This is a genomic window from Paenibacillus sp. Cedars (genome assembly GCF_003184205.1).
Taxonomy (GTDB): Bacteria; Bacillota; Bacilli; order Paenibacillales; family Paenibacillaceae; genus Paenibacillus_AQ; species Paenibacillus_AQ glucanolyticus.
Map to the genome: position 1 here is coordinate 5,770,001 of NZ_CP020866.1, position 57,500 is coordinate 5,827,500.

Below are 57,500 nucleotides of genomic sequence, written 5' to 3' on the forward strand. Positions count from 1 at the left end.
TAGGAGTCTGGGCCGTGTCTCAGTCCCAGTGTGGCCGTTCACCCTCTCAGGTCGGCTACGCATCGTCGCCTTGGTGGGCCGTTACCCCACCAACTAGCTAATGCGCCGCAGGCCCATCCCCAAGTGACAGATTGCTCCGTCTTTCATTATCACATAATGCTATGTAATAAATTATCCGGTATTAGCTACCGTTTCCGGTAGTTATCCCAGTCTTGAGGGCAGGTTGCCTACGTGTTACTCACCCGTCCGCCGCTAACTCTCAGGAGTGCAAGCACTCCTTCAAGTCCGCTCGACTTGCATGTATTAGGCACGCCGCCAGCGTTCGTCCTGAGCCAGGATCAAACTCTCCAAAAAGGTTTGACTTGCTCATTTAGAAACTGACGAGAATTTGTTCAATTCTCTATTATGCTCCATCACCCAACAAACCAAAGGCTTGTACATGATGATTTCGCAATGGATTTTACAAGTAAAATCCTTACTCACTCGTTGTTCAGTTTTCAAAGATCAATCGTTTTTTGTTTGTCATCCGCATCTCAGCGGCGACTTTTATAATATATCATACTAGCTTGCTGTTGGTCAAGAAGTTTTTTTGATTTTTTTCAATCAATCTTCTGCCTAACCGGTCAATCTTTTACACCCCAAATCAAACGGGCGAACATTAATGTATCATAGATTATAAGCATGCGTCAACTACCCTAATAAAGTTATTTTTAAACCGACCAAGAGAGCTACGCCAGGCAGACCCAATACCATTACAGTTCCAATGGTCATTGGATTCAGGGGAATGTAAGTCTCCGCCGCTAAACCAGTGAAATTCACAATATAAATCGCCACCGCAGAGAGAGCAAGATGAGCGCCAAATACAGTTAACCAACCCAGCCCGAGTTTCTTTCTGAAGATGATATAGATGAGCAATAATAGCGATATGCTTAGAACCCCTAGAACAACCAGTTTCATAGATACTCCTCCTTCATATGGTATAAGAACCGCAACAGCGGCCTCTTTTAGCCATTCTCTCTCTTCTGCTCGATATACTGCATCTGCGCCCCATCCAGGTTGAGCTGCTTGGCCTGTTTGAGATTCATCTGGTATTTACGTTCCGCTGCCTCCAGCATGTAGATGGCATAATCAATCTGATCCTGACCCGTAGCCTCTTGAAATAGCAGATGAGCACGTTCCCACTCCATCTGGGATCTCCGAACATCCATGAATACATGCCACATCCGCTCTTGATCCTCAATCGTGATGTAGGTTTCTTCCTCTCGCTTCTTCGACTGCTTCCACCATATCTTCATTCTGCTCACTCTCCTATGAATATGAATGTTTGGCACTGCCATTATGACCGTCTGTAACATTCATATCGAGAGGAGGACAAACTTAGAACCAAAACAAATCTTCCCTACTCTACTTTCTGCACAGCAAAAAGACAAAGAAAAAACGAGCCATCAGAATACCTTCTAATGCTCGTTCGTGTTCAGGGATTTAAGACCACCTATCCCTATACCATTATTCTTTTGAAAAAAACACTGCTGCAGCAACGCCTAATGTCCCTCCCTAATGTAAGCAAGGATTCATTTAAATTAAGCTGCGCAGGGATGGTGAGAACATATTAGTTCAATTCACGCCGTCCTTCGAGCGCCTTGGACAAGGTTACTTCATCCGCATACTCCAAGTCGCCGCCCACAGGAAGTCCATGAGCAATTCGGGTCACTTTAATATCAAATGGACGGACAAGCCGCGATATGTACATCGCCGTCGCCTCACCTTCAATATTCGCATTCGTGGCCAAAATCAATTCTTTCACTCTCTCGTCGCTAAGGCGCGTAAGCAGCTCCTTGAGACGAATTTCGTCCGGTCCAATACCCTCCATGGGAGATATCGCTCCATGAAGAACGTGATAGTAGCCGTCAAATTCCTTCGTACGCTCCATCGCCACGAGATCTTTTGCATCCTGTACTACGCAGATGGTGGAGGGATCCCGGGTCTTGTCCTGACATACCCGGCACGGATCCGTATCGGTGATATTGCAGCAGACAGAGCAGTAATGCAGATTCCTTTTGACGCTGACTAACGCTTTGGCAAAATCAATAACATCATCTTCCTTCATGTTCAGAACATGAAAAGCCAGGCGGGCGGCCGTTTTCGGCCCCACACCCGGCAGTCGCGTAAAGGCGTCAATGAGCTTCGCGATCGGTTCAGGATAGTACAAATGTAACTACTCCTTCTAGGTTAGATTAGAACAAGCCCGGGATTTTCATGCCGCCTGTAAATTTGCCCATATCGGCATTTGCGATTTCTTCTGCCTTGGCAAGTGCGTCATTAACCGCTGTGAGCACCAAGTCCTGCAGCATTTCCACGTCATCCGGATCAACTGCCTCCGGCTTGATGTTGATGGACAGAATTTGCTTGTGCCCACTCACTTCTACGGTAACCACGCCTCCGCCGGAAGTGCCTTCAACGGTTTTGGTAGCCAGCTCTTCCTGAGCTTTCAGCATTTGCTCCTGCATCTTTTTCACTTGCTTCATCATTTGGTTCATATTATTCATGGTTCATCTCTCCTTATAATAGGGTGCACGCAGTCACGTGCTAGTCTTTTATGACAACGAGGTCTTCCCCAAATAACTGGATCGCCTCATCAATCCATGGTTTTTCTCCACCGGCTTCAGCATCAGCCACCTCGTGCTCCAGCTTAAGCTCTTCTGCCTGAGGCTTGCCTGCTCCTTCAACCGCGTCGCTCCAGTCACGAAGCATCATCGTCACCAGATGATACGGCTTGCCGAGCGTAGAATCAAGCACCCCTTCAATCACCTGCTTATTCGCAGGTTTCTCGGTCGTTTCGCGGTGGATGTTGTTTTTGAAAGCGACAAGCACCTTGTCCTCCCATACGGACACCGGCTCTCCATCCATCAGCCACGCGTGGACCGTAACCTTCTCCTCTTTTACATTCTGGAGTATTTGGGCCCACTGCCGCTGAACTGCGGTGTACTCTTCCCCGGTTCGGGAAGCTACATACTGATCCATATGCTGCGGAATCTTGGCTGATGATGCTGCTTTCGGCGCTGGTGTACGGGTAGACTTGGCAGCTTCCCGTTGGTTCGACGTTGGAACACCGTTCTGCATCAGGCGTTCCAGCTTCTTCTCGAGCGCGGCTACATGCTGCTTCAACTGAGCCAGCTCCCCGGCGTCGGCTGTACCATGGGCACTTGTTGCCCCACCCGCGGATTGAGGAATACCGGAAAGCTTAAGCAGGGCTACCTCAAACAAGGTTTGCGGCTGCGAGGCGTACTTCATCTCACTCTGATAGCGGCTCAGCGTATCAATCATCTGAAATAATTCATCGCGGCTGAAGGCATTGGCCATTTCCTGAAATTCTGCCGGATTCAGAACCCGGTCGGTCAGTTTGTCGGCATCGGGCACCATCTTGATCATAAGCAAATCACGGAAATAATACAGGAGATTCTCCATGCACTTGTCGGCACTTTTTCCCTCCTGCATAAACTGCTCCACGATTTGCAGCACGAGCCCGGCATCCCCCTGTTTCACGGCGCTGGCAAGACGCCCAAACTGCTCCGAGGCAATACCACCCGTCATGTCCATGACCTGTTGATAAGACACCGTGCCACCGGTAAACGAAGCGATCTGATCCAGAATACTCAGTGCATCACGCATACCGCCATCCGATAGACGGGCAATATACTGCAGCGCTTCATGATCTGCCGTAATTCCCTCTTCCCCGCAAATCTGCTGCAATCGACCGGTTTGCTCATCAAGGGAGACCCTCCGAAAATCAAACCGCTGACAGCGTGAAATAATCGTTGCAGGAAGTCTATGGGGCTCTGTTGTCGCTAGTATAAACATCACGTGTGCCGGCGGCTCCTCCAGCGTTTTCAATAAGGCATTGAATGCTTCCGTCGTCAACATGTGCACTTCATCGATAATATAAACTTTGCGCCGGACCTCGGTCGGTGCGTATTTGACCTTCTCCCGCAAATCACGGATCTCCTCGACACCGCGGTTGGATGCAGCGTCGATCTCCTGAACATCCATAACGGCTCCGGACGTTATCCGCCGGCAGGCTTCGCATTCGTTGCAGGGTTCCTCAGCCGGACCATGCTCGCAGTTCACGGCTTTGGCCAAAATTTTAGCGGCACTGGTCTTGCCCGTACCCCGTGGACCGCTGAACAGGTAGGCATGGGAAACCCGCTGCTCGCGAATGGCATTCTGCAGGGTCTGGATAATATGCTGCTGGCCCACCATGTCACCGAATGACTGCGGTCGCCAAGCACGATATAACGCGATATGTTCCACTGTGCTTTACCCTCTTTCAACTTCCACTTCACGAAGATTAATAACTAATCGGTATAGACTGCAGCCCCATCTCCGTGTGCGTTGCTCTTACTTTCATCGTCAATCTCAACCTGAAAAAGCGTGAGTTAACGGTTATATTATACTACATTCTATACTACTTTCCCCTGCCTTAGCAAAACGTTTACTTGGAAATCTTTATCCAAGTTAGCGTGAAGGATTTCCCTCGATATCAGGCAGCCTCGACAAAAAACACCCTTGCCAATGGCAAAGGTGTTATGTGCAGTTATGTATACCGTGCACCTGTTATTGATAATTGCGATCCGAGCGGCAATCCTGAACAACAACTCGGGCTAGGCACCCCTCCGGCACAAAAGCGATCTTGCTTATGGCTGCTTCCTTCCGGACCTGACCAGGTTCACAAGTGCTCATTGCGGAGGACCCAACCGTCAACATTGAGTGCAGGGACCAGCCTCACATCGACAATACCTCTAACAGGAATTCAACCTCGCTACAGCGGATTGCGAGTTACAGGGCACCGCTACCTCCCCGTCTAGCACGGCGAACTTTAGTATATCGCATGGCTATCAAAAAAGCAACCGACGGAAGAAGTTACAAGGCATATCACGCCTATAGACAGACAAAAACCCTTCGGCCATAGGGGCGAAGGGTTTGTTTATTAGATACCGTATTTCTTTTTGAATCTATCAACACGACCGCCAGCATCCAGGAATTTCTGTTTACCTGTGAAGAACGGATGACAGTTCGAGCAAATCTCTACACGAAGATCTGGTTTTACAGAACCTGTTTCAAACGTATTACCGCAAGCACAAGTAACTGTAGTAACGTGATATTTCGGTTGAATATCTTGTTTCATTGTAGCTTTCACCTCTTTCCGCCCTGAGCCTCATGCGGACCCAGAGTTATATGGACACATAAACCGAGTATATCACGAGCATATTGATTGCGCAATAGCCCATACACAAAACATCAGACAAGTTCACAAATGGAATTTCACCCTGTTTTTAGCAGATAAACAACGGGCCATGTACCGGTTAAATCAGAGACGTTCTCTTCTTCGGTCTTGCCTGTCCGGCAGGAGGTACATGAGTGTAGGATCCAATGACCACATCAGGTAATTCCTCTTGCATAATCTCAATGGCCTGCTTCATCCCGAGAATCTCGCCTTGTGCAGGCGGAATGAGCTGGAGATAGCTTTCAGGGTCGATATTAAGATTACGAAGCTGGATTAATTTAAGCCCAGTACGCCGGGCAAACTCAATCATGGCTTCCAGCTCTTCCTCGCGATCGGTTACGCCGGGGAAGATCAGATAGTTGATGGAAGTATACACGCCTTGGTCGGTTGCATAGCGAAGGGACTTCTCCACATTAGCGAGCGTATATCCTCTTGGTTTGTAGTATGCGTTATAATGGCCATCCAATGCACTGATGGTACTCACTCGCATCAAGTCAAGGCCCGCATCCACGATGCCGCGGATAAAATCGGTCAAACCCGCATTGGTATTAATATTGATATATCCCATATCCGTCTGTGACCGAACTTCTCTCATCGCTTCGATAATGATCTTCGCTTGTGTGGAAGGCTCACCCTCACAACCTTGGCCAAAGCTGATGATGGACTCCGGTGTTTTCAGATGTTCCAGCATCACCTGCACCAGCTCATCTACCCTCGGGCGGAAATTCATCCGGGTCTGAGGGGCGACAAAGCCGCTGTCATCCGGCTGTTCCGAGATACACCCGAAACAGCCTGCATTACAGGAATAGGATACGGGAACCGCACCCTCCCAGCGATTCAGGAACGTGTTCGATGCCGTGAGGCATTCGTATCCCAATGCACAGTTGGACAGATGCTCATAGAGCCGGTTCTCCGGATATTTCTCCTTCAGAGTCTTAACCCCAAGCTCAAGATCATTCAAATCGCAATTCATTGGATTCCACTTCTCAGGGTCATCGGACAAGCGCGCAGTTGTGTAGAATGCGCCATCCTTCCACACGACAGCCGAATAACCGAAGAGCGGCAGCTTGTATTCCTTGTCTGACTTCACATAGCCTGGCAAGCACAATCGGGTATAGCCTTGCGGCAAAAGCGCTCCGACAGCTGTATACCCGTCTTCAAGCGGCATCATTTCACCGGTCTCAGGATCCATCCCGATGGCTCGGGTACTCGGAAGGCCGACCAGCGTAGCCCCATCTGGCAGAGGTATCAATTCATCATCCAATATTTCAACGATCATATCCCCACTGCGGGCAAGCCCGTACAGCTCAGAATGGTCGTATACGTTCCCTTGTTCATCTGCATAAACCAAATACATGTTGATCTCCTATTCTCCGGTTGTTCAGGGCTTTACGTCTGAGGTGCCGTCGCTGCAGATGCACGCGATGGACGTCTGGCCGACTGGCCCTGAGTCCCGGTTCCGCTGCTGCTGTTGGCGTTAACATCAAATGAAGCCAAGAATTCCGCATTGTTCTTGCTGTCGCGCATTTTTTTGAGGAACCCTTCCACAAAGTCAGCGGAATCGTTCATATTTTTACGGATTGCCCAAATGGTGTCCAGTTCATCCTTGTTCAGCAGCACCTCTTCACGCCGTGTACCCGAGCGACGAATGTCGATTGCCGGGAAAATACGCCGTTCCGCGAAACGGCGGTCCAAATGCAGCTCCATATTGCCTGTTCCTTTAAATTCCTCATAAATGATATCATCCATCCGGGACCCGGTTTCAACCAAGGCAGTAGCGAGTATGGTCAGACTTCCGCCTTCTTCCACGTTACGCGCAGACCCGAAGAAACGCTTCGGACGATGGAATGCCGCAGGATCAATACCGCCGCTTAGCGTTCTGCCGGAAGGAGGAATGACCAGGTTGTATGCACGGGCAAGACGGGTAATGCTGTCCAGCAAAATAACAACGTCCTTCTTATGCTCCACCAGCCGCAATGCACGCGACAATACCAGTTCCGCAACCTTGATATGGTTCTCCGGAAGCTCGTCGAACGTTGAAGCAACCACCTCGCCCTTTACGGAACGCTGCATATCCGTTACTTCTTCTGGCCGTTCATCGATGAGTAAAACAAACAGTTCAATCTCTGGATTGTTGGTTGAGATGCTGTTGGCGATTTCTTTCAAGAGGAGCGTTTTCCCTGCTTTTGGCGGCGCCACGATCAAACCGCGTTGTCCTAAACCTACAGGTGCAAGCAAATCCATAATTCGGGTTGACAACTGATTAGGGGATGTTTCAAGAACAAGCTTTTCTTGCGGATAAAGAGGAGTCAAGGCTGGGAAGTGCAAGCGTTCCGCTGCAACGGCTGGATTCTCTCCATTTACGGCGTTAACCTGCAGCAGTCCGAAGTAACGTTCGTTCTCTTTAGGTGTTCGACATTTGCCTGAGACCAAATCTCCGGTCCGTAGATCAAATTTGCGAATTTGGGATGCCGAGATGTATATGTCCTCCGTGCTTGGCAAATAGTTAATCGGTCTAAGGAAGCCGTATCCTTCCGGCAAAATCTCAAGTACGCCCTCCATAAACATCAAGCCGCTCTGTTCCGCCTGGGCTCGGAGAATCGCAAATATCAGTTCTTTTTTCTTCAACTGGCCATAATAAGGAATCTGATATTTCTTGGCCAGCTTATACAGATCCGTCAGCTTCATGCCTTCCAAATCGGATATTTGTAAATCCATTCAATAACCACCTATTCAATTATTTGTTTCTGTCGCAGCAGAACCTGCTGTCATGTAGTCTATTATTCTATGAGAGCTTTACTAGGAGCATTACCCAAATCAGAGGGAGATATGCAGTTCGGTCCACACAATTCCCTCATTTTGGAAAAATTTCACTCTTCTTCGGTCTCACGCCATACGTCAGCACCCAGCATTCGCAGATTGGATACCAGATGATCATAACCGCGATCAATGAATTCCACGCCACTGACTTCGGTTACCCCTTCGGGTACGGTTAGACCCGCAATGACTAATGCGGCACCTGCGCGAAGGTCCGTCGCCTTGACTTTGGCTGCGTTCAGCGGCCCGCCTTCAATAATGGCTGAGCGTCCCTCCACACGGATTCTGGCCCCCATGCGAACTAACTCTGGTACATGTTTAAACCGGTTGCTATATACAAAATCACTGAGGACACTGACGCCTTCTGCTTGGGTGAGCAGGCTGGTCATCGGTGATTGCAAATCCGTTGCAAATCCAGGATATATAAGAGCCTTCACGTCGGCATGCTGATACCGGTCCTTACCGGTAACGCGAATGCTTTCGTCCAGTTCTTCGATGCCAACGCCCATCTCGATCAGCTTGGCCGTAAGGGCTTCAAGATGCTTCGGAATGACGTTGTCGATCAGAACATCACCGCGTGTAGCGGCAGCAGCAATCATATATGTACCGGCCTGAATCCGGTCTGGAATAATGGAATGACGGCAGCCATGCATCTCGGTTACGCCTTCAATCCGGATGGTCTCCGTCCCGGCGCCCTTGATGACAGCTCCCATGGAATTTAAAAGTGTAGCAACATCTATAATTTCAGGCTCTTTCGCCGCATTTTCGATAATTGTGGAGCCTTTGGCCTTGGCAGCCGCCAGCATAATGTTAATGGTTGCACCAACACTGCTTACATCCAGATATATCTTAGCGCCCCGCAGCTCTTTGGCGTGCAGATGAATCGAACCGTGTTCATTGGTCACGGTCGCACCCAGGGCTTCAAAGCCCTTAATGTGCTGGTCAATGGGACGAGGTTCAAAATTACAGCCGCCCGGCAGTCCGATCACGGCTTCTTTAAATCTTCCAAGCATGGCGCCCATCATATAGTAGGACGCGCGCAGTTTCTTCACGGGTCCGTTAGGCATCGGAATAGATTTGATATCAGAAGGGTCAATTCTCATCTGATTGCCTTCCCATGAAACTTGACCGCCTAACTCTTCCAGTATCTCAGCATAAACAGCTACATCGCTGAGAAGCGGCAAATTATCAAGTACGACTTCCGATTCCGCCAGGATTGCGGCGGGAATTAACGCAATTGCACTGTTCTTGGCACCACTGATTGTTACAGTACCTCGCAGTGGGCGTCCACCGCTGATCATCAATTTTTCCATAAGCTTTCGGGTCCCCCTACATCACTTCGCAGCCGGAAATGGTTCTGATAGCCGTCATTATAGTAAATGAAATGGAAAAACACCGGCTATGCGGTGTGCTTTCCATTTCATTGTATGCAGCATAAGACAGCCTAAAATATCTTAGGTGATTCCAATCGTCCTGTTATGGCCCCTGGGGCTACAAGCGACTCGAATAACTATGAATTAAGCTTGATTGTTGGAACCAAACTCACGCATTTTGCCAACAACGGTTTCTTTGATCGCTTCACGGCCTGGTTTCAGGAATGTACGAGGATCGTAAGCTTCTGGTTTAGCAGCAAGCACTTCACGAACAACTTTGGAGAACGAGATTTGATTCTCGGTGTTCACGTTAATTTTGGAAGTACCCAGAGAGATGGCTTTCTTGATATCATGAGTCGGAATCCCCGTACCACCATGAAGCACCAATGGAAGCTTCACTGCATTGCGGATTTCTTCCATCTCTTTGAAACCAAGGTTTGGCTCGCCTTTGTAAGGACCGTGAACAGAACCAAGCGCAGGTGCCAGAGTATCGATGCCTGTCTCATTCACGATGCGTACACAGTCGTCCAGCTTCGCGTACATTACGTCACCGATTACGTCATCTTCTTGTCCGCCGACCATGCCTACTTCAGCCTCAACGGAAACACCTTTGGAATGAGCGTATTCAACCACTTGCTTCGTTGTTTCGATATTCGTGTCAATCGGGCTGTGGGAATCATCGATCATAACCGAAGTGAATCCTGCGTCGATTGCTTCTTTACACTTCTCAACACTTGAACCGTGGTCAAGGTGAATGGCAACAGGAACTGTTACTTTCAGATCCTCCATCAGACCTTTTACCATGTGTACAACGGTGCTGAATCCACCCATATAACGAGCTGCGCCTTCAGAAACACCCAGAATAACTGGAGATTTCTCTTGCTCAGCTGCTTCAAGAATTGCATATGTCCACTCCAGGTTATTGATGTTGTATTGACCAACAGCATATTTACCTTCAAGTGCTTTGTTCAGCATGTCTGTCATTGATACTAATGGCATGGTTTCATCCTCCTAAAGATGCTTAGTTTGTCTATGGTTTTTAGCCGATATAACATACGGCCTTATTATACCACATCGCGTCATAAATACTAAACAAGCATTTCCTAAAATGCTGCGACGGACCTCACATTCTGGCAAAAAAAAGAATTCCGCCCCTTGAGCAGAATTCATAGTTCAACCGATATTGTTGGCGGTCCCTTTTAACTGCATATTGACGGCTTGCCGCATCTCATCAATATCAAAAGGTTTGGTGAAATGCATCAGTGCGCCAAGATCAGTTGCTTCCTTGATCATGTCGAGTTCTCCGTAAGCTGTCATCATGATCACCTTGATGTCCGGATTCATCTGTTTAATATGCTTCAAAATCTCAAGCCCGTCCATTCCAGGAATTTTCATATCCAGCAGCACCAGATCCGGCGTGTGCAGCTTTACAATTTCAAGCGCTGCCTTGCCGTTCGCCGCTTGAAACGTCTCGTATCCTTCACTGCTGAACACTTCCACAAGCAGGATGCGGATACCGTTCTGGTCATCCACAATCAACACTTTGTGTTTGCTTTGTTTGCTCATCCTTCCAACCTCCCGATACTTAAATCGTGCAATGAGTATATGCAAACTCGAAAGTTCCTAACTTTCCCATAAACCGACCATTATTTGTATTCGCCTGTAGATGTCGAATTCCTTCCTATCTCGAAAAAAGTACGAAAAAAAGATAAATGGATAGCTGTAAACAAAGTCGACAGCAAGGATGTTTACTTCGAACCCTGTCCAAAAACTTTACAAACGCGCCGAAAACATAAAATAAAGTCAAAAAAGAGCCTCTTCAAAAGAGGCTCTTCCCATATTATGCTTTGTGCTGAATCGAAGCTTTTACAAATTCACGGAACAGCGGCTGCGGACGGTTTGGACGGGAAGTGAACTCCGGATGGAATTGCACAGCAAGGAACCATGGATGTCCTGGCAGTTCCACAATTTCAACCAAGCGTCCATCCGGAGATGTACCGGAAATACGCAAGCCTGCTTTCTCGATATCTTCACGGTATTGGTTGTTGAATTCATACCGGTGGCGATGTCTTTCATAAACCAGCTCATCCTGATAGCAGGACTCCGCAAGTGATCCCGGAACCAGCTTGCATGGATACAATCCAAGACGCATCGTACCGCCGAGATCCTCAATGTCTTTCTGCTCCGGCAGAAGATCGATGACCGGATATTCAGTAGCCGGATCGATCTCAGAGCTGTTCGCACCACTCAGTCCCAGAATGGAGCGGGCATATTCGATAACCGACACCTGCATGCCAAGGCAGATACCGAAGAATGGAATATTGCGCTCGCGAGCATAACGAATTGCACTGATCTTACCCTCGATACCCCGGTCACCAAATCCGCCCGGTACGAGGATGCCGCCTATGCCATTCAGCATATCTTCGACGTTGTCTGCCGTAATTTCTTCGGCATTTACCCAGCGGACCTTCACTTCGGCATTCGCATCAAATCCGGCGTGGGATAATGATTCAACCACACTAAGGTACGCATCATGGAGCGCGACATATTTACCAACAATTGCGATCTCAACGGTCTTCTCCAGCTTGGATACGCGTTCTACGAGATCTTCCCACTCGCTCATATCCGGTGCCGGTGTCGTTAATTTCAAATGATTGACTACAATTTCATCAAGACCTTCATCACGCAAATTCAGCGGTACCTCATACAGTGAGGACGCATCGCGGCATTCAACGACCGCGTTAGGATCGATGTCGCAGAAGAGCGCGATTTTCGCTTTCATCTCGGTTGAAAGCTCATGTTCTGTACGGCAGACAATGACATTTGGCTGAATGCCGATACTGCGAAGTTCTTTTACACTGTGCTGGGTCGGCTTCGTTTTCACTTCACCAGCTGCCTTAATATATGGAATGAGGGTTACATGAATATACATGACGTTCTCACGGCCAACGTCGCTCTTGATTTGACGGATGGCCTCAAGGAAAGGAAGGCTTTCGATATCACCAACCGTGCCGCCGATTTCGGTAATGACTACATCCGAACCCGCTTCACGGCCTGCACGGAATACGCGCTCTTTAATTTCATTCGTAATATGAGGGATAACCTGCACGGTGCCGCCCAAATATTCTCCCCGACGCTCCTTGCTGATGACAGATGAGTATACTTTACCTGTTGTCACATTGCTGTTCTTCGATAGGTTAATATCGATGAAGCGCTCATAGTGTCCCAGGTCCAGGTCGGTTTCCGCACCATCGTCAGTAACGAACACTTCGCCATGCTGGTATGGACTCATGGTGCCCGGATCTATATTAATGTACGGATCGAATTTCTGAATCGTTACCTTGAGCCCTCTGTTCTTAAGCAATCTACCGAGCGAAGCGGCGGTAATTCCCTTACCAAGAGATGACACGACTCCGCCTGTTACAAAAATATACTTTGTCACTGTTAAAAACCCTCCTATATAATCTCCATAACTTCAGGCGACATATGATGTTTATCCTAACCCGTTTTCCCCTGATTCATCAGAGGGACCAACAAAAAGCATGGCTCGCTTCCAAAAATGGTGAGCGAGCTGACCTCCGACCTATTACAAACCGCATATACTTGACGCTTCAATGATCCTCGTATAGAGCTGCCTGCACGGCATCATACCGGCGCCGAGCGATTCCGAAATCTCATCACATCTCACCCAAGCACCTAAATCTTAATCGGCACGAAGCTTGGCAAGAGACATCCGCCAAGGCGGATTATTCACTGCAGAGATCAGTACTTCCCTACAAGCAGGATACTTTCTAGCCCACAAGAAAAACGCCTATCGACATACTCCATAGAAGACAGACCCAATTTTTTATGGTAAGTTTTCTTGCGATTTCAGGTCCAGAAGCTAGCGTCGTCTGCACTTTCTAATACCTTAAAAACAAAAAAAGTGACCCCGAATAAATAACGGGGCACTTTTATATTAAACATATTTAATCCACAATCATAAGCCCAAGCAATAGTTTACTCTGTGCCTTATCTGCTTGTCAAGAGAAGAACAAAGCTCAAAATTCCCCAATCACCTGACACCGTAAAACAAAGTCATAAACAAAGCAGACGGGCCCATAAGCCGCTGCTGTGAGACGGATTAATCCTTATCCTTTTCCTCAAATTCTTCCTCTTCCAGATCCTCTTCTTCCTCGGATTCTGAATCTTCATCATCCAATTCGTCATCATCCAGAACAACGTCTTCATCTACTTCATCTTCGGCATCGTCATCATCCGAGAAGAGATCATCGTGATCATCATCGTCATCGTCGATGCTGTCAAAATCATCCTCGGTTTCGTCGGCACTGTAAGTTTCCTCTTCATCCGTGAAGTCGTCATCATCGTCGTCTTCATCATTAATGATCCGCGGACGCTTCGCGTTCGCAATCGGATCTTCGGACTTCTCAAGCGGGTACCAACGCTTCAGTCCCCACAGATTCGTTCCTACACATGCGAAACGTCCGTCTATATTGATCTCGGTATATAACTGGGCAATCGTTTCGTTAATTTCCTTTTCCGTAAAGCCGCGAAGCTTGGCCACCTCATTCATAAGGTCACGGTAATAATACGGCGTGTTCGCCGCCTTCAGAACCATAAAAGCCAGGTCAACCATTGGGATTTCCTGAATCTTCTCCGGATCGATCTTTAAATTGAGCGGATTACTCACTAACGCACACTTCCTCTCACACAAATCTTCACGTTATACCCTCAACATATCCATTATCAAAACTAAGTAAAACCTATTTGGAAATAAAAATCAAGTTTTTATGCGCCACGGCCCGTCCGATACCAAAAAGGAAAAAGACGGAGACTCTTCCTCTCCGTCTTCTGACTGTACCCGCCCCAAGGATCGACTCCTTACGGGATAGATAAGAGAACCTTGATATTCTCTCCATGTATCTTATGTTCGCCCTTCTGCTTTGACACGCGAATCAGGGCCTATTTCCCGGAAAAAGGGCAACATCCCATTCGGGCTCTCACCCCGACTCATACAATACTGAAGCAACGGTTCATCGAGAAGGGAGATTGCCACACATGGATTACACCCGGATCATGCAATCACTACTGACAGAGACGAACCCTATGCGGAACGTCCGGGACAAGAACCGGCGGCTCCTCACGTTTCATGACCCTCAGCTGTACCAGGAATGCATCAGCGAATGGAATCGGCTCGCGGGGAAAGCGCGTTTCCCGGAATCGATCAGCTACTCGCCGCTTACCCACACCATCATCGCTCCGGCTCCCCAGACAGCGAAGTTTGAAGCGGAGTTTCGACATGAGCTGATGGTCGAGGAGGATGAACAGGTTCATATCCAGGCCATACAGGGAACAATTGGAACGTTAACCGGGATCCCATGGGGTATCAAGCAAATCAAAGCCCCTCATGCCTGGTCTATCTCGACAGGACACCGCATGAAGATTGCCGTTATTGACACAGGTGTGGATTTTTCTCATCCGGATCTGAAATACTCGCTGACCAGGGGGATCAATCTGGTTCATCGAAACATGCCGCCGTACGATGACAATGGGCACGGAACGCATATTTCGGGCACGATCGCTGCCGCGAACAGCACGCAAGGCATGATCGGCGTTGCCCCCCGATCTGTGGTATATCCTGTTAAGGCCTTTGATCATAACGGGTCCGCCTTCGTATCGGATATTATTCTGGCAATCGATTGGTGCGTACGCGCCGAGATCGATATCATCAATATGAGTTTCGGTATGCAGACCCGAAGCCGCGCACTGCTGGATATCGTAGGCAAGGCCAACCAAGCAGGCGTCATTATTGTTGCATCCTCCGGCAATGACGGCAAACGCCGTACAGCTGACTATCCCGCCCGCTATCCCCAAACCATATCTGTCGGAGCTACCGATCGCCACCGAAAAATTCCAGCCTTCAGCAATCGCGGGCAATTTGTAGATATTTATGCACCTGGAGACAAAATCGTGTCGGCCTGGCTGCAGGGAAAATACCACGAGATGAGCGGTACCTCCATGGCCACTTCTCATGTCAGCGGAACCATCGCCCTGCTGCTTGCGCAAAAGCCTGATCTGAAAACGGCAACCATCAAAGCCCTGCTGCGGCGTACCTCCTCTCCACTCAAGCTCAAAAAAGGATACAGCGTCTCCGACGGAGAGGTTAATGCTTTCAAATTTTTGCGCGAGGGCATGAAATTATAATCTTGCACTTAAGAATGGACCACAAAAATGAAATTCGCTTACAAAAAAACAGCCGCCTTCCCCCACGGAAAGACGGCTGTTGTCACCTATATCAAGGAAAGTTGAACCAAAACTCCATTACATACGTTCTGGCGCCGATACGCCCATCAGGCGAAGCACGTTAGCGATTACGGTACGAACAGCTCCAAGGAGAGCAAGACGTGCCTGTGTCTGATCCGCATCCTCTGTAATAACACGCTCGGCTCTATAGTAGCTGTGGAACGAAGAAGCCAGCTCATATACATAACGGATGAGTCTGTGCGGAGCATAGTTATCCGCAGCAAGCGACACTTCCTGCGGGAGTTCCCCGATTTTGCGCAAAATGTCGTATTCATGCTCGGCGGTGAGCACGCTCAGGTTCACTTCAGCTAGCGGCAGCAGGTTGATCCCTTGCTCCTCGGCTTGGCGGAATACGCTGCAAATACGTGCGTGTGCGTATTGTACATAGAACACCGGGTTTTCGTTGGACGTAGAAACTGCCAAATCCATATCGAAATCCAGATGGGAATCCATGCTGCGCATCGTGAAGAAGTAACGAATCGCGTCCACACCTACTTCATCCATCAGGTCTTCCATCGTTACCGCTTTGCCGGTACGCTTGGACATTTTCACTTTCTCGCCATCCTGGAACAAGCTGACCATCTGGGCGATCAATACAATCAGTTTGTCCGGATCATTGCCAAGCGCCTCCATGGCAGCCTTCATACGCGGGACATAACCGTGGTGGTCCGCTCCCCAAATATTGAGGATCTTGTCGTATCCGCGCTCGTATTTGTTGCGGTGGTACGCAATATCCGGTGTCAGGTAAGTATAGGTTCCGTCATTCTTAACGAGGACGCGGTCCTTATCATCCCCATAGTCGGTTGTACGAAGCCAGGTTGCTCCATCCTTCTCGTAGGCCTCGCCTTTTGATCTCAGCTCTTCCAGAGACTTCTCGACAAGACCGTCCTCGTAAAGGGACGTTTCGCTAAACCATTCGTCAAAATGAACGCGGAATCGATTCAAATCGCGTTTGATTTTGCCCAGTTCCTTCTCGAGCCCGAACTCACGGAAAAAGGCTGTTCTCTCTCCAGGGCTCATGGACAACAAGGAATCGCCTTTCTCAGCCACAAGCTCTTTGGCAAAACCTTTGATATCTTCGCCATGGTAGCCGTCTTCCGGCATTTCGGCATCTTGACCCAGCTCTTGCAAATACCGAGCTTCCAGGGATTTAATCAGGTTCACGACCTGATTGCCTGCATCATTAATATAATACTCGCGCGTTACTTCGTATCCTGCATAGTCGAGCACATTGCAGAGCGCATCGCCTACGGCTGCGCCGCGGGCATGGCCCAGGTGCAGGCTTCCTGTCGGATTGGCACTGACAAACTCCATCTGAACCTTCTGTCCCTCGCCGATGGTAATCCGTCCGTAGTTGTCGCCCTGCTCTTGTACCAAAGCTACGATGGGATAGAGGTAACCCTTGTCCAGGGTAAAATTAATAAAACCCGGTCCGGCAATCTCCGCTTTCTCAATGGAAGCTTTTGCCGTGTCCAAATGCTCCAGAATAGCCTCGGCAATTTGCCGGGGATTCTTCTTGGCGATACGCGTCAGCTGCATCGCAGCATTCGTCGCCAAATCACCGTGCGATTTATCCTTCGGCACTTCCAGCGTAATGGCCGGCAGCTCCTCACGGGAAACCAGCCCTGCAGCCACGGCAGCGTCCGCTACCGCTTCGGCAACCAGCCCGTTAATGTGATCTAATGGATTCATAGTCATGATTCTTGTGCCTCCTGAATAGTCAAACTAATAGAAAAGTGTCCCGAAAACTCGCCCGACACATATAAATCATACGCCCAAGCCGCGCGTCCGGACATGCCCTCAAGCGCCAGCTCCAGACGCTGGGTATGCGTAGACAGATTAAATGAAGTGAACGGAGAGCGGTAGTAACCCGGTAACCGCTGACCCAGCTGAAACGACTGCTCGGATTCCACCTCGCCGTGCCGAATCAGCTTAAGCCCGTCCTTCGTCAGCTTGAGCATCGCCCGGGTTTCCCCTTGATGCGGCCCGAGTGCGGGTTCTGTATAACGAACATACAGAGCACTCCCTTTGATAAAAGCCTCTGCGGGCAGCTCCTGTACCGTATTCTCCCCTTCGTGAAGGCTGTGAAGACGGATGCTCACTTGTTTTCGGTCGTTCATGTACGTTCCTCTTTTCCTTACCTATTGTATTACTATATCCAGTATGGCCTTGCAATTCAAATGAGGATTTTAGCAAAAGTCAAATATATGAGCCTCTATCTCCAATTTCCCTGCCCATCACTCGGGCCATTCACTGGAATTCAACACGTCAATTCCACTAGTGCTTCGATAACAGAATAGGCCTGATTCATGAAGAATCAGGCACTCCCTATCGACTTGGTTTACAGCGGCAGCAGCGCTACCCTCTCCTGTGCTTCCAGCTTGGCAATCATGTCGTTCCATGCCTGTGGCTTCTCAGGCAGGACGGCATAATATCGCTTCAGGAAGTTCACAATCAGATCTGCAGGCAGTTCATCCACAGTGTCATCACCCGGCATAAAGCAGAAATCGAGCCCGCTCACCGCTTCGCCATCGTTGTTCCAGGATGGATGGACATACGTGAGATCCGTGCGTTTATAGCCAAGATGCGACAGCACCTCACGACGAACAAACGGATCCATCGGCTTCACCCCGCCAAATGCATAGTCCAGCACCTGGTAGGGATCGTAAATCTCGGCAAACATGCCGAACAGCTCTTTACCGTTCGCTGCTGCCAGTTGGTTCAGATCCTTCAGGCGATGCAGCGCCAGAAATCGGCCGATGCCAAGCCCTTCGCGTCCGATGATGGTGAAATCAGTCATCGCCACATTCCAGTCCTCGTAATAACGATACTCCGTCGTACCGACCACCTCTTCTTCATGCAGGGCAACAAATACCCGAATACCCGGATCTTCCAGCGGTTCCTTCCATAGACTGAACTCCAGCACTTCTTCCGGAGGAAAGACTTCCTTCATCAGATTGTGCATTTTGCGAAACAAGGGATCGTTAATACTCGTTATGCGAATATATTCCACTTCGTAAAACCTCCTTATATATGAAGTTGTTTATTTAACGTTCGGGAGAATGATGGTGCAATTGACACGTCATCATCCTCTAAACGGGTTCTTCCATTCCATCAGAGCACCGTAATTGCAGGACTCCGCATCCTCCAGATATTCGGCAGCCACTCCGATAGGCGTTCTGCCGCAGCGCAGCAGGAACGTAATCACCGGATCTTTCAGATCCCCCTGGACTACCGCGTCCAGATACTCCGCAGCTGACATCTCATCGGCATGCCGATGATATCCCGGCATCCGTCCACCGCCAAGCAGCCGGTCCAGTCCCTGTTCGACCGTCACATGATACAGCGACTGGATCAGCCACTTGCCAAGGCCAAGCTTACGGAAGCGTGGCCTGACGCAAATATCGGCGATGTAAAGCGTATTTCCCTCCGGCTTATGCGTCCGAATATATCCGTTATCCGTTGTGTCCGCCCAAGAATGAGCGGGCTGCAGCGGATCGTAATCCACGATGAGCGAAGTGATCGACCCGGCGAGCACGCCGTCTACTTCAACACATAGCGCACCTTCTGGAAACAAAGTGACATGCTGCATTAGCTGTTCCTTGTTCCACCATTGCTCCGGCGGATACGGGGGCGGGAACGTCTCGGATTGGATAACGATCAGCTCGTCAAAGTCTGCTTCCGTGTAACTTCGAACGACAACCGGCACCGGCCGGTTGTCGTCAAATACATATAACCATTGCTGAAACCGGGCCATTTCCTCTGCACCGCCTCTGTCCTATTTTTCAAGCTATGAGAAACCGGGCTTCACTCCCAATCTGGATACAGATCGGTGCGGCGGTCACGCCAAGTCGTTACAGAGCCTTTCTCCCGCACTTGATACAGTAAATCCAGATCGAGATCCGCGGTAATGAGCATATCATGGTTCAGCTCGCCCTCAGCCAGCAGACCTTGGGGCGGGAACGGAATGTCGTTCGGCGTAATGATAGCCGCCTGTCCGAAGTTCGCGCGCATCAGATCCACGGTGGGCAGCGAGCCTACCGTACCGGTCAGCACCACGTAGACTTGATTCTCAATGGCGCGAGCATGGCTCGTGTACCGCACACGATGGAACCCATGTCGGTCATCCGTGCAGGATGGACAGAAAATGACGTCAGCCCCTTTGGCCTTGGCCATCCGTACAATCTCAGGGAATTCAATGTCATAACAGGTCAGCATCGCAATGGTGCCTTTGTCTGTCTCAAACACTTCAAGCCCCTCGCCTGCCCCCATATTCCATCCGGAGATCTCCGAAGGCGTAATATGGATCTTGGCCTGCTCCGCGATGCGGCCGTCCGGATAAAACAGATGCGCCACATTGTACAGCTTCCCTTCACGACGAATGACGTGGGTTCCCCCAATGATATGAATGTTATATTGCTTCGCAAAGCCTTGGAACAGCTCACGGTATCGGTCTGTGAAATCCGGAAGATCATGGATCGTTAATGCTTTGCCCTGATCGTCCCCGATGGACATCAGCTGTGTTGTGAAAAATTCCGGAAACAGCACAAAATCGGCTTCAAATTCCTCCGCCGTCCGAATGTAATGCTCCGACTGATGGGCAAAATCGTCAAAGGATTGAATGGTGTGCAGATGATATTGCACGGCAGAAACGCGAAATTTCATGCTTTTCCTCCTTATAAATGGTTAGATGCCTTCATTATATCGGATTCCGGGCTCCGAGAACATGAGAACATCAAGTCGGCCCCTTCTGGAAACCCTAGTTATGACGGGAACGTCCGAAAACACGCCGAAACGGTTATCCAAGGCGTCACCTGTATCAAATAAAGTTCGATTTTATGAAAAAATACGCATCATTCATACCCACACTTAACAATTGTCCTGTATACTGTCGTATGTAAGCCCTTGGTCACACTATGAATCTCAGCCCTTACAAGCATACACGGCAGTCATGAACTGGCCCTATGGCAAGCTGCCAGCTTACAAAATTATAATGTGAGGTGTTCTGTTCACAATGATTACTCGTTCGATGGATTGGCTTCAGCAACATGACCACCTTATCTTCCGCTGGTTAAACCGCAAGATCAGCAACAAAACGGTGGATTCGATGCTCGCGCTGGTCACCCATATGGGGGGTGCTATCTTTACCATTGTGCTAACACTTTCGATAGCGTTTTTTGCACCGGAGCCGTGGAATACGATGGGATGGCAGAGCTTTATTGCACTGTCCCTCAGCTTTCTGGTTACGGCCCTCATCAAAAGAAAGATGCGGCGCATCAGGCCTTACCTGGCTTTAGAGCAAGTACGGTTTGAGAAAAAACCGATGAAGGATCATTCGTTTCCTTCGGGACACTCCACGGCCATATTTTCTATTGTTACCCCTTTTCTATTCATAACACCGTGGCTGTCATTACTCTTGATCCTGCTGGCGCTTACGGTCAGCCTGTCACGCATTTATCTCGGCTTTCATTATCCTTCGGATTGCCTTGCCGGCTGTTTTGTCGGAACCACTTCGGCTCTGCTCATCGTACTCAGTTAAAAGAAACCATGCATTCCCAACTGGCCACTGCGGCGGCCCATGATGGAAGGCGTGGTTTTTTTGTGTTGTCCATAGGCAGTACCCGTTATCAAGTAAGCATTCCTCGTCCCCATCATTCTAAGACTCCAAGGCAGAACTTATCGCTCGCTTCCCATGCGCTTTCACTACAAATCCTTAGAAACTCTAAAATAAATTGAACCATTCCAGCTGGTAAATCGTACTAACTAATACATCATAATAAGGAGGTATTTATTCATTGAAGAAAAGACTATCACGGATGCTCGTTACCCTATTCGCCGTCACACTGGTTCTTCCAGCCGGGGTCATGGCAGCAGATAACAGCCAGGTTACCGCCGCTGTCCAGGGCCTGGAGAAAACCGCCGCAGAAAAAGCAAAGCTGCTCACAGAGACTTATGGAACCACAAGCGTCCAATATGCCCTTATCGATAACGGCAATATTACCGTGTCCGGGCAAGCAGGCGTGAACGATATCGAAGGAAAGATTCCGCTGACCCAGGATACGATGTATGGCATCGGCTCCACGAGTAAAATGTTTACCGCCGCTTCGGTGATGAAATTGGTGGATGACGGGAAAATCAATCTGGATACGCCTCTCGTTCAGTACATACCCGAATTCACAATGAAAGACGAGCGCTACAAAAAAATTACGCCGCGCATGCTACTTAACCATTCCTCCGGACTGCAGGGCTCGAGCCTGAACAATGCATTTCTGTTCGAGGATAACGATGCTCATGCGCATGACACATTATTGAAGCAATTATCCACCCAAAACCTGAAAGCAGATCCGGGCGCATACTCCGTTTATTGTAATGACGGTTTTACGCTGGCTGAAATTCTGGTGGAAAAAATCAGCGGCAAAAGCTTTACCTCATTCATTCACGAAAATTTCACCGAGCCTTTGGATTTGGATCATACCAAGACATCCCAGGATGAATTGAATTTGAAACAAATGGCTGGACTTTATTATCCTACTCATCAGGGACAGCTTCCTAACGAAACAATTAACGTCATAGGTACCGGCGGCATCTATTCCACGGCTGAGGATCTCGTTCAATTCGCACAGATCTTCACGGGCGAAGCGGAAGGCATTCTCACCGACAAGTCCATCAAGGCCATGGAACAAGAAGAGTATAAAAAAGGCCTGTGGCCGGCCGACGCCGACAATTCGTTTGATTACGGACTGGGCTGGGACAGCGTCAGACTGTTCCCGTTCAACCAATATGATATGAAAGCCGTGACCAAAGGTGGGGACACCATTCTGTATCACGCCTCTCTCGTTGTCCTTCCAGAGCAAAACATGGCTGCTGCTGTGTTATCCTCGGGCGGTTCCAGCTCCACAAACCAACTGATGGCGAGCGAAATGTTGCTGCACGCACTGAAGGAGAAGGGCACCATTAAGGAATTCAAGCCGGAAAAATCATTCGGCAAACCCGTCAAGGCGGATATGCCTGACGACATCACCAAATACGCCGGGTACTATGGCGTGACTAATCAACAGATGAAAGCCGACATCAAGGATGGCGAACTGTCGATCTCCGTACCTATGGTTCCGGATTATCCGGCAGAGAAATATGTGTACACTGCGGATGGAACATTTGTCAGCGCGGATGGCAGTACGAAGGTCAGCTTCGTAACCGAGAAAAATGACGGGATCTACTTATGGGTAAGGCAATATGTATCCATTCCTGGACTCGGACAGCTTGCCATCTCGCAGTATTCCGCCGAGAAGATGGAAGCGAACCCGCTGTCCAAGGAAACCGCTGCCGCTTGGGCTAAGCGGGAAGGTCAAACCTTCTATCCGTTAAATGAGAAATTCACGTCGCTGATGTACTTCATTATGAAGCCGTCCGTAGAGATCAGCAGCAAGAGTGGTTTGGAAGGTTATATGATCGATAAGAAAATCATCGACCCGGATACCGCAGTAAGCGAGCATCGAGTTCCGGCTATTGGAAGCCGGGATACGTCTGAATTCCGTTTCTATAAGGAAAAAGGCGTGGAGTATCTCGAAGCTGCCGGATCGCTCTTTGTGAGCGAGAAAGACGTTAAGCCCCTTTACAAAGGAAAAAAATCAACCGTTACCCTGCAAGCCGATGGATATGCCAAATGGTACACCGTCTCTGATGCCGTTGCAGGCAAAACGATGACAGTGACACTGCCGGCACAAGGCGCATTCGCCGTATATGACGAGCAAGGTGCCGTTGTGAACTACACCGTTGCCAGCGGTTCTAACGAAGTGAAGCTCCCTGCCAATGGAACCGTCGTATTTGCCGGTGCCCCGGGCTCGGCGTTCGGTATCACCCTGAAATAAACACAAAAGCAAGCAACCCGATCAGCCGATAGGCTTACATAGGGTTGCTTGCTTTTTTACTGTCATGGGGGCGCAGTGAACCTCACAGCCTGTCCATTATCTTTCAGTAAAGACAGCGAGATTGTGAAGCGAAGAATTTAAGCCCTCTTCGTGATCTTCCTGCCGTATGCCCTCAGGAACGTTCTCGCAAACAATCGTCACATCCGTTCCTTCCGCGAGTGCGGTCAACGTCCATGTCATAGTCATCGAGCCCCCGTAAGCGGGGTCATCCGACTCGAATTCAAAACACTGCACGATTTTCTGGTTTGGCACCAGCGCCAGGAAGGTACCTTGGACGATATCCGCGCCTTCCGATGATTTGCCAAGGTTCACGCGGTCCGATCCGATATAGTTGAGTATCATTCGATAACTCCCGCCTTCACGGGCATCAAAGCTGTCGATCTGACCTGACATCCCCTCTGGCGGAAGCCACGATACCCAAGCCCTGGGGTCCGTGAATGCCTGATAAATGGCTTTGGGCGATGCCTTAATCAACCTTGAAGCAGAGTCCGTTCTCTTCTTGATAGACGAATCGGTCATGAGGTTAACCTCCTTATTAGCGTTTTCACATCTCATCTCCATTAAGTTTATAACATCTGACCCCGGTCCATTTCTTCTCATTTGCTCAAAGTGCGGCCTACGCCCACACGAAAAAGCAAGCCGAACCCCGATAGCCGCAGGCTTAGATAGGGGAGGCTTGCTTTTTCTTCTCCAGCCGAGGGCGAAGCCTCGGCTGCTCACACACAGGGCTGGCCCACCAGGCGTCCCCGCAGGGGTGCCTTCCGAGGGGGCCACGCCCATACGAAAAAGCAAGCCGAACCCGATAGCCGCAGGCTTAGATAGGGGAGGCTTGCTTTTTCTTCTCCAGCCGAGGGGCGAAGCCTCGGCGGCTCACACACAGGGCTGGCCCACCAGGCGTCCCCGCAGGGGTGCCTTCCGAGGGGGGCCACGCCCGTACGAAAAAGCAAGCCGAACCCCGATAGCCGTAGGCTTAGATAGGGGAGGCTTGCTTTTTCTCTTCCGGCCGGGGGGCGAAGCCTCGGCCACCAACGGGCGCTGTTAAGGCCACGAGGGCGTCCCCGCTAGGGGAGCCCGAGATTGGCCGGGCCCAAGCTCGAGCCCCTCTCAGATCCTCACATCAGCACCGAACACCAAAGTTCCGGGTGTCCAGAGGGCAGCGCCCTTGGGGCCCTCCCTGGCAGGGAGGGTTTGGGTGGGTGGAATCCCCCCCTACTTAACAAACCCCAGCAGCATCTCACGGATCAGCTTCGCAGCTACGATCTGGGTCTGCTCGGACGGATCATAGATGGGTGCCACTTCCACGAGATCGCAGCCGACAACGTTCACGCCGGAGTTTGCAATCAGATGCACGGCTTCCAGCAGCTCTTTCGATGTGATGCCGCCCGCCTCTGCCGTTCCGGTGCCCGGTGCGGCCGATGGATCCAGCACATCGATATCGATGGTCACGTAGACCGGACGGTTGCCCATGGAAGGCAAAGCTTCCTTAAGGGGCGCAGCCACCTCGAACGGGTAGAAGTTGATGTTCTCGCGTCCGTATTGGAACTCCTCACGGGAGCCGGAACGGATGCCGAACTGATAGATGTTCTTGCCGCCCATGATGCCTGCCGCCTTGCGGACCGGTGTGGAGTGGGACAATGGCTCTCCCTCATAATGCTCACGAAGGTCGGCATGCGCATCGATATGAATCAGAATGAGATCAGGGTACTTCTCGTACACCTTCTGAATGATCGGCCAAGATACGAGATGCTCCCCGCCGAGTCCGATCGGGAACTTCCCGTCATCCAGCAGTTTGCCTACATAGTCGCCAATCACTTCAAGGCTGCGGCCTGCGTTGCCGAAAGGCAGCATCAGGTCGCCTGCATCGAAATAGGTCATATCTTCAATGCTTTTATCCAAGTAAGGGCTGTATTCCTCCAGACCAACGGACGCCTGGCGAATACGGGCAGGACCAAAACGGGAGCCGGGACGGTAGCTAACCGTAAAATCCATCGGCATACCGTAAATAACGGCCTTGGACCCTTCATAATCCTCGGAGCTCAGAATAAACACGTTGCCGGAGTAACCTTGATCCAGTTTCATCAGTTTATACGGCCTCCTTATTTCACCAAGTCTTCAACGAATTTCGGCAGCACGAATGCTGCTTTGTGCAGACGAGGGGAATAGTATTTCGTATCCATCTCATCAATGGTGGACTCGTCCACTTCAAGCGGATCGTACGTTTTGCTGCCCATCGTAAAGGTCCACAGACCGCTCGGATAGGTTGGAATGTTCGCTCCATACACGCGCACGATCGGGAAGATTTCCTTCACGTCTCGGTTAACCTGCTGAATCAGGTCCGCCTTGAACCAAGGGTTGTCCGTTTGCGCTACGAAAATACCGTCTTCCTTCAGCGCCTCGTAGATTCCTTGATAGAATCCGCGCTCAAACAACGGAGCAGCCGGGCCCACAGGCTCTGTGGAATCTACCATAATAACGTCATATTCGTTCTTATGCTCAATAATGTGCATATATCCATCGTTAACCAGCACTTCAACCTTCGGATCGTCCAGCTTGCCGGCAATCTCGGGGAGGTACTGCTTCGAGTATTCAATGACTTTTCCATCGATTTCAACAAGTACAGCTTTCTCTACGCCCGGGTGCTTGATCACTTCGCGAATGACACCGCCGTCTCCGCCGCCGACAACAAGAACCTTCTTCGGATTTGGATGCGTGTTCAGTGCGGGGTGAGCGACCATCTCATGATAGACGAACTCGTCCTTGATCGTAGTCATGACCATGCCGTCCAGGACGAGCATGCGTCCAAATTCCTCGGTATCGATCATATCCAGTTGTTGAAACTCCGTCTTCTCATGTACAAACGTTTCCCGTATTTTCGCCGTAATGCCGAAAGTCGGCGTTTGTTTCTCCGTGTACCATAATTCCATCGTCTCTACCTTCTTTCCGCTAGAATAATGTTCAGCCGTCCAGATCCAAGCCGTAAAACTTTATTCGGGGCAGATGCCTTTTGCTTACAGTTTCACACTCTTTCTATTGTACCAAACAAATTAGATTATATTAAATCAAGCCCAAATTGCAACCAAAAGTTCCTGCGCATTAAAATCAAGACCATATCCTGGTCGTGTCATATGAATATCCTGCCCTTTCCAGCCCCATACTGTATAGAAAAGGAAGACGGCCAAGGAGAATGTAAACTCATCTTTTCAACCTTGGCATCCTCTGCTCTCAAACCTTACAAAAAGGACTGGAAGGAGACCCCCCATGCCGGGACAAAAAAAATCACCCAAGCGCAAACGTCGTTTCGTCCGGCTTGCTACATTTCTGTTTGTGCTCCTTGGCCTATCCATCATCGCCGGCGGCATTCTGCTCGCCTATTTATTTATAACGCCGCTGCCCGTCGCGGAAACATCCCGCTACTCGCGTCTGCTCGACAGTCAGGGAGATTTGATCGCCACCTTCTCTACTACGGGACACACATCCGAGCAGGTAAACCTGGCTGATATATCTCCCCTTCTGGTCCAGGCAACTTTGGCGGTAGAGGACCGGAAGTTCTACGATCATCCGGGGTTTGATATAAAAGGCATGGCCAGGGCCGTCCTGGTGAACCTGCAGCATATGGATCGCAAACAGGGAGCAAGCACATTAACCCAACAGCTCGCACGAAACTTATACCTATCTCATGAGAAAACGTGGACACGCAAACTCAAGGAGGCCAAATTCACCGCCCAGCTTGAGATGAAATATACCAAAGATCAGATACTCGAAATGTACCTGAACGAGATTTATTACGGCCACGGTGCTTATGGGATCGAGTCGGCGTCACAGCTGTACTTTGGCAAATCTGCAAAAAAACTGACCTTGGCCGAAAGCGCCCTGCTTGCCGGTATTCCAAAAGGGCCAACGTATTACTCACCCTACAATCATATGGACAATGCAGTCAAAAGACAGCATATCGTCCTGAACGCCATGGCGGAGACCGGATTTATTACGGAGACCGAAGCCGATAAAGCAGCCACAGCCAAGCTCGCCTTGCTGCCCCAGGACCGACAGGAGAACAAGGTGATTGCTTCCTACTTTCGCGACTACGTCCGCGGTCTTGTCACCAAGCAGCTCAACATGACGGAGAAGCAGCTCGAACAAGGCGGTCTTAACATTTATACGACCCTGGATCCTCAGGCACAAAAGGCTGCGGAGGAGGCCGTAGCGGAGGGCATGGACAGCAAGAGCGAGCTGGAGACGGCACTCGTATCTATCGACCCGCGGACCGGCCATATCAAAGCCATGGTTGGCGGCAAGAACTATCGCGAGAATCAATACAACCATGCGCTGGCTAAAACAAGGCAGCCTGGATCGGCTTTTAAGCCAATCATGTATTTAACCGCCATTGCATCCAAAGAGATGACAAGCACCAGCGTGTTTAACAGCCAGCCGACCCTATTTCATTATGATAACAATCGCAAAACCTACCAGCCCAGCAACTTTGGCGATAAGTATCTAGGGGAAATTCCGATGCGGGAAGCCATCGCCGCTTCGGACAATATATATGCTGTGAACACCATCATGCAGATTGGACCGGACAAAGTCGCTGACATGGCGAAAAAAATGGGCATCACAAGCCCGCTGGAGCCTGTCCCTTCCCTTGCTCTGGGCACCTCGCCTGTCAGCCCTTTGGAGATGGCCTCCGCCTACGCTGTCATGGCTAATAACGGTACTCGGGTCTCACCGGTCGCCGTACTGAGCATTACCGATGCGGCTGGCCGCAGCTTATATACAGCTCCGGAAGCTGCGGGGGAACAAATTGTTGAGCCCTCGGCAGCTTATGTGATGACACGCATGATGGAGGGCGTATTCGAGACCGGAGGAACGGGTAACCGCGTCTCTACTCTAATGAAGCGACCGGTCGCCGGGAAGACGGGTACAACCGACTCCGATGCCTGGCTTGTCGGGTATACCCCGGAGCTGTCTACCGCGGTATGGGTTGGATATGACAAGGGACGGGAAATCAGCAAAATTGACGGACGGCGGGCAGCCCCTATTTTTGCGCAGTATACGGAGACCGCACTGGAGAACGTGCCGCCCAAGATTTTTCCGATCCCGGATGACGTCATCAGCGCGTATATCGATCCGACGACAGGCAAGCTTGCAGGCTCTGATTGTCCCGATAAAATTCTGGAGGTATTCGTGAAGGGTACGGAGCCTACCGAATATTGTGGAGAGCACGGCAGTGGAGAGGCCCCGAAGAAAGCCAACCCTGCAGATGCTGCCGAGAAACAGGAGGAACGTTCCTGGTGGCAGGATTTTAAACGATGGTGGGTTGAGTAACACCAGAAACAACGCCATGCCCCAAAAAAACAGCAGGCTCTATCCCGGTAATCCCGAGAGAAAAGCCTGCTGTTTTTCATTTATTGCATATGTAAATACAACCCGTTAAAAGCCCGTGATATATCCGATCATGGAGTTGCCCAGTATGACGATCACGAGCATCACTGCGACATAAACCAGCAGAATCGCGTACAGTGGATCCAAACCGCCAACCATTCTTCTCTTATAGCTAGTCATGACCAATAGCGGTACGGTCATCAGGGTGCTAATGAAGGAAAGAAGGATGATCACCTTCGATATATCTCCATTCAGGAACAGGAACAGTAGGCTGACAACATAGAGCATAAGGAATAGTGTCAGCAAAGTGCCGAACCTGGCCATCACTTCCTTGAGCTTCACGGCCGGGTTAAACGACAGCTTGACCGCAGCGTAAGTAAAAACATTCAACAGGAACATAAATAATGCGATCCAAATGACAGGCTTAACGACAAGCTCGGCAAAGGCCCCCGCAGGCAAACCCTGCAGTTCATGGTGAAGCGTTGCATATATCGTGAGCGGAAGCAGCAGAACATACAGCAGCATGGATACCATCGCGTTTAAGAACTGACTACTGTCTGTGGCGACAGCCGCGCTGAACGGATGTTTGATCCCCTTGAGAAAGTATTCCCCATAGAGCTGTCCATACAATTTCAAGCTAGTCCAATAAGGATTCGGTTCCTCTTCTGCCTCTTCCCCATGCTGCCGACCTGCCGTTTGAAATGGAATGTCGGGCGGTGTATACACCGGCAGTGCGGGCTCTCCTTGGTTCGTCTGAGGCCTATCCCCTTTGCTGCTTACGCTTGTTCTATTGATGCTGTATACTTCCGATGCCGCCGCTTGCTCTTTCATGGCAGCAAAAACGGGTGACTCCTCGATAATCAGCCTTGCCCCACACTTCTTGCAATACTTCCCCTCTCCCGTTTCATATCGACATATTGGACAAGTCATACTCCTGCCTCCCCTGTTTATACACATCCGCAAATAGAAGGATAGGTATTCGATTATGTACGCATTCGAGTCGAAACGATGGCCTAGCCCGCTTAAGATGTGATGAGTTTATGTAGCGCTGGGCCGCAGGTTAACTTCTTGTGTGAATTTACATCTTTTTGCTAATAGTATAAGTTGGCCTGTAATGAAATGGAAGGATTTTCTGAAAAGAGGCGGTGCACCCTAACTGCTGCAATTGGTTCATACTATAGAGCTTGCAGATTTATTCTTAGACTGTGAAGCACTCGTGAACAATCAAACATTCGTTTGAATATAGTGTGGAAATCGGGTATATTATGATTAACAATCAAATAAACGTTTGAATATATAAAGTAAAGAGCACTTATTGCTCCTCATTCAAGGAGGTTGTTTTTTTATGAATGCCCGAACCATGAACGAAGAAGTCTCTCTTGAGCTGTGCGAAATAGAATGTCCTTCCACTGAAAGGGTTGCCTTGTTAAAAGACACGATCTCTGACGATGACATGAGCGGCATGGCGGAGATCTTCAAGGCCTTGGCAGACCCCACACGAGTTAAAGTGGCCTATATGCTGGATCGAGGTGGGGAGCTATGTGTCTGCGATGTGGCTGAGGTGCTTGGAAGCTCTACGGCAACAGCCTCCCATCATCTGCGCACGCTGAAGAACAAAGATATCGCCAAGTCCCGCAAAGCCGGGAAAAATGTATACTATTCCCTTAAAGACGATCATATCCGGACATTGCTTCATATGACGCTGGAGCATCAGAAGGAGAAGATGTAGATGAGCGCGAACCATCCTCAGCTTTCCAAATCATCTCCTGGCGCAAGTAACAGCCCACTTATTGAATATCGGGTTCAAGGCCTCTCTTGTCCCAACTGCACACGTGAGATGCAGGAAGAGATCCAGAAGCTGGACCACGGGGACAACGCCCGCCTGAGTTACAACAGCGGGAAGCTGATCCTCTCCCCCCATGTGGATCTATACCAGGTAGAGACCATTCTGAAAAGTGACGGCGCCCGTATCGTTCATGCCCCCCTGTCAGCCTCTTCGGATGCTGATGCGGACACTCATGACCCTTCATCCCATCAGCATCAACCGTCACATGAGCATGACCACGGTCATGCTCATGTGCAAAGTCATGGCGGCGATGGAAAAATGAAGTGGCTGCTAACCATCTCGGCTGTTTTTTATCTGCTGACCTTTATATTGGAAGGTAACGTTGCCGAGCCGGTTGTAATCGCATTGTATGCAGGTGCCATGATTCTGAGCGGATATACAACGTTCTTGCGCGGGCTGCGCAACCTGACCCGCTTCAAATTCAATATGGACACCCTGATGACCGTTGCACTCATTGGTGCTGTCATTATTGGGGAATGGCGGGAAGCCACGCTGGTTGCCATTCTGTTCGGCCTCAACGAGCTGCTGGAAGGCTACGGCATGAATCGGGCCCGGCAATCGATGGAGGCGCTGCTGGCCGCGGCACCGAAGGAAGCCGAGCTGTGGAAAGACGGTCAGGCCAAGCTGGTACCGATCACAAGCCTCTCTCCCGGTGATGTGGTCCGGGTAAGACCAGGCGAGAAAATTCCTTCCGACGGTGCCATATCCCAAGGAACCGGCGCTGTCAACGAGGCTGCCATTACGGGAGAATCCGTGCCTGTAACGAAACGGGAAGGCGATGCTGTCTACGGTGGCAGTGTAAGCACCGATGGTGTGCTTTACATCGCGATTTCGAAGGCCTACGAGGATTCTTCCCTTGCCAAGATCATGCATCTGGTACAGGAAGCGCAGGACAGCAAGACACCAACGGAGCTTTTTATTGATAAATTCGCTAAATATTATACGCCCGCCATCATGTTGATTGCGTTGGCCGTGACGCTGATTCCACCCTTATTGCTGAATCAGCCCTGGATGACCTGGATCTACCAGGGTCTGTCCATTCTGATCGTGGGATGTCCTTGTTCACTCGTGCTTTCCTCACCCATTGCACTTGTCAGCGGTATGACCCGTGCAGCACGCAACGGTATCCTGATCAAAGGCGGGGTCCATCTTGAGCAGCTTGGCCGGCTGGAAGCCATTGCTTTTGACAAGACAGGAACGCTGACCAAGGGTGAGCCGGCGGTCTATGCGGAAACGGTATACGATGAGAATAAATTCTATGGTGTTATCGGCGCACTGGAGCAGTCCTCTCTCCATCCGCTAGCCAAGGCCGTCATGAAACATCTGGAGATCAAGCAGCCGCAGTGCATGTTTAATGAACCTCAGCAGATTACAGTTTTGCCGGGCGAAGGGATTCGGGCTGAAATCGGTGGCAACTTATTCTGGGTTGGCAGCGAGGACGTGCTGAGACATGTTCAGGGACAGCAAGAACATATCCGCGCCGTGGAGGAAGACATCCGCCGATTGAAGAGCCAAGGCTACACCATCGTTGCAGCCGTAAGCGAGGAGCGCGTATTAGGTCAATTCGGACTCGCCGATGAGATCAGGCCGGAGACTGCGACTGTCGTTCCCAAGCTTCACGAGGCCGGTATCACCGATACGGTCATGCTGACAGGTGACCATGAGCAGTCCGCACAGACCATTGCGAAGCAGTCCGGGGTTACCCGTGTATTCGCAAGCCTGCTGCCGGAAGAAAAGGTTGCCAAGGTCAGGGAGCTTTCTTCCCGTAAAAAAACCGGCATGGTCGGTGACGGCATTAACGATGCCCCTGCGCTGGCGGCGGCCGATCTTGGCATCGCGATGGGCAAAGGAACCGACAGTGCCATTGAAACCGCCGACGTGGTGCTGATGCAGGATCACCTTGGGAAGCTGCCCGGGGCCATCAAAACGGCTAGACGGGTTAATCAGATTATTAAGTGGAATATCGGGCTCTCCCTGTCGCTGAAAGCCATCGCACTGCTGCTCACGATCCCGGGATGGCTGACACTTTGGATTGCGATTATCTCGGACATGGGAGCAACCATTATCGTTACCTTGCTGGGTCTCACCATCCTGCTGGGCAAGGATAAGGAGTTAAAGTCAGGATATTAATAATACCGGAGCTGTATCCCTTGTGGAGCAGCTCCGGTTTTTGTTTTTTCTATCTCTCATTTTTTACATGAACTCGTGATTTAGAGAAACATTTTCCATTAGCCAGACGTTTAAATAGATGGGAGTGATAACCACCAAGGAGGAATTTCATGAAAACCGTTCAATTCATTAAATTAGCAGGCACCGCATCCTTAGCACTTTCATTAATGTTCACGTCTTCATCCCTCATAACCGTACCTGCCCATGCAGCAGAAGCCTCAACATCACAGAGCAAAGCCTGGGGCGCTCTGGATGTGAAGCATAAACCATATACAAATAAGGGCGTATTGTTTATACCGCTGAAGGAAGTTTCTGAACAGTTGCATCTGCAGCTTACGATTCCAGGGAAAAACGAGCTGTATATCAACAGTCCGAAACAATCTGTTCGCATTACAGTTGGACAGTCACGCGCAGTCAATTCCAAGGGCACCGTTCTGAAGCTTGAAGCTGCACCAGTGGTAAAAAAAGGTGTGACCTACGTTCCAGCCAGTCTCATTACCAAGGGTTTCAGCATTCCCCTCAAGTATGACAGTAAATCCGGGCTAACGACGACCTTTGGCTCACAGGGAGGCTATGCCTATACTGCTGTTGGCAATGTCCTGTTCTGGGTCAACCGCGATTATGGGACACTGTTGATGGGTAAAGCCGGAACCACGCCTGTCCAAGTCGGCCGTTTACCGGTTGAGAATCTGGAACTTCTGAGCATAAGCGCACATCGAATCAACAGCAGCACCTACGTTGCCGATATTACGAACGATTACGGCGAGCCGCATATTCATCAAGAGAGATACCGTGTGCTTATTCAAGACAACAAAATTCTCAAGGATTCCAAAACCAGCCACTCCAATTTTGCCGGGATCAATTACAGCAGAGACCAACTCAGCTACAAAGGCAACATCGCGATGATGAATGGCAGTACGCTGGAGCTGGTACATCCAACGGGTAAAACGGTCAAGACCTACAATCTCGCTGAGCTTACAGGCGTGGATGACCAATTTATAATCGAGGCCATTGAGGGGGACTTCCTGCTCGTCCGTCCGTATAAACAAGCTACACTGTACGTCGTACATCCTGCCGGCAGCACAGCGAAGCTGATCTATCCTGAACTTCTGGATGCCGATAGCAAGGACATGATTGAAGAGTATCCATCCAATGAAGTCGGCTATTTCGGTGACGGGCTGACTTATAAAGGATATGCCAATGGTAAGCTGAGTTTCGATTTCAAAAACCCTTTCTTGGGGAAAATCGCGAAGCACACCTACACACTGCCTTTTTAAAAAAACAGAAAACCTGCAGGATTCGTTATGAATCCTGCAGGTTCTTTATTATGTCAGGCTTATCATATAACTTGCCGATTTCATGATTCCGTTGTCTGAAGAGCATCCTTGAACTCGTCCGGTGAAGCATTCCACCATTCTTCGTTGCGTGAGATCAACAGTTCACGCAGCGCCTTCTTCTCTACATCACCCAGGCCATCCAGATTGATTTTGCGTTTCATGGCCGCATCCATTTTATTGACATGATCCGCGAGGATCTTCCAGCCTCGGCGGGCCTCATGGTCTATCCACATCTCGCAGGCAGTCATGCCTGCATAATGCTGACCTTCCACAGTACGGTCTACAGCCACCCACACGATCCACACCTGGCGTCCATTGGGAACGTCATCGCGATTCATGCTGAAACGAATTCCCTTCTCCACCTTGCTCTTGGCATGCATCGCTCCAATATCCACTCGAGCCTCACCATTGTCGATGATGACAGGAGACAAACTATTCAGATCGATGGAGCCTGATCCAAACCCCTTATGCTTACTCTTGCTATTAATAATATTCAAAGCGATCTGCTTCTTGGCACCCTGCTTCTGATCTTCATTCTCCACTGCTGCCGACCTCCTATATTCAGAGCCGATCCTTACGTGACGGCTGCCAAATTTGATAACCATGTCCCAATAATTTTATTTTAACTAATAATCCCCCAAAAGCAAACATATACATGCACTAGATGCTTGTCAACGGGAGGTTGTTCGATATGGTCCCACCACGTGCCAAAGTCTTTCTATCATCCTTGCTCGCCCTTGGATTGCTTGCAGGATCGATGCCGATATTTCTGAATCCAGGGTCCTCAGCGTCCGCCCTTGCCCCAAATGCGGGCAAGCCCTCGGTCTCCGCCGTGGAGAAGTCCCCTCTCTCGCCGCCTAAGGTGCAGCCTGATGTTCCCGCTCCGGCGCTGAGCGACCGTTTAGTGGAATATCACATGGATGTTCGGTACGAGCCTGAAGAGAACAAGCTTAAGGGCAAACAGACACTCACTTGGACCCATCCAGGCAAAAAAAGCGTAAACGAGCTGTACTTTCATTTGTATCCCAATGCATTTTCATCCAACGAAACAACGTTCATGAAGGAATCGGGCGGCAGATTGCGTTCCGATCCTATGCCTGATGACGGATACGGCTCCATGACCATTACCAGCGTGAAAACAACCGAAGGCCTGGCCTTGACGCATCGCCTTCAATTCGTTCAACCGGATGACGGCAATATCAAGGATCACAGCCTTGTCAAACTAAGATTGCCAAAACCCATAAAAAGTGGGGAAAGCATCACCATCCATATGGAGTTTGAAGTCGAGCTTCCCAAAATATTTGCGCGCATGGGCACCACCGAGAATTTTATTATGGCTGGCCAATGGTTCCCTAAAATTTCAGTCTATGAGCCGGCAGGTCTTCGTGGAAGAACGGATGAGGGATGGAACCTCCATCAATATCACGGCAACTCCGAGTTCTATTCCAACTTCGGCATCTACAGCGTTCGAATCCGGGTTCCCGAAAATTATATTGTTGCCGCTACCGGATTCCCGACGAAGCCCGCACAGAAGACGAATGGCGAGAAGGTTTATCAATTCTATGCGGACGATGTCCATGATTTTGCCTGGTCAGCATCACCGAACTTTGTCACGGCAGAAGAAGCCTTCTCTGCGCCAGGTGTACCGGGTGTCCGCATCAAGCTGTATCTCGATCCTGTGCATAAAGACTTAAAGGACCGATACTTCGATGCTGCCAAATCCGCACTTGCTTCGTTTGGTAAATGGTATGGATCCTATCCATACTCCACGTTGTCCATCGTGGTGCCGCCTGAATCGGGCAACGGTGCCGGCGGCATGGAGTATCCGACGCTGGTAACTGCCTTCGGTGCCAGAAATGATTCACCGGGGTACGAGCTGGAACGAACCGTCATCCATGAGATCGCCCATCAATATTTTTACGGGATTATTGCGAATAACGAGTTTGAGGAAGCCTGGCTGGACGAGGCCTTTGCGACCTATGCTGAAGAGAGAGTGATGGAGAAGGAATACGGTATTACCTCCAACACCGCAGCTCAAGGAGCGTCGATTACCTCACCTGCACCGCTGAAAATGGATTCCTGGAAATACAGCTCCCACGAAAACTATGCACTGAACGTTTACACGAGAGGGAAACTTGTACTGCAAGGCATAGAACGGCAGGTCGGTCCGCGGATGATGGAGAAGATTCTGAACACCTATGCCCAGAAATACCGTTTCAAGCACCCCACCACGTCCGACTTCCAGAAGGTTGTTGAACAAGTAAGCAAAACCTCCTGGCAGTCTTATTTTGACCAGTATGTATATGGAAACCAAATGGCGGACGTCGCAATCGATCTGATCAAAACCAAAAATAAAGGGACGCAGGACAATCCAGAGTATGAATCTACGGTCAAGATTACAAGCAAAGACGGAGATGTAACCGATGTCCCGATCATATTTGCGTTCGAGGACGGCAAGACCGTGGAGCGAACCTGGAGTGGCAAGGACGGTAAAGTCACTTACACTCTGGACTACACCTCGCCGCTATCCTGGGCGATGGTTGACCCGAAATACTCCATGGTTCTTGAGAACAAACACATCAATAATTATATGAAGGCAGGAATGGATCCGAAAGTGGTGACACGCTGGAATCTCAGCATTACCAAACTCGTGGAGACGCTGTTCGGCAGCCTGTCATGGTGAGGGGGGAGCACATGAAAACTTATGCAGGTCAAGGGTGGACCAGTGTTAAAGACCAATTATACGTCTCTATTCTGCTCTTCTTATACCGTTTGCTGTGGGGATATTGCCTGTACCGACTTGTAAAATCAGCCGTCGTTCCCCTTCTGATGCGGTATCCAGACTCTGCACCTAACGAACTGAGCCGGCTATTGTTCTTCTACGAGGGAGAGATGAGCCTGACGTTAAGCAATACGGTCCATACCTACGGATGGCTTCTGGCTGGATTGCTGCTCATCCGGATGGTGCTCACCCCGCTCATACGGGCAGGCATCTTCTATAACCTCCACCAGGAAGCCCAGGGTGAACGCGGCTTGTTCTTCTTCACGGGGATGCAGAAGCTGTGGAAACCCGTGACGATATTCTATCTGATCGAGTTGATCCTCACCTTTGCTCCCGGCTACTGGATTGTGCCCAAAATTCTCCCGATCCTGCTCAACGGCATCCAGGAGCCCGCTCTGCTGCTCCACGCGCTGCCCTATGCGGCAGGCTGGTTCCTGTATGCCTATCTGATTCGGATATCCCTGCTCTATATGCAGTTTGGCCGTATCGGTGATTCCGGTATGATCAGCTCTATTCTAACTCTCTTCAACAATCTGGGCACGGCAGTCCTCCTGTCCATAACCGTGGGCGGTGCCGCCGTTGTTATACTTCTGCTCCTTAGCTCTGCCTCACTCATCTGGGCAGGACTGATCGGTTTAATTATTCAGCAGGCCTCCTATTTTCTAAATGGACTTTTCCAAATTTGGGTAATTTCCTCCCAGTATCATCTGTGGAAATCATCATCCTCACAGCACTCCTAGAAGTTACATTTCGTTACAATAGTATGATCGACAGGCTCGCGAATAAACTGTAACCGGAAGCGACATGGATCTTAATCCCTGCCATTTTTACAGAAAATAGGATTTCATTTATCCTCCATATTACAAATTTCAGAGCGCGAAATTACAAAAAAACCCGTTCCAGCATGACTGGGACAGGTTTTTTTGTTTAAATATACACTTTCCTCGTTTGCCAAAATGTTAATACTCTGCTAAAATAACGAATATGTTAGTAACAACTTTGTCATCTTTACTGTAACTTTTGCTGGAACTATGTTATTTCGTTAATCATGTTGGAACGTCAGACGTCAATGAATGGGTTCATCAACATTTTAAGGAGCCGAATTCCCATATCGATTGGGAAGCGGGGGATCCGTTTTGGGTGAATTGATCTCGCAAGAGAGGGATCATAGGGGACCTTCAACCGAACCCTTAAGCTAACCTCGCAGGCATTGGAAGGAGCATTTCGTTTTGAAAAAGAAGTTAACGGCCGTTTCTCTCGGCCTGGCCCTCGCGCTCACATTAGGGACCGGAAGCGCTTTCGCCGATTCCAAATTAAATACCGCAATCAAACCAGCCATTGGTGTATCTTATAAAACAGGTGGAACCACAACAAATGGTTTTGACTGCTCCGGCTTCACCACCTATGTTTACAAGAAGCTTGGTCTCAGCCTGCCACGAACATCTACCGCTCAATACAAGGTAGGTACGGCAGTATCCAAGAGCAATTTGAAAGCTGGCGATCTCGTGTTCTTTAACACATCCGGTAAAGGTGTATCTCATGTGGGTATTTATGTTGGGGGTGGAAAGTTCGCTCATTCCTCATCTTCTCGCGGTGTCATTGTCAGTCCGCTAAGCCAAAGCTATTACGCACAGCGCTATGTGGGCGCTAAGCGAGTGATGAGTCAAAGCACGTACAAGTCTGTAGCTGTAAACTACAACTAATTGGAACTTTATTGATTTATCCTTATAAGAGAGCCCTGGAGTTTTGAGATTGTGCCGATCTCACCCAGCGGCTTTTTTCTTTTGTTCACTGTGTATACCTCTATAACGTTTGGGACAACGAAAAAGTTCCCTCTTTTCAAAAAAAATATAAATTTATTAATTCAGAAACAACTTCATCAGCATTATTGGCAGCCCTTCATAAAGATCCTTACCTTTTATATACCCTTCCCGGCCTTCATTAAACGCATATTGGAAAATAATTGATTATACCTGACACTTCGACAGCTGATGCTATTGAATAATAGCGAAAATCATCAAGAAATAATTGCCAAGCTTGTTTGCTGTCTGATAGAATGGGTACAGTAACAACTTTGTCATTAATGTAAGTGCTTTAATACATAGATTACGATTGCCGAATTCCCATGGATATGGGAAGCGGGGGAACCATTTACGGGTGAATTGATCTTGCTGTCAAGGGATCATAGGGGACCTTCAACCGAACCCTCAAGCTAACCTCGCAGGCAGCGGAAGGAGCTCTTCATGCTGAAGAAGACGTTATCAGCGGCAGCCCTGAGTATTACGTTACTGTTCACTTCAGGCATTGGCAGCGTGTTTGCCGATAGTGCGCTGGACCAGGAAATTGATAAGGTATTGGGTACAAGATATAGTTATGGAGGTACAACCACGAGCGGATTTGACTGCTCCGGTTTTACCATGTATGTGTATGCCAAACTCGGCCTGAAGCTCCCGCATCAATCCGGCTCTCAATTCGATATGGGGACAAGCATAACCCGCAAAGATCTGCGGGCTGGCGATTTGGTGTTCTTCAATACAACGGGGAGCGGTATATCCCATGTTGGCATTTATGTAGGCGATGGCAAGTTCGCCCATGCCTCGTCGAATCGAGGTGTCGTCATCAACCGACTTGCTGAGGATTACTATGATCAGCGTTACGTCGGTGCCAAACGCATCATGAGTGATGATAAGTATGAACAATCGGCCGATACATCATCTTAGATGATAGAGGCTGACGATCCAGTGCACAGACCTACTGCCCGTTAAAGGAGAGCTCGCCTCTCTTTGACGGGCTTTTTCATGCAGCTCGCTCCCTTATATAAAGGGTACATGGATAATATACGAATGGAGGAAACTACCAATGGATGTTACCCCTATTTCATTTCGCGCCGTCATCATGCGTGAGGAACACGCTGAAGAAATATGCACCTGGTCCTATCCCCATCCTTACGATATCTATGGCTTCCTTCCTTGGGAGCAGATGAAGGGGCTCGAGGTGGAATTTGGCGATCCGATCATACGCCAGCAGCAATATATCTCGATTCTGGATGACCAGGATTCTCTGTGGGGGTTTGCCCAGCTGTTTCCCATGCACGAAGTGACACGGATCGGGCTTGGCATGCGGCCTGATTGGTGCGGGCGTGGAATGGGTAAACGATTTATGCAGACCATAACGCAGGAGGCCAGGCGCAGGAGGCCTACGGATGAGATTGATCTGGAAGTAATGACCTGGAATGAGCGTGCGATCCGTGCTTATGAAGGGGCGGGATTTCGCATCACCGATACGTATGAGCGGCTTACTCCGCAGGGAAAAGGCATTTTCCACTGTATGGTGTATGAGCCTCCAGCAAATGAGGAATAGTAATTCTGTCTATATGAAAAAGCACAAATTTGTGTATTTTTTATGAAGCCTCTTTGGATCGTTGCTTTTTTTGTCACAACTGGCTATGCTGTCTAGGGATGTTGGTTTATAATGGAGACAAGTGCAAAAGTGCAGTATACATAGAAGGGACGAAATGACGATGCAAAAATGGATCATGAGCGGATTGTTCTTCGTCGCATGTGCGTTGGCTATCGCGCTGATGTTTACGCTCCCGGGTAAGGAACAGGTAGCCCAGGAAGAGAAGCCGACCATGCCGGAAGTGACTCTCGATGCTGCCGCAGCGGAAGCAACACTGAAAGCAAGCTGCATTAGCTGTCACGGTGACCAGCTTCAAGGCGGCGCTGGACCAGCTCTGAATCAGGTAGGCGGACATATGGATGCGGATGCCATCTTCAACGTTGTAACCAAAGGTCGTAAAGGAATGCCTTCCTTTAAAGATCAGCTGAAGCCTGAAGAAATCGCAAACATCGCGCTGTACCTTGCTGAGAAAAAATAAAATCAGCTTACACGCAAAACACGCTTGATATCCGGAGAACCTACCGGTGCAAGCGTGTTTTTACATTAATTGGGGCCTATGGCGATTCTAACATCCTCATTGTCTCCCGCTTCAATTACTCCGCCTTGCTGTCCTTGGAACGACTCTTCTCGTAGGCCTCGTTAAATTGCTGCGCTTCCTTAATATCCACAGCCGTAATGCCGCCGTCATCCCATGAAGTAAGACGCAGCGTAACAACTTTATAATCTATGGTGATGTAGGGGTGATGTCCGAAAGCTTCCGAAATAGCTGCCACTTCATCAACAAAAGCGATTCCCTTCATGAAGGAGGAAAAGGTATACTTTCGTACAATCCATCTCCCTTGCTCAAACTCCCAACCCTCAAGCTTTTCCAGATGAGCTTCTACTTCTTGCTGCGTATAAAGCATCTTTTATCTTCCTCCCCGAAAAAAACCTATCGTAAAGCCGACTGACACATTGTATTGGCATTCTGTCATCTATTCTATTCTGCCCTGTATCTGTTCATAACTGACGTGATTATACAAGAGCTACAAAGGCCAGTTCTTCTTCACCAATCAAAATATGTATTCGATGGTTGGTCTGGTCATGCATGACAACGCCGCTGCCCACGCTAATAACCGGTTCGGTACCCAAAGCGTAGAACAAATCCTCTGCCAGCGCCTCATGAACCTCCGTTTTCTCGGCCTCGCCCAGATTGTTCCATTCCTCCGCTTCCATTTCAAAGAAGACATAGCTGTCGGAAATTCTCCCAACTGCTTCCGTTAATTCTGCCAGAATTTCGCCGTAATCTCTTCCGTGCTTAACGCCCATCTCGATCACTCCTTTCCTTGCCGTACTTAGCCTCGTTTCCCTTCCTTCCATTATACCGGAAATTACAACTAAAAAAAAAAGCCCGACCTGACGATAAATAGGATAACGCCCCACAAAAGGCGCCCGGTTCTCCATGAGAGCCGCTCTGACGAATGGATTCGTTATTTTATTTCTCACGGATGAGGTGTGGTATGGAAATTTCAACAATTATAGGCTTAATCATCGGTATCGTCGCGGTAGTGGTGGGCATGCTTCTGAAAGGCGCCTCCCTTCTCGCTCTGTATAATCCGGCAGCCTATCTAATCATTCTTGGCGGCACGGCAGCAACCTTATTCATCGGGTTTCCACTAGTCGAGCTGAAAAAGATTCCAAAGCTGGTCAAGATGACCTTTCTCAAACAGAATCTGATGGACAAAACGGACATGATCAAGCTGTTTATGGAATGGGCTTCGATCACACGCCGTGAAGGACTGCTCGCGCTGGAGACCAAGGTCGATGAGATTGATGACACCTTCCTGCGTAACGGTATGCGTATGATCATCGATGGAAATGATCAGGAATTCGTACGCGATGTATTAATGGAAGATATTAATGCCACCGAGGAACGCCATCGCTCTGGCGCCTTGATCTTCTCCCAGGCGGGTATGTATGCACCATCCCTTGGGGTACTTGGAGCCGTTATCGGCCTGATCGCTGCACTTTCCCATATGGAAGATATGGGAGAACTTGCCCATGCGATTGGAGCTGCATTTATTGCTACCCTGCTTGGTATCTTCACCGGTTATGTCATCTGTCATCCCATTGCGAACAAGCTGAAGCGTCTATCCAAACGCGAAGTTGAAATCCGCTTGATGATGGTAGAAGGCCTGCTGTCCATTCAATCCGGTGTGTCCACCATCGCAATTAATCAGAAGCTCTCCGTGTTCCTGACACCGTCCGAACGGGCTGAGCTCAGTGAGAGGGAGGCTGGTGCTAGTGAGCAAAAAGACTAGGCACGAGCCGCATGAGGAGCATGCCGATGAATCCTGGCTCCTTCCTTATGCAGACCTTTTGACATTGCTTCTGGCCTTGTTCCTGGTGCTTTACGCCATGAGCGCGACCGATGCACGCAAATTTCAAGAGATGAGCGAAGCCTTCAGCGTTGCTCTCACCGGGGGTACCGGCGTGCTGGATTACAGCAAAACGCTGCCCAGCGAAGATCCGCCGAACGTTAATGATCATAAGGCATCGTCCCCTAACGTTCCCGCTACAACCCCTGACCAAAGACGGGCTGAGTTAATGCGCCAAGAACAAGAGGACCTGGAGAAACTGAAGAAGCAGCTTGATAACTATATTAAAAATAACGGTTTAACTTCGGAGCTCAGCACGAAGCTGAATCACTCCCAGCTCGTCATTACGATACGGGACAACGCCTTGTTCCCTTCCGGCGAAGCCGTTGTGAAGCCTGAGGCCCGTAAGCTGGCCAAAGCCATCTCACAAATGCTGCACAAGTTCCCGGATTATGAAATCATCGTATCCGGCCATACGGATAATGTCCCGATCGCCAACAGCAGGTATCCTTCCAACTGGGACCTGAGCTCGGATCGAGCTTTGCAGTTTATGAAAATACTGCTGACCAACTCTGCGCTTGATCCGAAACGGTTCATGCCGATTGGCTACGGCGAATACCATCCGATCGCCGATAACAAAACCGAAGCCGGACGAGCCAAGAACCGCAGGGTTGAGGTATCCATTATACGTAAATATCAGGATAGTGCAACCTTTACCAACGTTGAAGATGTAACCGACGGAAATTAGTCACTACAGACTATAACACACAATAAACAACCGATGCACCTGGTCACCAGGGGCATCGGTTGTTCTGTGTAGATGCGGCATACCGCCAAACGGCTTCCGTCACACTACTCCAGCTTGTAGTTCAACAGCCGGCCGAGCTCCTCCCTCTCCTTCTCGTTGAGATCGCGCCACGAGCCGACGCGCTGGCTTCCAAGACGGATATTCATAATCCGGATTCGCTGCAGCTTTCGAACCTCATAACCAAAGGCGCTGCACATTCTGCGGATTTGGCGATTTTTCCCCTCTGTCAGAATAATTCGGAATACACGCTCGGACATTCTCGTGACCTCGCAAGGTAGTGTCATCTCACCTAAAATTTTTACGCCACTGGACATCCCTCTCAAGAATGTATCTGTAAGAGGGCGGTCTACCGTGACAATATATTCTTTCTCATGTTTCCCTTCGGAGCGAAGGATTTTATTGACGATATCCCCATCGTTCGTTAACAGAATCAATCCCTCGGAGTCCTTATCCAAGCGTCCAATCGGAAAAATCCGTTCTTTGTGCCCCACAAAATCCACAATATTGCCCTTAATATGCAGTTCGGTTGTACTCGTTATCCCTACCGGCTTATAAAGTGCAATATATACATGCTTCTTCTTATCTTGAAGCGGCCGCCCCTGGATACGGACATCATCGCCTTCCTCAGCCTGGCTTCCCAAGACAGCAACCACACCATTAATGGTTACCTTCCCGCTCTCCACCAGCTTATCCGCTTCACGACGCGAGCAATATCCTGTTTCACTGATAAATTTATTAATTCTCAAGATGCCATCCCCTTATCTGTAACTGCTTCCCGCTCAGCCCTCAATTGCAGTCCGCTGCACTGCAGGCAGGACAATACTCACCTTTGTGCCTATGCCCACTTCACTCTCAATCTCCATCGTGCCACGATGACCCTGAATGATACGCTGGCTGACCATCAACCCAAGCCCGGTACCGGTCTCCTTATTGGTAATAAACGGTTCACCCAGATGTGGCATAAGTTCTTCCGGGATGCCTTGACCCTCATCCCGAATGTCGATCTGCACAAGCTCTGCGTTAGGTCGTTTAAGATCGATCCAGACATTGCCGCCTTCCGGCATCGCTTCAATCGCATTCTTGAGCAAATTGATAAATACCTGCTTAAGCTGGTTCTCCTCACAGTGGACAAAGGTCGGTTCTACAGCAAATGTCAATTTGAACTCGATCCCGTACAGATGGGCCTGGCTATCGAGAAAAGATATGACATCGCCCATGATAATTCTAACGTCTCTCTCCTGAAAATGAATTGCCTGCGGCTTGGCTAATATCAGGAATTCACTGACAATCAGGTTGATTCGATCCAGCTCCGACAGCATCAGATCAATATGATCCGGATTGGTTTTATGGGTCTGCTGCTGGAGCTGCAGAAATCCGCGAAGGGTCGTCAGAGGGTTCCGTATTTCATGTGCAACCCCTGCCGCCAGCTGTCCAACCGTATTCAACTTCTCCGAACGCCGCAGCAGCTCCTCAATCCGATTGCGTTCTGTTACATCCCGGGACACACTAATCATCGAGGTAACCTCACCATTCTCATCCCGCACCAGCGAGGTGCTGATGCTGACCTCAATCGTACTGCCATCCTTGCGCAGACGAACGGTCTCAACCGGGGAAAGCCGTTCCCCGGCCCGCAGCCGCCGGATGCGTTCCTTTTCTTCTTCCTCTTTGGCCGGAGGCACTAACGCAAGCTTCCGCCCGACCACCTCATGCGCCTTCCAACCATATAATTGTTCAAACGCTTTGTTCACGCTAATCACACGTTCATAGGTATCTGTGGTATGAATCGCATCCGCCGTTTGATTAATGACGGATTCCAAATATTCCTTAACGGACTGATTCTCATCAACCATCTGCTTCAATTGACTCGTATAGTTACCCAAATTGCGGGTCATCGCATTGATTCGGCCTGCAAGCTGGCCCAGCTCATCCCGACTGCTTACCTCCAGCCTTCTATCAAAGTGACCGTCGGATACGTCGTTGACCGTCCCCAATATGGCTTGAATCGGCTTTGTAAAATAACCCGCTACAATATAACTTCCAAAAATCACGATTTCCAGTAAAACCAGCGAGATGGCCACAAGACTGATCATCTGCTCCCTCATGACAGAGGAGATGGCCTCATAATCCATGACCACACTGATAATACTTGTCGGTTTATCCTCAGATACGATGGGGATAAAGCTTTTCAATACCTTTTTACCATGAATAGTGCTGACAAATACGACATTATCACGGGTAGCAACAGCCTGCTGTACGGCCTCCATATCCTGATCCAGGCTGCCGTAATCATAGGTACCGAACGTTATCGGTCGATTGCGAAGCTTATAATGTACGTCGTCCGTTCCATCCTCCCTCATATATTCATTGCCAAACGTTTCAGGGTTGATGCCTGTCACTTCCAATATTCGCGGATTGGATTTCAGCGTCTCTTCCACGACCGTATCCGGACTCGTAATTTTCACAAAATCCTTGATGTTCGAATTCCGTATGTAGGGATCAATGATATAATTGCGTTTGCCGTCGTAATAGTACCCCCATTTATCAATAAATTCCGGATTGGATGTGGAGAACTCAAACGGTCCCGACCAGAAATGTTCGGCGTGCTGCCCCTCCGTAACCGATACGACTTTACCATACTGAAACAGCTCCTGAAACGCGGTATACCAATAGCCCCATTTCTTAGTCGAAAGACCGATTTCCTCTTCCGCGGAGGAACGGGCAACCACGATATCATCTTGAGTGCGGACCAGCAATGAAATATGCGTGACGCCGATCTCCTTGCTGAGCTCTTCCAGCTGCCGATTGGTTATATTTTTAATATCCGGATCCAATGCTCTGGCCGCATTGACCGAGGCCACCTTCAGCATATCGCCGAATATGTCATCCACATATCCAGAACTAAACCCGGTTTGCTGGACCGTTATGGCAATCTGAGTAGCTGCCATTACCATCTTGGTTTCACTATCCTGCTGCAAATTTTCCTGGGTTGTGTAATAGTTCAGCGTAATGTTGAGCAGAAGAATAAATAATACCGATATGGACATGATCATCGATAATTTCGTCTTGATCGACAAGTGGCATCTTCACCTTTCTGCTATCACATAGACGACTTGCGAATCTATATCCTCATGATACCTTGATCACGAACGTTTGAAAAGACAGGCATAACAACGCTTTTTTACACAATCACATTGCTATTGAAATAGGGAATCCTTACAATAAAGAGGTCATTCCAGGCGAAAAAAATAACGTATCCACAGATTGCGCACAAATACACAACTCATCTGTGGATAATGTGCATAACTTTGTGCATAAAATTTAAATTATCCACAATTCTGTCCACATCATGTTAACAAACGAATAAATGTTCGTTGAACAATGGGTATAAATACAGGGTTTTGACTGGATGTGAAAGGAGTCTTTCGTTTGATACCGAATTCAATAGACCCACTGACTGTGGATAATCCTAATCATGAACACTGGATGAGAGAAGCCATTGCAGAAGCACGTAAAGCCGAGGAGCTCGGTGAAGTTCCTATTGGCGCCGTCATCGTTCGTGGTGATGAGATTATTGGTCGCGGATACAATTTGCGTGAAACAACTTATGATGGAACGGCTCATGCAGAGATGGTGGCCATCCGTGAGGCAAGTCAACATCTTGGAGCGTGGAGACTGCTGGACTGTCGTCTGTACGTCACGCTGGAGCCCTGTCCCATGTGCGCAGGTGCCATCGTGCAATCCCGGGTTCCGCAGCTCATCTATGGCACAGGTGACCCCAAAGCTGGTTGTGCAGGCACTCTGATGAATTTGCTCCAGGAGCCGCGCTTCAATCACCGCACAACTGTCATAGACGGTGTACTCCAGGAAGAGTGCGCTTCGCTGCTCACTCAGTTTTTCCGGCGTTTGCGTGGAAAATGACCATATGTAAAGAAACAGAAAACCCGGCCATGACGGCCGGGTTCTGTTGTCTATGATGAACGATATTAATAAGTGCCCATTTGGCTCATCGATTCCTCAAATTGCTCCATCGTGATGACATCAGCGTCTTTTGGAATACCGATTTTGAACTCTTGTTTTCCGTTGATGTTGTTGTATTGGGTACTACCCTTCACAGCCAACTTCACGTTCTCATTGGTTTCTGGATCATTGAAATCCACGTTCAACACAACATCTTGATAAGCAGGGAAATCTTTTTTATCGATCGCTGTATTGATGTTAAAAGTATTGATCTTCAGGTATTTCTGGATTTCGTCCAAGCCCGCTTTGAATTCGTCTTGGTTCACAGCAGATACTTCCGCTTTAGCTGCGTCAATATCTTCTTGCGTCAGACCCAGCAATTCACGGTACTCGTCTTTAGCTGCAATATCAACTACCTTCGGAGCAACCTTGTTTACCAGGATGTCTAATGCTTCATTAAGCGTATCATTGGTTACAAAGAATTGAACGACTTGTTTCGCATCCACGCCCTCTGGAAGCGCAGCATCTTTTACATTGATATCTTTGAAGTATTTGGCTTGATCATATTCGCTAAGCAACGCTTCAAGGATTTCATTCACGAATTTCTGAGACTTTTCGGTATCCAGGCTCTCCGGACTAAATGTTTCGCCGGATTGCTCAGCAAGCTCTTTCATATCCATCACGAGGTACTTACCTACAACATCCTCTGGGAACGGAAGCATCGGAATGCTTGGAACCTTGACGTAGATCTTCTCATTGGTCATTACCATATCAATGTTGATGGACATGGCCATGTCGCCCTTCAGATTGATCCCCATGTTCATTTCGGTTTGCATAGGCTCCGCTTGATAGATGCCATCCAGCGTAACTTCAGCATTTTTCAGCATTGTCATCGCCTGGGTTACACTTGGGTCGCCTTCAACTGCAGGTATGTTAACTTGAAGGTCTTCAATGACAAATTTACTCTTCATTTCATACGACGTCATCTTCATGGCATTCGTAGCAGCATTGGTCATCGCCGCTTTAGGCTCTTCTTTTTTGGCGCAGCCGGATAGCACAACCGTCACTGTGAGCAGCAGTGTCAGCATGATAGCTGCAAACTTCTTGTTCATTAAAATTTTCTCTCCCCTCTAACATCAAAAAAAATAACAGACCTTCTAATCATAAACCATTTACCTAAAATGAGAAACACTTTCTGGAATATTTGCTGAAATTTATATTTCCTTTCTTTTTCCAGGAGTCTTAAATTTGAACTTCTTAACATGCGAATAAGGTGGGGCCCCAGAATATTACACTTGCACACTAATACGGAAGATTTATGAAAAGGTTTCATAACGAAAAAAAGAACCTCCTGTCGAATTACAGGAAGTTCTCACGATTCTTGCTTCTAGCGCTTCTGTATTAGCGCCTGAGGCCGTTTAGCCTTCCGGGTTGAAATGCCCGTCCTGCTTACGGATCTTCGCTCTGTGTGAGCCTGACAGCGGCTCCTGACCGCCACGGTCATGATCCTTGCGCTTTTTCGGCTGCTCTTGTGCTTCAGGTACTGGAATCGACTTTGGCTTGCTCATCTGGTAGCCCTCCATTTCGTGGATAACAACGATGGTTTCGGCAATCATGTCCTGATTTCGTAAAGTGAAGGGACTGGGATATGTCATTCATATAATCAGTGATGCGTGATTTGCTGCAGCGCTTGAGCACATTCATGAATATGGCGTGTATAGTCACCTACCATACCCTGAATATTCTCGTTACGCTCATCTGTCGTTGCACCATCTCGCTCCACATCGACCAGCTCTACCTTCACTTCCCTTGAATCCACATAGGTGCATTGAAAATCAAACGAATACTCTTGGCGCCCTGCCGCACCGATGTGAATACGGATGGCATTCGCATCCCCTTCGTCCGCAGCCACTTCGGCGCGATCGCCCGGCTTTAGAATCGTTGATAGCCTTTCCTGCCAGGCATTGACCAGCATGGCCTGATCTACATTCAGTTCTGAGTTCATGTTCACACCTCCCCTTCTCTATAAATTGCGATAATGGGCCTTGTTTTATACAGCGTCCATCCACATAGCCGAACTTTACGGACAAGCCGCGTAACGGTGTGCCCTTGCTAAAAAAAGCATACAAAAAAACCGTTTCCCTAAGGAAACGGTTTGTATTTGTTATGTATGGCGGAGAGGATGGGATTCGAACCCATGTGGAGTTGCCCCCTAACGGTTTTCAAGACCGCCCCGTTATGACCGCTTCGGTACCTCTCCATGTGGCAGTGATTACACGTAAATTAATCACGTGCAAAAATCATTATACCACAAGACAAAATAATTTATCAACTATTTTTTCTGCTCAATGATACTGACGTTGCCCATATAAGGACGAAGCACTTCTGGAATGATCACCGAACCGTCTGCCTGTTGATAATTCTCCAGAATGGCAGCAACTGTACGGCCCACAGCGAGCCCGGAACCGTTCAAGGTGTGGACAAACTCCGGCTTGCTCTTCGGCTCCGGACGGAAGCGGATATTGGCACGACGAGCCTGGAAGTCCCCTATATTCGAACAGGAGGAAATTTCCCGGTATACGCCGCTCTCTGGGAGCCATACTTCCAAATCATATGTCTTCATGGAGCCAAAGCCCATGTCCCCTGTACAAAGGGCCATCACGCGATATGGAAGATTTAGCAGCTGAAGCACACGCTCTGCATCCGTTGTCATCTTCTCAAGCTCATCAAAGGATGTTTCCGGATTTACGATCTTCACCATCTCCACCTTATTGAACTGATGCTGACGAATGAGTCCGCGTGTGTCGCGCCCTGCCGCACCGGCTTCGGAACGGAAACAGGAACTGTAGGCCACATAGTATTTTGGCAGATCCTCGATGTTCAGGATTTCTTCACGATGGTAGTTCGTTACGGGAACCTCCGCCGTTGGGATCAAATAGTAATCCGTATCGCTGATCTTGAATAAATCCTCTTCAAATTTAGGAAGCTGTCCGGTTCCGTACAGGCTGTCCCGGTTGACGATATATGGAGGCAGCATTTCTTCATAGCCGTGTTTGTCGCTGTGCAGATCCATCATGAAACTGATTAAGGCACGCTCCAGGCGAGCACCCAGACCTTTGTAGAACGTAAAGCGGGAACCTGTCACCTTCGCACCTGCTTCAAAATCCAGTATACCCAGATTCTGAGCAAGCTCCCAGTGAGCCTTAGGCTCGAAATCGAAGGCATTAGGCTCCGCCCACCGGCGGATCTCCACGTTCTCCTCCTCCGAGGCGCCTACCGGCACACTCTCGTGAGGAATATTCGGAATCGCCAAAGTAAGCTCGGAAATACTCGCTTCCAGTTCACGCACTTCCTCATCCATCGCTTTAATCCGGTCTGACACTTCTCGCATCTCCAGAATCAGCTCATCTGCATTCTCACGATTCTTCTTCAGCCTGGCTACTTCAGCCGACACGGTGTTGCGGCGGTTCTTCAAACTTTCGCTTTCCTGCAGCAACTCCCGGCGCCGGGCGTCAAGCTTAGGAAAATCCGCAATTAAATCGAGCGATTTACCACGATTCTTCAGCGCTTCTTCTACACGACTGTACTCGCTGCGCAATATTTTTACGTCTAACACGGGAAACCCTCCTAAAGTAAAACATCCATCAGTATATCGAAGCAGCTGCCCTCTATGTCTACAAAAAGCCTTGGGACAAGGCTGCATGACCTCTATTACATACGATACATCTTATTGCATTTCAGCGAAAAAGACAACTTGACTCCTGTATACTGCCTAAGAGTCAAGATGTCTTCTGCTGTAGCTATTACTTCTGTGCGGCTGCGGACTGCGAGCGGACCATCTCCACAAAATATTGATGGAGACGATAATCGTCCGTCAGCTCCGGATGATACGAGGCCGCAAGCAGATGCCTCTGTCTGGCTGTAACGATCTCATCCTTATACGTGGAGAGAACCTCAACGCCTGCGCCCACTTCCAGAATCAGCGGTGCTCGAATAAAGACAGCGCGAACCTTCTCATCGATTCCTTTGACATCCAGATCGGTCTCAAAGCTCTCGCGCTGACGTCCAAATGCGTTACGAGCTACCGTGATGTCCATGAGCTTCAAATGCGCCTCTTCATCCCCTTGAATTCGCTCAGCAAGCACAATCAGTCCGGCACAAGTACCGAATATCGGTTTGCCTTGGGTTGAGAATTGAGTAATTGCATCCATAAAGCCATATTTACGCATAAGCTTGCCAATGGTGGTGCTCTCTCCGCCAGGAATGATTAAGCCGTCAACGTCCTGAAGCTGCTCTATCCGCTTGATCGTAACGCCCTCTGCACCGGCAAGGGATATGCTTCGAATATGCTCTGCAACGGCACCCTGAAGTGCCAGTACTCCGACCTTCATGTTACCCCTTCTCTCTTACCAGCCACGATCCTGCATACGCTCGGCTGGACTAAGCTTGGATATCTCGATGCCTTTCATCGGAGTACCCAGATTCTTGGATACTTCGGCAATCAATTTATAATCATCATAATGTGTAGTCGCTTCTACGATCGCCCGTGCAAATTTCTCAGGGCTGTCCGATTTGAAAATACCGGATCCCACGAAGACCCCGTCAGCGCCCAAATGCATCATCAATGCGGCATCTGCAGGTGTTGCTATACCACCAGCTGCAAAGTTAACCACGGGAAGCTTGCCTGTCTCATGGATGCCTTTCAGGAGGTCATAGGAAACACCCAGGTTTTTCGCTTCTGCATACAGCTCGTCCTTCGACATGTTACGAACTTTACGGATTTGGCTGTTGATCAAACGCATATGGCGAACAGCTTCCACGATATTGCCTGTTCCCGGCTCACCCTTCGTACGAAGCATCGACGCGCCTTCACCAATACGACGCAGCGCTTCACCAAGATCCTTCGCTCCGCATACGAATGGTACCGTGAAATCCCATTTATCGATATGGAACACTTCATCTGCCGGTGTCAGAACTTCACTCTCATCAAGGTAATCCACACCAAGAGACTCCAGCACTTTCGCTTCGACATAATGACCGATACGAGCTTTGGCCATAACCGGAATGGATACAACCTTCATGACTTCCTCAACGATCGTTGGGTCAGCCATCCGTGCCACTCCCCCAGCAGCGCGAATATCGGAAGGAACGCGCTCCAGCGCCATAACTGCCGTTGCACCGGCAGCTTCAGCGATTTTCGCTTGTTCCGCATTCATGACGTCCATAATGACGCCGCCTTTTTGCATTTCCGCCATACCTCTTTTTACCGTTGATGTTCCTGTTTCCATGCCCCTAGCCTCCCGATTATATGTTGTATCTCATCGCCATAACACAATCCTGGCGATATGGTCTGTGCCTATATAGGTACATACTTGCAATGAATCTAACTCGATATTTTACCGCATCAAAATCAAATATACAACCCATTTACTCGGAATTTATAGCTGTTAAAAAAGATTTTTGATGGAATCAAACAAATCCGCAAAAAAATCGCCGATTGCCCGCAGGAACAAACTGAACCAGCCTGCCTTCTCAACCTCATCCGCCGTGATTAAGTTCACCGTTTCGGTCTGGGCATCCTTCATGCCTTCAATTTTATAGGTGTAGGTCACCGTGCCCACCTTCGTACCTTTAGCCACTGGAGCTGTCATGCTGGAGGAGTCCAGCTTGGCTTCGAACGTAATATTCTTGCCAGTCGATCCTTTGGGTACAACAAAAGTGACTGCTTTATCGGTTACGACTACAGTTTGCTTGCTTTTACCCTTCTTCACCTCAATGCTATCAAAGCCTTCAACGGTTGCCCCAGCAGCTTGAACTTCCTTCACTTCGAAGTTGTCAAAGCCGTAATCCAGGACTTTTTTGGATTCTACAAAACGAGCTCCTTCGGATTTTGTGCCCATAACCACGCTAATCAGACGCATGCCATCACGCTCAGCGGTACCCGCGAAGCAATACTTAGCTGCATTGGTATGGCCTGTCTTTAATCCGTCCAGACCTTCGTAAGCATATTTCTTGAAGTTGGTGATATCTTTATTGGCTTCAAGCATCCAGTTATAGTTGATAATTGGATGCGTGTCGCGCGGTCGAAATTTGTGGGATTGAATGGCCGTGAATCTTGCAAAATCAGGATGATCCTCAACGATGAATTTGGCCAGTAACGCTGTATCCATTGCTGACATTACCGTTTCCTTGTCCTCTGCAGGACGATATTTCTCGGGCATGTCCGCACGGCTGAGACCTGTAGAGTTAATGAAGAATGCCGTTTTCAGCCCCATCTTTTTTGCCGTGTCGTTCATCAGGGTAACAAACTCTTCCTCGGAACCAGCCACATGCTCAGCCAGTGCTACCGTAGCATCGTTAGCTGAACCTACAGCCATAGCTATGTAGAGCTCTTCGACTGTATGTTGGTCGCCCTCAGCCAAAAATATCCGTGAGCCCACCGTTTTTTCTGCATTCTCTTTTACCGAGACCATTTCATCCCAAGCTAGCTCACCTTGCTTAACTTTCTCCGCAACGATGTACTCCGTCATCATCTTGGTCATGCTGGCCGGCGGCAATGCTTCATCAGCATTAACCGATAACAGGACCTGCCCTGTAGAAGGCTCGATCAATACGGCAGAGCTGACGTCCAATCCAAGCTGATCTATGGATGGAACTTTATCCGGCTTGGCATTATCCGTTGCAGCCTTGTCGGTTGCTGCTTTATCATCTGTAGCATTGGTCGTATCCGCTGTTGCCAGCATATGAGGTGCTGCCAATGAAACCGCCGGTGCAGCGGAGAAACACAGTATATTAAACAGCATCAAGGATGCCAGCGTTCTTTGAATTCGTTGTCGTTTATTCTTCTTTACAGACTTGTCTATCAATGGAATAACTCCCCTCTAATTCTCAATAAGTCATTAACTTGTTCTATTCTATCATAGGGGGGGTATCAAAAAAAGACAAGCTAGATGAATTTCATCCAGCTTGTCCAGGAAATATATGACATATATTGCCTATCCTTGTTTCACTTCAGTGTATTACAAGGAATAGTTAGGTGCTTCTTTGGTGATTTGGATATCATGCGGATGACTCTCGCGAAGCCCTGCGCCTGAAATACGGATAAACTGAGTGTCATTACGCAGCTCATCCAGGTTTTGCGTGCCGCAATAGCCCATGCCGGAACGCAATCCACCAATCAACTGATGAATGGTATCGGCCAAAGGCCCTTTGTAAGCAACACGACCCTCGATGCCTTCCGGCACCAATTTCTTGTCGTCATCCTGGAAGTAACGGTCTTTACTGCCTTGTTTCATAGCAGCAAGGGAACCCATCCCGCGATACGCCTTGAAACGACGTCCTTGGTAGATCTCAGCTTCGCCCGGGCTTTCCTCCGTACCGGCAAACATGCTGCCCAGCATGACGGCACTTGCCCCGGCTGCGATGGCTTTCGTGATTTCTCCGGAGTATTTAATACCGCCATCGGCAATAATTGGCACGCCGTACTCCTTAGCAACGGTCGCACAGTCATAAATTGCTGTGATTTGCGGTACGCCAATACCAGCAATGACGCGGGTCGTACAAATGGATCCCGGTCCGATACCGACTTTAACAACAGATGCTCCGGCTTCGATAAGATCTCTTGTAGCTTCACCTGTAGCTACATTACCCGCAATGATGGTTAGATCCGGATAAATTTCACGCAGCTTGCGAACGGAATCAATGATGTTAATGTGATGTCCGTGAGCGGAGTCAACAGTAATGACGTCTACACCGGCTTTTACAAGCGCTTCTGCTCTTTCGAATGTATCTTTGGAGATCCCGATTGCCGCACCCACCAGGAGACGTCCTTGTGCATCCTTCGCCGCTCTAGGGAACTGGATTGCTTTCTCAATGTCTTTAATTGTAATAAGCCCTTTAAGAACATTATCTTCATCTACTAGAGGCAGCTTCTCGATCTTATGCTTTTGCAGGATCATTTCGGCATCCTGAAGCGTCGTTCCTACCGGAGCCGTTACCAGGTTCTCACTGGTCATCACTTCACTGATTACCGTACTGTAGTCATGCACAAACCGCAAATCACGGTTGGTCAAAATCCCGATCAGTTTATTGCTCTCATCCACGATCGGCACTCCGGAAATCCGGAATTTGCCCATGAGTTTCTCTGCATCGGATACAAGATGATCAGCATGAAGCGAGAACGGATTCGTGATAACACCGCTTTCCGAACGTTTAACCCGATCTACCTCTTCTGCCTGTTGTTCAACGGTCATATTTTTATGAATAATGCCGATTCCGCCTTCTCTAGCAATGGCAATTGCCAAAGGAGCTTCCGTTACGGTATCCATTCCAGCACTGATGAGGGGAATGTTCAATCTCACATGCTCGCTCAATTTTGTGCTAACATCCACTTCTTTTGGAAGCACCTCGGATTTTCTAGGAACCAACAATACATCGTCAAAAGTGAAGCCTTCCTTGCTAAACTTATCTTCCCACACCTGGGTTATTCCTCCTTTTTGTCGTCTTCCTGCGGACTACAACTACTGTCAGAGCGGGACCGGACGGCATTTTCAATGTATTTTCAGAAATATATTATTGCCATCTTAGCAAAGGGCCCATAGGCTGTCAAGGATTGAATTGGCCCTTTTTATGGAGGTCACAAGTATCCATCCAGCGCGTTACCTTGTCTCTTCATAGTGGACAAAACCAATGAGTTTCTTCTATAAAATGGAGACTTATCCACGTTTACACCTTCTCTCCCATTCCCTGATCACTTCGGATCATCCATGGGATTACAGCAGCCTGTCGCATAGTATCACCCAAGCCAGCACGGGATAGTCTGTTATTTACAAATGTAAGAGCTGAACTATAGGAAAAGACCGTTATCGATTACTCGATAACGGTCTTTATGGTTGTTCGCTTGGCGACGTCCTACTCTCCCGGGACCCTGCGGTCCAAGTACCATCGGCGCTGGAAGGCTTAACGGTCGTGTTCGGTATGGGTACGCGTGGAACCCTTCCGCCATCGCCACCAAACGGCTTCAGATGCTTAATCACCTGAAAACTAGATACGAAACGAATTTGCAACACATTGAAATATCTTTGGATAAGCCCTCGACCGATTAGTATTGGTCAGCTCCATGCATTGCTGCACTTCCACCTCCAACCTATCTACCTCGTCGTCTTCAAGGGGTCTTACTAGTTGGGAAATCTCATCTTGAGGGGGGCTTCACGCTTAGATGCTTTCAGCGCTTATCCCTTCCGTACGTAGCTACCCAGCCATGCTCCTGGCGGAACAACTGGTGCACCAGCGGTACGTCCATCCCGGTCCTCTCGTACTAAGGACAGCTCCTCTCAAATTTCCTACGCCCACGACAGATAGGGACCGAACTGTCTCACGACGTTCTGAACCCAGCTCGCGTACCGCTTTAATGGGCGAACAGCCCAACCCTTGGGACCTACTTCAGCCCCAGGATGCGATGAGCCGACATCGAGGTGCCAAACCTCCCCGTCGATGTGGACTCTTGGGGGAGATAAGCCTGTTATCCCCAGGGTAGCTTTTATCCGTTGAGCGATGGCCCTTCCATGCGGTACCACCGGATCACTAAGCCCGACTTTCGTCCCTGCTCGACTTGTAGGTCTCGCAGTCAAGCTCCCTTATGCCTTTGCACTCTTCGAATGATTTCCAACCATTCTGAGGGAACCTTGGGGCGCCTCCGTTACTCTTTAGGAGGCGACCGCCCCAGTCAAACTGCCCGCCTGACACTGTCCTCGCACCGGATCACGGTA

The 57,500-nt window shown here is 49.2% G+C and carries 51 protein-coding genes, 1 tRNA gene, 3 rRNA genes, 1 other RNA gene and 2 riboswitches (2 of these 58 running past the window's edge); of the genes, 16 read left to right on the forward strand and 40 right to left on the reverse strand.

The window, feature by feature from the left end:
* From B9D94_RS27830 to rpoE, 15 genes are all read right to left on the reverse strand, one after another.
* Positions 1-354 (reverse strand): 16S ribosomal RNA (locus B9D94_RS27830); it reaches 1,202 nt to the left of the window's first position.
* Positions 355-690: 336 nt separating this feature from the next.
* A complete protein-coding gene (locus B9D94_RS27835) occupies positions 691-957 on the reverse strand; it encodes a pro-sigmaK processing inhibitor BofA family protein (RefSeq protein WP_006207511.1) in 267 nt (88 codons plus the stop codon).
* A gap of 47 nt (positions 958-1,004) precedes the next feature.
* Entirely contained in the window at positions 1,005-1,295 is a 291-nt protein-coding gene (locus B9D94_RS27840; RefSeq protein WP_006207510.1) for a hypothetical protein, read from the reverse strand.
* A 314-nt stretch (positions 1,296-1,609) separates the two neighbouring features.
* A complete protein-coding gene (recR, locus tag B9D94_RS27845) occupies positions 1,610-2,209 on the reverse strand; it encodes a recombination mediator RecR (protein ID WP_006207509.1) in 600 nt (199 codons plus the stop codon).
* Positions 2,210-2,234: 25 nt separating this feature from the next.
* Positions 2,235-2,546, reverse strand: coding sequence for a YbaB/EbfC family nucleoid-associated protein (locus B9D94_RS27850; RefSeq protein WP_006207508.1), 312 nt, complete (start codon positions 2,544-2,546; stop codon positions 2,235-2,237).
* Positions 2,547-2,586: 40 nt separating this feature from the next.
* Positions 2,587-4,308 carry a DNA polymerase III subunit gamma/tau gene (gene dnaX, locus B9D94_RS27855; RefSeq protein WP_063478248.1) on the reverse strand — a complete coding sequence of 574 codons (1,722 nt, stop codon included), beginning with the start codon at positions 4,306-4,308 and terminating at the stop codon, positions 2,587-2,589.
* A 292-nt stretch (positions 4,309-4,600) separates the two neighbouring features.
* An RNA gene (gene ffs / locus B9D94_RS27860) (signal recognition particle sRNA large type) lies at positions 4,601-4,867 on the reverse strand.
* Positions 4,868-4,984: 117 nt separating this feature from the next.
* The gene (rpmE, locus tag B9D94_RS27865) at positions 4,985-5,182 is read right to left on the reverse strand and encodes a 50S ribosomal protein L31 (protein WP_006207505.1); all 198 of its coding nucleotides are present in this window, start codon (positions 5,180-5,182) and stop codon (positions 4,985-4,987) included.
* 178 nt (positions 5,183-5,360) lie between these two features.
* Positions 5,361-6,638 carry a radical SAM family protein gene (locus B9D94_RS27870; RefSeq protein WP_006207504.1) on the reverse strand — a complete coding sequence of 426 codons (1,278 nt, stop codon included), beginning with the start codon at positions 6,636-6,638 and terminating at the stop codon, positions 5,361-5,363.
* Positions 6,639-6,670: 32 nt separating this feature from the next.
* Positions 6,671-7,999, reverse strand: a complete 1,329-nt coding sequence (gene rho / locus B9D94_RS27875; protein WP_036642926.1) for a transcription termination factor Rho — start codon at positions 7,997-7,999, stop codon at positions 6,671-6,673.
* Between the two features lie 152 nt (positions 8,000-8,151).
* Positions 8,152-9,411: a UDP-N-acetylglucosamine 1-carboxyvinyltransferase gene (locus tag B9D94_RS27880; protein WP_006207502.1), complete on the reverse strand. Its 1,260-nt coding sequence runs from the start codon at positions 9,409-9,411 to the stop codon at positions 8,152-8,154.
* A 204-nt stretch (positions 9,412-9,615) separates the two neighbouring features.
* Positions 9,616-10,470, reverse strand: coding sequence for a class II fructose-1,6-bisphosphate aldolase (fba, locus tag B9D94_RS27885; protein WP_076152808.1), 855 nt, complete (start codon positions 10,468-10,470; stop codon positions 9,616-9,618).
* A 174-nt stretch (positions 10,471-10,644) separates the two neighbouring features.
* Positions 10,645-11,037: a response regulator gene (locus B9D94_RS27890; RefSeq protein ID WP_006207500.1), complete on the reverse strand. Its 393-nt coding sequence runs from the start codon at positions 11,035-11,037 to the stop codon at positions 10,645-10,647.
* Positions 11,038-11,311: 274 nt separating this feature from the next.
* Entirely contained in the window at positions 11,312-12,913 is a 1,602-nt protein-coding gene (locus B9D94_RS27895; RefSeq protein WP_036642924.1) for a CTP synthase, read from the reverse strand.
* A 681-nt stretch (positions 12,914-13,594) separates the two neighbouring features.
* Positions 13,595-14,161, reverse strand: coding sequence for a DNA-directed RNA polymerase subunit delta (rpoE, locus tag B9D94_RS27900; protein WP_148248496.1), 567 nt, complete (start codon positions 14,159-14,161; stop codon positions 13,595-13,597).
* A 368-nt stretch (positions 14,162-14,529) separates the two neighbouring features.
* On the opposite strand from rpoE, the gene B9D94_RS27905 reads away from it, so the two are divergent.
* Positions 14,530-15,675 carry a S8 family peptidase gene (locus B9D94_RS27905; protein ID WP_036642920.1) on the forward strand — a complete coding sequence of 382 codons (1,146 nt, stop codon included), beginning with the start codon at positions 14,530-14,532 and terminating at the stop codon, positions 15,673-15,675.
* Positions 15,676-15,792: 117 nt separating this feature from the next.
* On the opposite strand, the gene argS is transcribed toward B9D94_RS27905, so the two are convergent.
* From argS to B9D94_RS27930, 5 genes are all read right to left on the reverse strand, one after another.
* Positions 15,793-17,472, reverse strand: coding sequence for an arginine--tRNA ligase (gene argS / locus B9D94_RS27910; protein WP_006207496.1), 1,680 nt, complete (start codon positions 17,470-17,472; stop codon positions 15,793-15,795).
* Entirely contained in the window at positions 17,469-17,894 is a 426-nt protein-coding gene (locus tag B9D94_RS27915; protein WP_148248497.1) for a YwiB family protein, read from the reverse strand. Before B9D94_RS27915 ends, argS begins: the two co-directional genes overlap by 4 nt.
* Positions 17,895-18,115: 221 nt before the next feature.
* Complete coding sequence (locus tag B9D94_RS27920) at positions 18,116-18,787, reverse strand: hypothetical protein (protein WP_006207494.1); 672 nt, start codon at positions 18,785-18,787, stop codon at positions 18,116-18,118.
* A gap of 72 nt (positions 18,788-18,859) precedes the next feature.
* Positions 18,860-19,531 (reverse strand): GNAT family N-acetyltransferase, encoded by a 672-nt coding sequence (locus B9D94_RS27925; protein ID WP_148248498.1) that lies wholly within the window; start codon positions 19,529-19,531, stop codon positions 18,860-18,862.
* A gap of 50 nt (positions 19,532-19,581) precedes the next feature.
* Positions 19,582-20,439, reverse strand: coding sequence for a carbon-nitrogen hydrolase family protein (locus B9D94_RS27930; RefSeq protein WP_036642917.1), 858 nt, complete (start codon positions 20,437-20,439; stop codon positions 19,582-19,584).
* A 349-nt stretch (positions 20,440-20,788) separates the two neighbouring features.
* On the opposite strand from B9D94_RS27930, the gene B9D94_RS27935 reads away from it, so the two are divergent.
* On the forward strand, positions 20,789-21,313 hold the full coding sequence (locus tag B9D94_RS27935) for a phosphatase PAP2 family protein (protein ID WP_006207491.1): 525 nt from the start codon (positions 20,789-20,791) through the stop codon (positions 21,311-21,313).
* 256 nt (positions 21,314-21,569) lie between these two features.
* Entirely contained in the window at positions 21,570-23,642 is a 2,073-nt protein-coding gene (locus tag B9D94_RS27940; RefSeq protein ID WP_148248499.1) for a serine hydrolase domain-containing protein, read from the forward strand.
* Positions 23,643-23,738: 96 nt separating this feature from the next.
* On the opposite strand, the gene B9D94_RS27945 is transcribed toward B9D94_RS27940, so the two are convergent.
* The 3 genes from B9D94_RS27945 to speE all read right to left on the reverse strand — a co-directional run bounded on the left by B9D94_RS27945 (position 23,739) and on the right by speE (position 26,626).
* Positions 23,739-24,221, reverse strand: a complete 483-nt coding sequence (locus B9D94_RS27945) for an SRPBCC family protein (protein WP_148248500.1) — start codon at positions 24,219-24,221, stop codon at positions 23,739-23,741.
* A gap of 690 nt (positions 24,222-24,911) precedes the next feature.
* A complete protein-coding gene (gene speB / locus B9D94_RS27950; RefSeq protein WP_006207488.1) occupies positions 24,912-25,781 on the reverse strand; it encodes an agmatinase in 870 nt (289 codons plus the stop codon).
* Positions 25,782-25,798: 17 nt separating this feature from the next.
* A complete protein-coding gene (gene speE, locus B9D94_RS27955; RefSeq protein WP_036642913.1) occupies positions 25,799-26,626 on the reverse strand; it encodes a polyamine aminopropyltransferase in 828 nt (275 codons plus the stop codon).
* Positions 26,627-26,960: 334 nt separating this feature from the next.
* On the opposite strand from speE, the gene B9D94_RS27960 reads away from it, so the two are divergent.
* Entirely contained in the window at positions 26,961-29,021 is a 2,061-nt protein-coding gene (locus B9D94_RS27960) for a transglycosylase domain-containing protein (RefSeq protein WP_148248501.1), read from the forward strand.
* A gap of 105 nt (positions 29,022-29,126) precedes the next feature.
* Here B9D94_RS27960 and B9D94_RS27965 read toward each other — a convergent pair whose 3' ends face one another.
* Entirely contained in the window at positions 29,127-30,008 is an 882-nt protein-coding gene (locus B9D94_RS27965; protein WP_036642910.1) for a hypothetical protein, read from the reverse strand.
* A 415-nt stretch (positions 30,009-30,423) separates the two neighbouring features.
* Between B9D94_RS27965 and B9D94_RS27970 the strand changes: the two genes are divergently transcribed.
* The 3 genes from B9D94_RS27970 (at position 30,424) to B9D94_RS27980 (ending at position 34,370) form a co-directional block, all read left to right on the forward strand.
* Positions 30,424-30,807, forward strand: a complete 384-nt coding sequence (locus B9D94_RS27970; protein ID WP_006207484.1) for an ArsR/SmtB family transcription factor — start codon at positions 30,424-30,426, stop codon at positions 30,805-30,807.
* A complete protein-coding gene (locus B9D94_RS27975) occupies positions 30,808-33,054 on the forward strand; it encodes a heavy metal translocating P-type ATPase (protein ID WP_148248502.1) in 2,247 nt (748 codons plus the stop codon).
* 149 nt (positions 33,055-33,203) lie between these two features.
* Complete coding sequence (locus B9D94_RS27980; RefSeq protein ID WP_148248503.1) at positions 33,204-34,370, forward strand: stalk domain-containing protein; 1,167 nt, start codon at positions 33,204-33,206, stop codon at positions 34,368-34,370.
* 80 nt (positions 34,371-34,450) lie between these two features.
* Here the strand turns inward: B9D94_RS27980 and B9D94_RS27985 are convergent, their stop codons facing one another.
* Complete coding sequence (locus tag B9D94_RS27985) at positions 34,451-34,972, reverse strand: YwhD family protein (RefSeq protein WP_036642903.1); 522 nt, start codon at positions 34,970-34,972, stop codon at positions 34,451-34,453.
* 149 nt (positions 34,973-35,121) lie between these two features.
* On the opposite strand from B9D94_RS27985, the gene B9D94_RS27990 reads away from it, so the two are divergent.
* The 6 genes from B9D94_RS27990 (at position 35,122) to B9D94_RS28015 (ending at position 41,089) form a co-directional block, all read left to right on the forward strand.
* Positions 35,122-37,113, forward strand: a complete 1,992-nt coding sequence (locus B9D94_RS27990) for a M1 family metallopeptidase (RefSeq protein WP_063478240.1) — start codon at positions 35,122-35,124, stop codon at positions 37,111-37,113.
* Positions 37,114-37,124: 11 nt separating this feature from the next.
* Positions 37,125-37,952, forward strand: coding sequence for a hypothetical protein (locus B9D94_RS27995; protein WP_063478239.1), 828 nt, complete (start codon positions 37,125-37,127; stop codon positions 37,950-37,952).
* A 346-nt stretch (positions 37,953-38,298) separates the two neighbouring features.
* A riboswitch (cyclic di-AMP (ydaO/yuaA leader) is annotated at positions 38,299-38,437 on the forward strand.
* Between the two features lie 4 nt (positions 38,438-38,441).
* Complete coding sequence (locus B9D94_RS28000) at positions 38,442-38,915, forward strand: C40 family peptidase (RefSeq protein WP_006207479.1); 474 nt, start codon at positions 38,442-38,444, stop codon at positions 38,913-38,915.
* Positions 38,916-39,315: 400 nt separating this feature from the next.
* Positions 39,316-39,454: riboswitch (cyclic di-AMP (ydaO/yuaA leader) on the forward strand.
* 4 nt (positions 39,455-39,458) lie between these two features.
* Positions 39,459-39,932 (forward strand): C40 family peptidase, encoded by a 474-nt coding sequence (locus B9D94_RS28005; protein ID WP_036642931.1) that lies wholly within the window; start codon positions 39,459-39,461, stop codon positions 39,930-39,932.
* Between the two features lie 139 nt (positions 39,933-40,071).
* Positions 40,072-40,572, forward strand: coding sequence for a GNAT family N-acetyltransferase (locus B9D94_RS28010; RefSeq protein WP_148248504.1), 501 nt, complete (start codon positions 40,072-40,074; stop codon positions 40,570-40,572).
* Positions 40,573-40,732: 160 nt separating this feature from the next.
* Positions 40,733-41,089: a c-type cytochrome gene (locus B9D94_RS28015; protein WP_006207476.1), complete on the forward strand. Its 357-nt coding sequence runs from the start codon at positions 40,733-40,735 to the stop codon at positions 41,087-41,089.
* Between the two features lie 115 nt (positions 41,090-41,204).
* On the opposite strand, the gene B9D94_RS28020 is transcribed toward B9D94_RS28015, so the two are convergent.
* Both B9D94_RS28020 and B9D94_RS28025 read right to left on the reverse strand, forming a co-directional pair.
* Positions 41,205-41,516, reverse strand: coding sequence for a 4a-hydroxytetrahydrobiopterin dehydratase (locus B9D94_RS28020; RefSeq protein WP_006207475.1), 312 nt, complete (start codon positions 41,514-41,516; stop codon positions 41,205-41,207).
* A 109-nt stretch (positions 41,517-41,625) separates the two neighbouring features.
* The gene (locus tag B9D94_RS28025) at positions 41,626-41,919 is read right to left on the reverse strand and encodes a hypothetical protein (RefSeq protein ID WP_006207474.1); all 294 of its coding nucleotides are present in this window, start codon (positions 41,917-41,919) and stop codon (positions 41,626-41,628) included.
* A 191-nt stretch (positions 41,920-42,110) separates the two neighbouring features.
* Here B9D94_RS28025 and motA point away from each other — a divergent pair, with 191 nt between their 5' ends.
* Positions 42,111-42,911, forward strand: a complete 801-nt coding sequence (gene motA, locus B9D94_RS28030) for a flagellar motor stator protein MotA (protein ID WP_006207473.1) — start codon at positions 42,111-42,113, stop codon at positions 42,909-42,911.
* Positions 42,895-43,716 (forward strand): flagellar motor protein MotB, encoded by an 822-nt coding sequence (motB, locus tag B9D94_RS28035; protein ID WP_006207472.1) that lies wholly within the window; start codon positions 42,895-42,897, stop codon positions 43,714-43,716. Before motA ends, motB begins: the two co-directional genes overlap by 17 nt.
* Before the next feature lie 104 nt (positions 43,717-43,820).
* Here the strand turns inward: motB and rluF are convergent, their stop codons facing one another.
* Positions 43,821-44,522: a 23S rRNA pseudouridine(2604) synthase RluF gene (gene rluF, locus B9D94_RS28040; protein WP_006207471.1), complete on the reverse strand. Its 702-nt coding sequence runs from the start codon at positions 44,520-44,522 to the stop codon at positions 43,821-43,823.
* A gap of 33 nt (positions 44,523-44,555) precedes the next feature.
* Positions 44,556-46,850, reverse strand: coding sequence for an ATP-binding protein (locus tag B9D94_RS28045; protein WP_063478236.1), 2,295 nt, complete (start codon positions 46,848-46,850; stop codon positions 44,556-44,558).
* Between the two features lie 352 nt (positions 46,851-47,202).
* On the opposite strand from B9D94_RS28045, the gene tadA reads away from it, so the two are divergent.
* Entirely contained in the window at positions 47,203-47,694 is a 492-nt protein-coding gene (gene tadA, locus B9D94_RS28050) for a tRNA adenosine(34) deaminase TadA (RefSeq protein ID WP_148248505.1), read from the forward strand.
* 65 nt (positions 47,695-47,759) lie between these two features.
* Here the strand turns inward: tadA and B9D94_RS28055 are convergent, their stop codons facing one another.
* The 11 genes from B9D94_RS28055 to B9D94_RS28105 form a co-directional block, all read right to left on the reverse strand.
* The gene (locus B9D94_RS28055) at positions 47,760-48,845 is read right to left on the reverse strand and encodes a hypothetical protein (protein ID WP_006207469.1); all 1,086 of its coding nucleotides are present in this window, start codon (positions 48,843-48,845) and stop codon (positions 47,760-47,762) included.
* Positions 48,846-49,151: 306 nt separating this feature from the next.
* The gene (locus B9D94_RS28060) at positions 49,152-49,301 is read right to left on the reverse strand and encodes a hypothetical protein (protein ID WP_006207467.1); all 150 of its coding nucleotides are present in this window, start codon (positions 49,299-49,301) and stop codon (positions 49,152-49,154) included.
* Positions 49,302-49,396: 95 nt separating this feature from the next.
* Positions 49,397-49,738: a hypothetical protein gene (locus B9D94_RS28065; protein WP_006207466.1), complete on the reverse strand. Its 342-nt coding sequence runs from the start codon at positions 49,736-49,738 to the stop codon at positions 49,397-49,399.
* 166 nt (positions 49,739-49,904) lie between these two features.
* A tRNA-Ser gene (locus B9D94_RS28070) sits at positions 49,905-49,993 on the reverse strand.
* Between the two features lie 72 nt (positions 49,994-50,065).
* On the reverse strand, positions 50,066-51,349 hold the full coding sequence (serS, locus tag B9D94_RS28075) for a serine--tRNA ligase (protein WP_006207465.1): 1,284 nt from the start codon (positions 51,347-51,349) through the stop codon (positions 50,066-50,068).
* Between the two features lie 187 nt (positions 51,350-51,536).
* Complete coding sequence (gene pdxT, locus B9D94_RS28080; protein ID WP_148248506.1) at positions 51,537-52,124, reverse strand: pyridoxal 5'-phosphate synthase glutaminase subunit PdxT; 588 nt, start codon at positions 52,122-52,124, stop codon at positions 51,537-51,539.
* 15 nt (positions 52,125-52,139) lie between these two features.
* Positions 52,140-53,021 carry a pyridoxal 5'-phosphate synthase lyase subunit PdxS gene (pdxS, locus tag B9D94_RS28085; RefSeq protein WP_006207463.1) on the reverse strand — a complete coding sequence of 294 codons (882 nt, stop codon included), beginning with the start codon at positions 53,019-53,021 and terminating at the stop codon, positions 52,140-52,142.
* Positions 53,022-53,180: 159 nt separating this feature from the next.
* The gene (locus B9D94_RS28090; RefSeq protein ID WP_148248507.1) at positions 53,181-54,599 is read right to left on the reverse strand and encodes a D-alanyl-D-alanine carboxypeptidase family protein; all 1,419 of its coding nucleotides are present in this window, start codon (positions 54,597-54,599) and stop codon (positions 53,181-53,183) included.
* A gap of 153 nt (positions 54,600-54,752) precedes the next feature.
* Positions 54,753-56,210, reverse strand: coding sequence for an IMP dehydrogenase (gene guaB / locus B9D94_RS28095; protein ID WP_006207461.1), 1,458 nt, complete (start codon positions 56,208-56,210; stop codon positions 54,753-54,755).
* Between the two features lie 420 nt (positions 56,211-56,630).
* Positions 56,631-56,747: ribosomal RNA gene (rrf, locus tag B9D94_RS28100) — 5S ribosomal RNA — on the reverse strand.
* 66 nt (positions 56,748-56,813) lie between these two features.
* Positions 56,814-57,500: ribosomal RNA gene (locus B9D94_RS28105) — 23S ribosomal RNA — on the reverse strand; it runs 2,240 nt beyond the window's last position.

Bases quoted from the DNA above. Each gene is read 5' to 3' on its own strand.
- B9D94_RS27835 (WP_006207511.1), bottom strand. From the start codon at position 957: ATGAAACTGGTTGTTCTAGGGGTTCTAAGCATATCGCTATTATTGCTC.
- B9D94_RS27840 (WP_006207510.1), bottom strand. From the start codon at position 1,295: ATGAAGATATGGTGGAAGCAGTCGAAGAAGCGAGAGGAAGAAACCTAC.
- B9D94_RS27850 (WP_006207508.1), bottom strand. From the start codon at position 2,546: ATGAATAATATGAACCAAATGATGAAGCAAGTGAAAAAGATGCAGGAG.
- rpmE (WP_006207505.1), bottom strand. From the start codon at position 5,182: ATGAAACAAGATATTCAACCGAAATATCACGTTACTACAGTTACTTGT.
- B9D94_RS27870 (WP_006207504.1), bottom strand. From the start codon at position 6,638: ATGTATTTGGTTTATGCAGATGAACAAGGGAACGTATACGACCATTCT.
- rho (WP_036642926.1), bottom strand. From the start codon at position 7,999: ATGGATTTACAAATATCCGATTTGGAAGGCATGAAGCTGACGGATCTG.
- B9D94_RS27880 (WP_006207502.1), bottom strand. From the start codon at position 9,411: ATGGAAAAATTGATGATCAGCGGTGGACGCCCACTGCGAGGTACTGTA.
- fba (WP_076152808.1), bottom strand. From the start codon at position 10,470: ATGCCATTAGTATCAATGACAGACATGCTGAACAAAGCACTTGAAGGT.
- B9D94_RS27890 (WP_006207500.1), bottom strand. From the start codon at position 11,037: ATGAGCAAACAAAGCAAACACAAAGTGTTGATTGTGGATGACCAGAAC.
- B9D94_RS27905 (WP_036642920.1), top strand. From the start codon at position 14,530: ATGGATTACACCCGGATCATGCAATCACTACTGACAGAGACGAACCCT.
- argS (WP_006207496.1), bottom strand. From the start codon at position 17,472: ATGACTATGAATCCATTAGATCACATTAACGGGCTGGTTGCCGAAGCG.
- B9D94_RS27915 (WP_148248497.1), bottom strand. From the start codon at position 17,894: ATGAACGACCGAAAACAAGTGAGCATCCGTCTTCACAGCCTTCACGAA.
- B9D94_RS27925 (WP_148248498.1), bottom strand. From the start codon at position 19,531: ATGGCCCGGTTTCAGCAATGGTTATATGTATTTGACGACAACCGGCCG.
- B9D94_RS27930 (WP_036642917.1), bottom strand. From the start codon at position 20,439: ATGAAATTTCGCGTTTCTGCCGTGCAATATCATCTGCACACCATTCAA.
- B9D94_RS27935 (WP_006207491.1), top strand. From the start codon at position 20,789: ATGATTACTCGTTCGATGGATTGGCTTCAGCAACATGACCACCTTATC.
- B9D94_RS27945 (WP_148248500.1), bottom strand. From the start codon at position 24,221: ATGACCGATTCGTCTATCAAGAAGAGAACGGACTCTGCTTCAAGGTTG.
- speB (WP_006207488.1), bottom strand. From the start codon at position 25,781: ATGAAACTGGATCAAGGTTACTCCGGCAACGTGTTTATTCTGAGCTCC.
- speE (WP_036642913.1), bottom strand. From the start codon at position 26,626: ATGGAATTATGGTACACGGAGAAACAAACGCCGACTTTCGGCATTACG.
- B9D94_RS27960 (WP_148248501.1), top strand. From the start codon at position 26,961: ATGCCGGGACAAAAAAAATCACCCAAGCGCAAACGTCGTTTCGTCCGG.
- B9D94_RS27965 (WP_036642910.1), bottom strand. From the start codon at position 30,008: ATGACTTGTCCAATATGTCGATATGAAACGGGAGAGGGGAAGTATTGC.
- B9D94_RS27970 (WP_006207484.1), top strand. From the start codon at position 30,424: ATGAATGCCCGAACCATGAACGAAGAAGTCTCTCTTGAGCTGTGCGAA.
- B9D94_RS27975 (WP_148248502.1), top strand. From the start codon at position 30,808: ATGAGCGCGAACCATCCTCAGCTTTCCAAATCATCTCCTGGCGCAAGT.
- B9D94_RS27980 (WP_148248503.1), top strand. From the start codon at position 33,204: ATGAAAACCGTTCAATTCATTAAATTAGCAGGCACCGCATCCTTAGCA.
- B9D94_RS27990 (WP_063478240.1), top strand. From the start codon at position 35,122: ATGGTCCCACCACGTGCCAAAGTCTTTCTATCATCCTTGCTCGCCCTT.
- B9D94_RS27995 (WP_063478239.1), top strand. From the start codon at position 37,125: ATGAAAACTTATGCAGGTCAAGGGTGGACCAGTGTTAAAGACCAATTA.
- B9D94_RS28010 (WP_148248504.1), top strand. From the start codon at position 40,072: ATGGATGTTACCCCTATTTCATTTCGCGCCGTCATCATGCGTGAGGAA.
- B9D94_RS28015 (WP_006207476.1), top strand. From the start codon at position 40,733: ATGCAAAAATGGATCATGAGCGGATTGTTCTTCGTCGCATGTGCGTTG.
- B9D94_RS28020 (WP_006207475.1), bottom strand. From the start codon at position 41,516: ATGCTTTATACGCAGCAAGAAGTAGAAGCTCATCTGGAAAAGCTTGAG.
- B9D94_RS28025 (WP_006207474.1), bottom strand. From the start codon at position 41,919: ATGGGCGTTAAGCACGGAAGAGATTACGGCGAAATTCTGGCAGAATTA.
- motA (WP_006207473.1), top strand. From the start codon at position 42,111: ATGGAAATTTCAACAATTATAGGCTTAATCATCGGTATCGTCGCGGTA.
- B9D94_RS28055 (WP_006207469.1), bottom strand. From the start codon at position 48,845: ATGAACAAGAAGTTTGCAGCTATCATGCTGACACTGCTGCTCACAGTG.
- B9D94_RS28060 (WP_006207467.1), bottom strand. From the start codon at position 49,301: ATGAGCAAGCCAAAGTCGATTCCAGTACCTGAAGCACAAGAGCAGCCG.
- B9D94_RS28065 (WP_006207466.1), bottom strand. From the start codon at position 49,738: ATGAACTCAGAACTGAATGTAGATCAGGCCATGCTGGTCAATGCCTGG.
- pdxT (WP_148248506.1), bottom strand. From the start codon at position 52,124: ATGAAGGTCGGAGTACTGGCACTTCAGGGTGCCGTTGCAGAGCATATT.
- pdxS (WP_006207463.1), bottom strand. From the start codon at position 53,021: ATGGAAACAGGAACATCAACGGTAAAAAGAGGTATGGCGGAAATGCAA.